Source organism: Moraxella sp. CTOTU47579 (assembly GCF_032004885.1).
GTDB classification, from domain to species: Bacteria; Pseudomonadota; Gammaproteobacteria; order Pseudomonadales; family Moraxellaceae; genus Faucicola; species Faucicola tetraodonis.
Genome location: NZ_DALZOJ010000002.1, coordinates 1 through 57268 on the forward strand (window position 1 = coordinate 1; position 57268 = coordinate 57268).

Here is a 57268-nt window from a genome sequence, read left to right on the forward strand (position 1 = left end):
TCAGCTCCCTATTCCAAATCACCCTCTTTATTCGTTTAAAGGGGGTGTTTTTTTGCTTTGTAGTTTCTCAAGATGTTTTATATTTGGTATTATCAGAAACTTAAAATGCTGAGACACAACCTTTATGAAAACCAAACGACAAAACACAAGTGTCGTAAAATCTGGTGTAAACGTAAGAAGGATGGCATGTCAAAGCTTGTACGATGTATCATTAAATTCTTTATAAAATAGAAAAAGTGTGGCAACTACCACACTTTTAAAAATAAATAAAATACAAGTTTTTTGGCGATTAGTTTGATAAATCTATCGCATAATCTGCCAAGCCTTTATTTGAACCGTCGTCATTATTTACGACGCTAATATTGGTTAGTCCTGCTTTTTGGGCAAAGTCAATTTTGTTTGCACTCGATTTAAAGGTTACAGGACCCGCTGTTTTCACTTTGACAAACCGCCAGCTACGACTGCTACCATTATTGGTTAAAGATAAATTCTTAGCCGCTTTGATGTAGTTAATCAGCACATCACGATTGGCATCCGGTGATTCAACTACATTGGTACTATTGATGCTGTAGTATTCCTTTAGACCTGATGCACGATAGTTATTGGTTGCGATGATAAATGGTGCGTTTTCTTCAATCGGCTTGCCTTTGTAGGTTAAGTTTTGGATACGGCTACCGACAGGTTTAGTCACATCAATCTCATATTGCACATCGGGTGAGGTAAACATATCAAAGTTATACCCAGGAAAAGTGCTGATTAACGCTTGTGGCGTAGTAAGGCTTGGGTTTATTTGATTAAAGCGTTTGGCAGAATTCTCTAGCCATTTTTTGATATCACTGCCTTGTATTTTTACTGCAAACACGGTATTTGGATACAGGTATAAATCAGCCGCATTGTTAATAGCAATATTGCCTTGAGCGACATCCGTATAATCTGAACCCCCTGCAAATCCGCTTTTAAATGGGGCACTCACTGATAAGACAGGGACATCTTTATATTGTGGCAAATTGGCATTAATGTAATCGCTGATATAATTGGCTTGGGCTTGGTTGACCACTTGAATCGCTGACACATCACCCACATCAGCAAAGTAAGAAGTCATTGAGAAATCGGATGTACCGATTGGGGTTTTGACATAATTAATAGTGGCATTATGTTCTGCCTGAATTAATTGAGCCACTCGCGGGTTAGCTGCGACAAAAGTTTTATCAGCATTTTGGATAGTACGCACTTCCACTTTGGTATTGTTTTTATTGACGACCCATTTTTTGCCATCAAAGGTTAAATTCAATTTGATGACGCCTAACCCTTTGCCCCAAAAACTTGGCATGACAGCAGGGACGTTGTTTAATAAGCCATTAACTTTATCAATACCTGCCTGGTCTAAGCGGGTGTCTTTGCTATTAGCATCAGGAAATACTTGATGTGTGTGTCCCATCAAAATCGCATCAATACCTGCCACTTGTGATAGATGCCAACTGGCGTTTTCCATCGTTGGGCTGTATGGTGAGGTATCAATACCACCATGTGACAAGGCGACAATGACATCTGCACCTTCAGTTTTCATTTGTGGCACGTATTTTTCTGCCATTTCTTTCGCACCGGCGGTGGTGACTTTACCATCTAGCCATTTTTTGTCCCATTGCATAATACCGGGTGTGGTAAAGCCAATGATGCCAATTTTTAGCGGTACGGTAACCGTCTTACCGTCTGGTGTGGTTGCCGTAAAGGTTTTGGTAATGATTTTATAAGGCTTAAACAGTGGCTGATTATTGCGAGCGCTAATGACATTGGATAAAACCAAGGGAAAGTCTGGTCCTTTACAAGCACTGGCACTTGCAGTTATGCCATCAACATTAAACTGATTGCCTGTAATTTGATTAAGATAGTTCAACCCATAGTTAAATTCATGGTTACCAATCGTACCTGCATCGTATTTTAGGTCATTCATAACCTTATAAATGCCCAGTGTTTCGTCACATTTGACAGGGTTCACCGTTGCTTGATAGTCACCTAAAGCACTACCTTGAATGGTATCACCGTTATCTAGCAAGATATTATTGGCAGATTCACTACGAGCGTTATTGATAAGCGTTGCGGTTCGCTCAAGCCCCAGACTTTTGTCTTCTGTCAACTTGTAATAGTCATAACTCATGACATTATTATGCAAATCTGACGTTTCAAGAATAGTAAAGTTAAGGTTGGTATTGGTAGCGATTTGCTGTGGTTTAGGGTCATTACTTTCATTATCATTGTTATTACAAGCAACAAGTGACATGCTTGCTACAATCATGGATGTGGTGAGGCAAATGCGCTTGATTTGGATATTTTTATAATGATGGTTTTTATAATGATGGGTCTTATAGTTCATGATAGCTCACTAAATTAGGCTCAAATAAGAGCGTTGATAAATTTGTGAAATATCATAGAAAGGTTGCGTGACAAAATGATGAATAAATAGGGGCTAATAAAATTCGCTGCCCGCTGCTTAATCTCAACCGACCCTGCAAACAACCAATTGTTACGACTAAGCACTCACGTATGCATCTGATTGTCTGCCCAATTCTTGGATAACCCTTAGCTTGCTCGCCAATACACCTTAAGTACGCTATTATCCCGACTTAACTGTAATAACTCATCCAATAACAAACGCAGTTTTTTCGTTGTTGTCGCTTCAAGACCACCCCAGATGTGGTCAATTTTGTGAGGATGTTGTTGTAAAAAATCTTGCAGTGTCGTAAAAATCTGCGTATGGGGCAGTTGGTTATCATTCGCCACAATTGGCAACACCGTTGCAGGATACTGGGCTAAAACGTCTTCTAAATAAGCCAAATCTTGCTGGCTTTGTAAAAAGGTCAGTACAATCGGCGGTATTGTCTGCTCGCTCATTTGCCACTGCTCTAACAGTCTGGCTACGGTCGGTAGTGAGGTTTCATCAGCGATTAATAGACTTTGTCCCTGTGGCTGATTAACATCGAGATGGTCGATTTTTTCGGGGAATTCTCGCTCACTGGTAAACACATCGCCTGTTTTTAACGATTTTACCCAAGTTTCGCCAAGACTGATTTCGCCGTTTTTTTCTCCATGACAATAAATATCTATCCAAGCCAGGTTTTGCGTTTCGCCGTTTTCATTCACGGTTTGCCATGCCTTGCGAAGCGTATAATAACGGTAGGGGCGGGGGTGTTTTTTTAGGTCGGTGTCAGGCAGTTTGACATCAAACAAAAACGCATAACCTGCCGGTAAATCGGATAAATCGCTATCTGTTTGCACTGTCAAACGATACATATGGTGACTAACCGCTTCCACGCTTTGCAGACAAAATTGACGCTGCTTGATGTCAATGGTTTTTTTACCTTGTTTGCGGTCACTGCGCTGCAATAAGGCGACATACTGGTCGTTAAATTTTTCAAGGGTTTGGGTTGGCTCACTAAATGCCAAAAGCTGATTGTCTAAGTGCGGCTCGTTTTGCGCAAATCGCAAATCCAACAGCAAGCCTTGTTGATAGATTTGGCGTAAGGTCGCATTTTTCAAGGTTTTTTGCTGAACCTTGGTTAAGTTTAGCAAGCCTAATGCCATGTGTTTCATATCATCGCTGTGGTCTTCGTTGATGTGATCGATGATGTCGGCAATTTCGGGGTCATCAAATAAAGTCAGATTTTCTGGGTGCATAGAATGTAATTTTTGTTAAAGGGCGATAAGGAAAGGACTTGGGGCAACAAGTCCTTTGTTTAAATTTATGAACATGATTAAAACTTCGCTGTTAAGCTAACACTGGCTTGTCGCTCTGCGCCCATCCAGCAATTATTGCGGTCATAACAACTACCCACGTAGGTTTTGTCAAACAAGTTACTGACAGTCAAGCCCACATCGAACGTGGGGTTAATTTGATAACTACCAGCCAAATCGACCAAGGTGACGCTTGGCAAAGTATCTGAGTTTTCTCTATCAATCTGCATCCCAGCGATGTGCCGCACACCCACTTGCACCGCGGTTTTGGCGTTGGGTTTCATACTTGCCCACAGTGTGGCGTTGTGCTTGGCAATTTGTTGCGGGGTATTGCCAACCAATTGCGGATTAAACTCATCCTTGGTGATTTCGGCATCGACATAACCATAGCCGACACCCACATTTAACCAATTGTTGAAACGATGATCGGCAGAAATTTCAAAACCTTTTGACGTGGTTTCACCTGTTTGGGTTTGTTTGGTCCAGTCGATGGCAGTGACCTTGTCATTTTTGCGCGTGATATCGTAGGCAGACAACGTGGCTTTGGTAGCTTTATCTGGCGAGTTGTATTTTATGCCGACTTCAACTTGGTTGGCGGTGGTGGGTTTAAAGGCTTCACCTGTAATATAGTTGACACCTAACACGGGTTGAAATGACTGAGCGTAGCTGACATAGGGGGCAAAACCATTGTCAAGTTGATACAGGGCTGACAATCGCCCAGATGTTTGGTTGGCTTCGTTGACGGTGGTTTTTGCATCGCTACCTGTGGCAGTGGTTTTGGTGGTGCTTTTATAGTCATCGTGGCGTAACCCTGCGACCACAGTGAGCTTGTTCCATTGCATTTCATCTTGTAGATAAACGCCGAATTGACTTTGCTCAATATCATCGGTTTGTTGATAGCCTGTCAAACTAAGGGCCGTTTTGCTAAATAAATCATAATCAGGATCGCTTAAATCGATAATGGGTATGCCATTGTACATGGCATCTGCGTACTTAGCCGTGCTGTCAGTTTTTTGATAGTCCACACCCAATAATAAATTGTGCGAGGTATTATCGGTAATCAGATTATAAGCCAATTGGTTATCGGTTGCCCAGTTGGTCATTTTTTCATCAGTCGTGTAGGCGGTGCGTATCAGCTGGCTGTCTGAGCCTTCGCTAAAGCCTTGATGGTAGGTGTTTTTTTGTTGGGCGTCGGCATCGGTATAACGCAAGGTATGTTTAAAGGTTAATAAATCATTGATTTTCCAGTTGATGGTCTCGCTTGGCATAAAGACTTTTTTACTAAAATCATTCCATTTATCGCCGGCGTAGGCATCCGCGTCTAACTTACCATAACTGGCTTTATACACTGTGCCAACGCTTGGCAGTGGGGTAGAAGGAACTTGATGAGGGTCATCTTGATAATAAATGTTGGCAAGTACCGAAACATTTTTGTTAGGTTTGTATTCGATAGAGGGATTGATTAATACCCGTTTTTCTTCGGTCGTTTGCATTTGTCCGTCTTTTTCACGGGCTAATGCCACCATGCGATAATTGGTGGTATCGTTAATAGGACCTGTGCTGTCAATGGCGATTTCTTTAAGATTATTGGTGCCCGCCCGTAGTCTGATTTCATTTTCGGGGGTGCTTTTTGGGGTTTTGGCGATTTGATTGACCATGCCGCCCGGCTCATTATAGCCGTACAGTGACGAAGCAGGTCCCTTGAGTACTTCCACAGCTTCGGTGGCATAGGCATCGACTTGGGGCATTAAATTCCAAGTTCCATCATACGGCAGACGCATCCCGTCATAAAAGTTGGAATAATTCTTAAAACCACGCAGGGTATATTCGTCAAAGATGCCAACCGTCCCACGACTTTCGCTACTGACACCTGGCTCATAACGCAGTGCACTCGCCACACTGTCTGCTTGGCGTTGCTGCAATGTCTCTTGCTCGATACGAGAATAACTCATGGGGGTTTTTTCGGGGTCAAGGGCGGTCTTGGTAGCGGTGGTGCGGTAAGCATCACTACGAATGACCAAGGTATCTAATGTGGTTTCAGGTGCATCTTCGCTATTGGTCGCAACGTCTGCCAGCACTTGACTGGTAAAAATATGACTAATACCCACCGCCAAACTAGCCCGTATTGCTACTGATAAAAAAGATAAACGCATAAGTGACCCCGCCCTAATAAATAATTACAGAAATTTACAGTATGTTAAAAGTAATGAAAATAATAACAATAATTATTCTCATTTGCAATTATATTTAATCCGCTTTTACGAGGTTTTAGGGCAGGTCGTATAGATTCTTAATGCTCACCAATCACTGTAATGGCATCTAGACTGGCTTTTTCGCGTTGCAAACCGGTCAGCTCGCTGAGTTCGCCATTTTTCATCATCAACAATCTATCCGCCTTTTCAAAATAGCTGTCATCATGACTGATAATAAACAGCGTTTTGCCCATTTTTTGCAACATGGGAATAATAGTGTGATAAAACACACGGCGATAGGCAGGGTCTTGGTCGGCAGCCCATTCATCAAGCAGTAAAATAGACTTTTCTTCGGCGACAGCAAGCAGCATGGCAAGGCGTTTGCGCTGCCCCTGCGAAAGTTCGGTGGCGCTAAGTTGGTTATCGGTGACGCTGACTTTTTCTTTGATGGCTAAAATATCTAGCCAATTATCGATTAACTCGGCATTGGGCGTATTTTGCGCGCTTCCCATCACAGTTTTAAACAGATAAAAATCGCTATAAATCGCTGAAAATAACTGGCGATAATGGGGGTAATGTTCTGAGGCGACAGGCTGGTTATCGATAAAAATACCGGAATTTTCCGCAAATTTAGGCTGATATAACCCTGTGATGAGCTTGGCAAGTGTGGATTTTCCGCTACCATTGGCGCCAATTAAGAACACCACTTCGCCGCGTTTTAACGTAAAGTTGATATGCTTTAAGCCAAAATTTGCGCTATTGTCATAGTGATAATTTATATTTTTAAAAGTAATGACTTGCCAATTTGGGGTTAAAATTTGGGTATCAAAATCTGGGCTATAGTCGGCAAGCTGTAATGACTGTATTTTTTCCAAGGCAACTTTAGCCGTTTGCACGGTGGGAAATGCCCCAATCGCCATCAGTAAAGGCGACTGGATAAATAATACGGTGAGGGCAAACGTAGTGGCGGTGGCGGTATCTACCCAGTGATAAATATTGGCTAGGGCATAAATCACCCCAATTACGGCAAACATCATAATATTTGACCAGCTTACGGCTGATAAATGAAAAGTATCTGCTTTGACAATATGGTTGAAATAGTCGCTTGCGTGGCGTTGATAATCATTGGTAAATAGACGTTTGGCACGTTCACGATTTAACGCAAGTTCTTTTCGTCCATCAATCACCGCTTGATAATCTTGATACAGTGCATCATTGATTTCTCGTAATGTGGCTAAATGGGCATACACATGACCAACGAGTTTACTGCTGATAAAAATGGTCAGCGTAATACACCCCATGACCACAAGCAGCATTGGCAGAGATAAAAACCCCAAATAAACCGCGGTCGCTGTGCAGATAATCACCCCTTGCACCAGCTCAGGCAAGCGTACAAACGCCACAGTAATCGACTGCACATCGGTAGTTAAGCTGGCTAACAGCTTGGCACTACCGATTTTTTCAACTTGGGCGATTGAAGTATCTAAGATACGTTTTATCAGTTGCGAACGTAATTCAAACACAAAGCGATGCCCTAACTTAGTCAAGGCAAGCTGTGACATAAACGTTGTCGCTAATAAACCCATAATCGCTACCAAAAACACCGCTAATATCTGCCAACTGCCTAAGAGGGGATTATCAGTGCCGACTGCTGCGATTAAAAAACGGTTAATAAAGGCGATAATAGCGACATTCACCAAGGCATTAAGCAGATTGAGCAAGATGACTTTGATAAAGGCAAAGCGGTGCTGTTGCCAGATAAGGGTCATAAGGGGCATGGTAGTGGGGAACATGTATTTCCTGTTTAGCTTTTATTTTTTAGTCAGTTTCAAATAAAAATCGGACAAAGCAAGCTTCATCCGATGGCAAACGTTAACAATGGGTAAAATTAAAAATCAAAGGTCGCTGACAGCTTCAATGTGCGTGGCTCACCTAAGGTAAGATAGCCTGCACCGTTGTCACCTGCGGTATTTTCATAACCGCCTACCGATGACCAGTAGTCTTTATCGGTGACGTTAGCAATCACCCCTTTGAGCGTGACTGCTTTACCAGCAAGTTGGGTTTTATATCTTGCGCCCAAATCCACAGTGGTGTAGCCATCGACTGTTAGGGTGTTGGCATCATTGGCGTAACGTTTGCCGGTATGGATGACATCGCCTGTTAAGGTTAAGCCATCTACTTGTGGTAAATCATATTCTAGCCCTAGGTTCAACAGGTGTTTTGCCGCACCGATAACTTGCTTCCCTTCAGTGGCATCGCTACCGGTGTCTTTTTGTTGGGTATCAAGGAAAGTCACGCCGCCTAGCACTCGCATATTGGCGGTGGGTTGTCCATATACATTGAGTTCAACGCCTTTATGTTGGTTTTTGCCGTGCGCTTCAAAGGTGGTATCAACGGTAGTATAACGCGGCTTGTTGGTTTGAAAAGCGGTGAGACCTGCACCGATAACGCCGCGGTCGTATTTCACGCCGATTTCGCTTTGTTTGGTGACGTACGGTGACATGGCTTGATCTGCATTGGTCAGCTCAGTTGTTACGCCATCGATGGTGGTGGTGAGAGGGGCAGTTTCGCCTTTGCTAAGGCTTTGCATATAGTTAGCAAAGACTGACCATTCATCGCTAGGGCGATATAATAGGGCAAACGCAGGCGTGGTTTTACTTTCTTTATATTTGCCATTACTGGCTTGGGTGGTGGGGTCAAAACTTTCATCTTCAATGGTTTGGTGTCTTGCCCCTAAGGTCACTTGAAGTTTATCATCCATGAAGGCTAGGGTGTCTGCCAATGCCACACTGGTGAGCGTGGTTTCGCCTGTCTTGGTAGGATGGTTCATATCGCCGCCAGCCACCGCCGCCGCTGACCAGCTGGGTTTGGCGTACGAGGTTGGGTGATATAAATTGGTCGTCAGCGTGTTTTGCCAGTCAAATTGGTAAGGTGCTTTTGTCTGTGCTTTATAGATATTGCCAGACACTACCCAATTATGGTTGATTTTGCCTGAGGTCAGTTTACCACGGATACCGATTTCACCTGTGTTGATGTCGTCCTCACGGGCATTGTCAAAGCGGTAGGTGGTGCCATCGCCATTTAAATTGGTGACCATCAAGTTAGCGAGCGAGTTTTCTTCTTCGCCATGACGGAAACCATATGCGCCATAGGCAGTCAAATTTGGGCTAAGGTCATATTCAGCCCGTAATGTGCCAAACACATCTTTTTCATTTGAATAACTCCACGGCTGCGACCAGTTGCTTTTGGCATCAGCGGCATTGGGCACACGGGTCAAACCTGACAAGGTAACATTGGTGCGCGTTTTTTGCAGCTCGTTATTTTGATAGCCCAAATCTGCCGATAACCGCATGTTATCTTGGCGATAATCTAAACCCAAGCCGACCAACCCCAGTTTGGCTTTTTCATCATCGATTGCTGTACCGCCATCTTGATAGGCGACATTGGCACGCACACCATACGCTTGATTTGCGCCAAACCGTTGTCCCACGTCTAGGGCAATTTTACCATTTTCGGCATTTTCGCTGCTGATAGTGACTTTACGAATCGGCGTTTGAGTGGCACGCTTTGGCAGCAAATTGACTGTGCCCCCTTTATTACTACCCCCGGGTGCCATGCCATTTAGGAAGGTGCTAGCGCCACGTTGTACTTCGACCCGCTCAAATAGCTCACTTGCGATAAATTGACGAGGCATAATGCCGTATAAGCCATTCATCATGGTATCGTCAGAGTTGGTGACAAATCCGCGAATCAGATAAGCTTCTTGAAAGTTACCAAAGCCACGAGCCACACGCACCGTTGAATCTTTTTTTAGGATATCCCCAACAGAATCCGCTTGTTTATTTAAAATAAAGTCATTGGTATAGGCCGTGGTCGAAAAAGGCGTTTCCATGGTCGATTTATTACCCAAAATACCGATACGGCTACCGGTGGCGACTTGCCCACCTTGATAGGCTGGCGGTAAACCAGTTTTTGACGCATCCGCACTTGCAGTCACCACGATTTCATCGAGTAGGGTTTCTGTGGCAGCATCCGTGGTATTTGCTTCTTCTGCCATCGCCACGGTTGATAATAAGCCAACCGTACTTGCTGCCAAAGACGAACGCACGGCTAAAGATAATAGGGATAAACGCATATTCAATCACTCAAAAGACAATAGATAAAACATTGTTGCGAATGATAACAATTATTATTTTTATTTACAATAAGTAATGATAGCGTAACCAAAGAAGTTATGTTTTTAATTTTTCATACCTTTCATCAACCATAAAAAATATAAGCCGCCTACGATGGAAGCGATTGTGCCCGCAGGTATTTCATAGGGAAAAATCGCATAACGTCCCACCCAATCAGCAATCAACATCAGTCCTGCGCCCAGTAGCGCTGACAAGGCTAATTGGTGGGGTAACTGCACTGCCCCAAGTGTCTTGGCTAAATGCGGCGTCATCAATCCAATAAAGCTTAGCGGTCCAACCGCCAGTGTCGAAACAGTGCTTAACACTGCTACAAGACTAAAAATCAGTATTTCGCTACGTTTTACTGATACGCCCAAACTGCGAGCCATCGTTTCATCTAGGCTAATCACCCTAAGTGGCTTTAGTAGCAAAAAACTGAGCAAAAATAACACTGTACCAATGACCATTAATGCCCACGCCGTCACAGGATAAGCATGGTATGTTGTACCCGATAGCCAATTAAGCATCGCTTGTAAGCGAGGGTCGCCTGACAGTTTGATTAAAGTTAAAATACCACCCATCAATGCAGAAATCGCCACACCCACGAGTAACAAATAACTGGAGGATAGCCGACGAGCAAGCCACAAAACCAACAGTAACACCAAACCCGCACCTAACAGCCCACCCAATAAAGGCAATCCCAATGCCCAAAAAGAATCGGTTGCCAGTCCCAGTGTGCCTAATATTACTGGACTGAACACGAACACCAATACCACCCCCAATGCCGCACCTGAACTGATGCCCATCACTTCAGGACTTGCCATCGGATTTCGAGTCAAGTTTTGTAATAGTACCCCTGCCGTAGCCAGCATCAGACCTGTTGCCATTGCCGATAGCGTACGCGGTAGGCGAAAATTCTCGATAAAACTTGCCTCGGTATGCCACCCAAAACTGCCCATCGCATCAGGGGAAATATGTAATACACCTACTGTCACAAGCAGCAACAACCCTACCGAAACCGCCCAAAAACCGCCACCAAAATATCGGCGTTTGCTGACCAACAGGCTAGGGCTTTGTTCGGCAATCATGGGCTGTTTACTTTGTCGAATGACCAACCAAATAATCAACCCGGCACCTAATATCCCTGTGACCGACCCCACAGGCAGCGTTATGTTAAGTAATGGTTTGAACCAGGGTGACAGCAGCGTCACAATGTTATTAGTGAGCCATAACAACATCGCCCCAAAGGCAAATCCTGCCAGTAATCGTTGTCCAATCGGGCGAATCGCTACTACATTAACGACACTTGCCGCAGCCAAGCCCACAAAACTTAAAACGCCCACGCGGCTTACCACGCTTGCCGTGACTATCGCAACAAGGATTACTACCAACATACGCACGGCAGCCACAGGCACGCCCAAGGCTTTGGCTTGGCGTTCATCAAGGCTCATGATGGTTAAAGGTTTGACCAAAAACAACAAGATGACGGGCAGGACTAGGCTTATTAGCACAAAAAACTGGCTATTTTGCCAACTGGTTTGGGTTAAGTTACCGCTTTCCCATGCCATGACCCCCATAACCCTTTCTGAGAAAAAAATCATCAACAGTGAGGAAATAGCAGAAAACAAAATATTGACCACCAAACCACCCAAAATGAGCACCACAGGATTCATACGGCTGTTGGCAGCAATCGCAAACACCAAGCCCATACTCAGCAATGTCCCAACAAACGCCACCCAAAAGCTACCATACAAGCCAAAACTGGGAAAAAACAGCGTCACAATTAATAAAGCCAATTGTGCCCCTGTTCCTACCGCAAGGGTACTATCTGAAGCAAGGGTATTTTTGACCAATTGTTGTAGCAAGACACTGACTACGCCCAGTAATCCGCCGGCAAATATCGCCACTAACATAGTCGGCAAAATTTGTAACTGCGCCACCATTTGCGCTAAGGTCAGCGACTGTGAACTGGCAAATAATAACCACAATGCATCATGCCAAGTGCTGTTAAGGACTAAAGCCGTGGTTATTAAAACCAGCGACAATAAGCCACTAAAAAGCCAACAGGCAGGGGCATTAAAGGGCTTGGTAATTCGCTGGTTATGTTGTAGCCTAGTTTTATTATCCATGCGCCTTGCCCCCTAACCAATGAGCCTGATTTAATCGCTCGCCAAATACCACCATAGAAGACACACCGCCATACAGCCAAATCGGCGGTAACACTGCCATACAGCGGCTATTGTTAGCCCTTGCGCCATAGCCTAGCCGCTGCCACAGCAAATTCTTGGCTAATTCTTGACGTAGCATAGGACTAAACGGCTCAACCACTACCAAACAGGTATCATCATCAAGTTTTGCCAAATCACTCAATACCAACGAATTAAATCCCCAAAGATTACCTTTACCCATCTGATCTTCAAGTGTAATCAAATTTAACCCCATCACCTCAAATGTCGGTCGAAACAGACTATTGTTGGTATAAATCCGCAAATTATTGCTATCGGCAAACTGCACCACCGCAATTTTTTTGATGTGAGGATGTGTTTGGCGAAATGTCGCACCAAGCTTGCCAAGCTGTTTTTTTGACTGGGTTAAAAATTGCTGGGCGCGCTGCGGCTGATGAATAATTTCACCCAGCTGAAGTGTCGGTTCAGCATAGTCCTGCCAAGTCGCTATCGCGTTTTTTGACATAAAACTCACCGACTTATGGGGTGTGTTGCCGTAAGCAGGTCTTAGATGAGCATAAAAATCATTATCAATAATCACAATATTGTTAGAAGATGAGGTGAGTTGGGCAAGCCGTTCAAAGTTTGGGGTGAATCGTTCCCCAATATCGATAATATCACTTGGCAGCGCGGGCGTCCCCACCCATTCACGGTAGCTTTTGGTATCGCCTGTGGCAATCGGTGGATAGCCTAGGGCGGTGAGTGTCGAAGCCACCGCCCAATCAGGGGTGATGACTTTGACGCTGTGAGCCTCTGCGGGGGGCGCTTCAAGCTTTAAATCCCGCTGAGGCTGGCACGCTGTCAAAAAAAACAAAACAATTAGCAAGCAAAAAGCTCTCATCACACCACCGCCACTTTATTACCGGTGACTGGGTGACTTAATAAATGCAAATTGATACCAAAAATCTGGTCAAGCACTTGCGGTTGCATGGTACTGGCGATATCACCAACATGACAAAGCTTGCCGTTTTTTAACGCAATAAACTCATCACAAAACTGTGCCGCAAGATTAATATCATGAATAATAATCACAATCGCCTTGTTTTTCTGCCGTGCCAAATCACGAATGAGACGCAGTATTTCAACTTGATAGACGATGTCGAGCGGGGCAAGTGGTTCATCAAGTAGCAAATAGGGCGTATCTTGGGCGATACACATGGCAAGCCATGCCCTGGCGCGCTCCCCTCCGGATAGCGTTGCCACTGATTGCTCGGCAAACGGCGTGACTTGGGTCAGCGCCATTGCTTCACGCACCTTAGTATGGTCTTGTGGCGTAGGCTTTTGTAGCCATTTTTGATAAGGGTATCGCCCTAACATCACCAGTTCGGCAACCGTAAATTGACTGGCATCAGGCAATTTTTGCGGTAAATAGGCGACTTGTTGGGCGAGGGTTTTTGGCGGTAAATCAAAGATTGATTTGTCAGCAAAATCCGGTAATAAAATCTGTCCGCTAGTGGGGGTGGTTTCCCCTGCCAAAGCTTTAATCAATGTCGATTTACCCGAACCGTTATGCCCAATTAAGGCATAGATTTTTCCCTTCTCAATGGTAACATTGATGTTGTTTAAGAGGGTTTTTTGTTGGCGCATGACGGTAAGCGATTGGGTGGTTAGCATGAGTTGACCCGGGTCAAAGTTTTAAAATAGCAAATCATAGCATTGATGATAATAATTATCATTAATTTTTATAAATAAGAATTAATATCATTTAAGATATTGATAACGATTCTCATTCACACTATAATACAGCGATTTCAAAAGTTTCCCTAAACATACAGCGCTATAACTATGTCTATCCAACGTCACGCTAACTTTAGTCCAGCCCATTTCTCAAACGATATTAGCAGCATAGTCGATAAAAAGTCGGGCACGTTGGCACTGATTGGTGTATTGAGCTTACATGGTATCGTAGCGATTAGCTTGGCAAATATGGCAACGCCTGATATCAAACCGCCCAAAGTCACGCCACCGTTAGAAATTAGCTTTATCGCGCCACCACCTGCGCCAACCAAGCCTGAAGAGATGACGGTAACAGCCGAGCAACAACCGATAAAACAACTACCTAAGCCCGTCGAAAAGCCAACAGAAAAGCCCATAGAAAAAATAGCAGAAAAACCAGAAGAAAAGCCGATAGAAAAACCCATCAGCAAGCCTGTTGAGAAAACAGTCGAAAAACCGATTGCTAAGAAACCTGTAGAACAACCGATTAAACCATTACCCGAACCGTCGAAACCAGCTGAAAAAACTATCGTCAAGCCGCCACAGGTTGACCAAAACATTGTCATGGCAAGGCAACTAGCCCTCGCCAATGAGCGAGCCGAACAAGCGCAAAAACAACAACTTGAACGCCAGCAAGCACTCGTCAGACAGCAAGAATTAGAAAGACAACAAGAATTGGAACGCCAACAAGCGCTTGCACGGCAAAAAGCGTTGGAAAACCAATTAATTGAACAACAAGAGCGTGAGCGCAAACAAGCAGAAATAGATCGTCAAAAAGCGCTAGCTGATGCCAAAGCCAGACAAGCCGATGAAGCTAGGGCGAAAGCCGAAAAGGCAAAACAACAACAAGCCGACAAGGATAAAGAAGCCCAGCAAGCGCAAAATAATTCACCTGTGAGCTTTTCGGCAGGGCAAGCAAGTTGGCGGCGGCAACCTAGCTTTAGCTGTCATAGTGAAGACCTGGAAAACGGCGCATTAACAGCGATTATTCGCTATACGGTGGACAAACAAGGCAATCCAACCAGCGTCACTTTAGCCAAATCGACCGGCAATGTCAGAGTCGATAGACAACTGTCTATGCAGGCTAAGAGCGGCAAATTTAACCCCTTTACCAAAAATGGCGTACCGGTGGTAGGTATTGTCAATCTACCGGTTCGCTGTCAATAAAGATGATTATTAAAAAAATCCGTACTTCATAAAACCTATCCCCGTACAAATTGCTTTAACCAATATCACTTGCCCATTGTAGATATAAAAAACCCTCTAAATAAGCTATTTAGAGGGTTGTTCTTAGAGATTTTTTTGCTAGCTGATGAATTAATTGTATTCAATCACAAAATCTTCAGTGGCTACGCGTACTTTTGCCATAGGCGCAATCCAATCACGTGCTGGATCTGAAACACCCACATACATGATTACGATACTTTTTAGCCCCAATTTCTCTAAACCTAATACCTCGTCAATCAGCTTAGGATCAAAGCCTTCGGCAGGGCAACTATCTACTTTAAGCTCTGCTGCTTGTGCCAACGCAAGTCCCAAGCCAATGTAAGCTTGGCGAGCGATATGTTCAAAGTTTTCGTCTGCACTTTTTTTGGCCACACTTGCTTTGAGCATGGAAGTATAACTATCAAAACGTCCTCTAGGTAAGCCACGCTCATCTGTGGTCATGTCATACACGGTATCAATTTTTTCGGCGCTATAATCCTGCCAACCTGCAAAAATAAGCACGTGAGAACATTCTTTCATGCAGTCAGGATTGAGCGCACCCGCCACTAGCTGCGCTTTGATGGCTTGGTTTTTGACCACGATAACTTTAAAGGGCTGCAATCCCGATGAGGTGGGCGCCAGTCGAGCGGCTTCGATGATTTTGTCGATATTTTCTTGACTCACGCTTTGGTTTGGATCAAAGGCTTTGACGGCATGGCGCCATTGTAAGTTTTCAATCAGTGACATGAAATATTCCTAATCTAGTGATAAAACTATAATGATAATAGTAGAGCGATAAAAGTTATTGTCCGAGCCTTTAAACAAAGCTAAAGAAAGCTCGATGTTACCAATTTTGTCATTGGCTGTTAGAACGCTTGAATGGCTTTCAACTTGCTCAACTAAACGGTAAATGTGCCCAAATGGGTCTTTGACATTTGAGCACGCCGCTTGCAATGGAAATTATGTTAAATTGATTATGCCACTACTTGGGTATGCAGACGTACGTCAACATTGCCGCGCACGGCATTAGAATACGGGCAGACTTTGTCCGTCGTTTCAACCAAGTCTTTCGCTTGTTCTTCGCTGACGCCGCTAAGTTCAATATACAAATCGATGTCAAGCGCATAACCGCCTTGGGCATTCATGCCCAGTCCCACAACCGCTGAGGTTTTTGAGCTGACGCCTTCTAGCTTCATACGCTGTGCCACATGAGTCAACGCATTGTCAAAACACGCGGCATAGCCCATGGCAAATAATTTTTCTGGGTTGACGCCTGTACTATTTTGCTCAGGGGTTTGTAAATCAAAGCCTAGTGAACCATCTTCTAGTGCAACATGACCTGAGCGGCCGCCTGTTGAGGTAGCGGTTGGGGTTTTATAAAAAATTTTCATAAGAGTACCTTATTTTGAATGCTTAACTTGCGTGAATGAATAAAAAAAATCGGCGTGACAACATTCGCCACAGTATTTAGATTTTAATATTTAAGTTTTAAAAAATTATATTTTACACAATATAATTTTCAGTGCCTAGATAAGGTAATCAAATTCTCACACGCTGCATACAAACTAATAACAAATGACTAAAAATGCTAAATTTAACGATACCCCAACAAGACGCATGATAATAGATAAGATATAGGCACATAGCGCTTAAAGATGAAAATTTGTTTAATGGTTTTTGGGTGATAGATTGTGGGTACACACCTCCGTATGAGTCGGGCAAAGTTTTTGCGCCACTTGTCGTAGCAGATCTATTGCTTCGTCATCTAACTCCATGGCAGCTAACATAGCACTAGGAATGGACGCAGCTTGGATTTTTAGGGCATCTCCTTTGGCAGTGAGCGATATTTGTACCACCCGTTCGTCTTGTGTGGCACGCTCACGGTGCACAAAGCCTTTGGCTTCAAGTCTTCTAAGTAAAGGGGTAAGTGTGCCGGTGTCAAGGTCTAAAAAATCGCCCAATGTGCCGACAGTTTGTGGACTTTTTTCCCATAGCACCAGCATGACAAGGTACTGTGGATAGGTCAAATCCAAGGTTTTTAGCAGGGGGCGATAGTGGTTAATGATACTTTTTGACAGTGAATAAATGGGAAAACATAACTGGTTACTCAGTTTGAGGGCATCAAGGCTCATCGTATTTTTTGGGACTCTAGAGATGAAAGGGTCATTGACCACTATAGGAAAAAACGCATCTTTGTGCAATCATTAACCACAATTAGCGGTCTGTACGGTCAAGCAGTTGATAGCCGATGATAGTGTATAATGTGACAAAGATAGCGGGTTAAATGACGGCATTTGTTTTTAAATTCATAATCTTGCATAATGGGTTTGGTATAGTAAAAATCAAGGTGGGGATATGCTAATTGAGCCTTGGCACTGGCTAATTTTGGGGTTAGTGCTGATTATTCTTGAACTATTCTTGACCAGTTTTGTGAGTTTATCGATTGGTGTGGCAGCGATTGTGGTGGCAGCTTTGTCATGGTTATTACCGTTTAGCTGGTTTTTTTGGCTGATGGTATGGCTGATACTGTCGGTGATTTTTACTATCATTGGTTTTAAATTTATCAAGCCGTATATGCAAAATCGTACCACAGCAGGATTGGGTTCGGGGGTTATCATCGGGGAAACAGGCATGATTATTCAAAGTCCGCAAGCAGATAAATTGGGCAAGATTCGTTTTAGTGTGCCAATTTTTGGGGCGGATGAGTGGGTGTGTCGTAGCTACCAAAGCGCACCGCTGGCAGTTGGTGATAGAGCCATTGTCGTGGATGTTATTGGAAATGAGTTGCTGGTAGAATCCACCAAGCATCAATAAGCATTAATAAGCATCAATAAAGGAATTGTCATGGAAGCGTTGAGCGGTATTGGTATTTTTTTGGTCGCCTTTGTGCTATTTACCCTTTATAAAGGGGTAAAAATCGTACCACAAGGGTTTAAATGGATTGTACAGCGTTTGGGTAAGTACCATCAGACCTTAGAGCCTGGGTTGAATTTTATCATTCCTTATGTCGATAACGTGGCATATAAAGTAACCACCAAAGACATAGTTTTAGATATTCCATCGCAAGAGGTAATCACCCGTGATAACGTCGTGATTATCGCCAATGCGGTGGCGTATATCAATATCGTGCATCCAGAGCGTGCCGTGTATGGTATTGAAGATTATGAGCAGGGCATTCGTAATTTGGTACAAACCTCACTGCGTTCTATCATTGGTGATATGGATTTTGACAGTGCGTTATCATCGCGTGACCAAATCAAAGCCGCGCTAAAAATGTCAATTTCTGATGATATTGCCGATTGGGGAATTACCCTAAAAACCGTGGAAATCCAAGACATTAGCCCATCACCTACCATGCAAATGGCGATGGAAGAACAGGCGGCTGCGGAGCGGCAACGCCGTGCTACAGTGACCAAAGCGGATGGACAACGCCAAGCCGCAATTGCAGAAGCCGATGGACGTCTTGAGGCTTCACGGCGTGATGCCGAAGCGCAAGTGGTGCTGGCGCGAGGCAGTGAGCAATCAATTCGCTTGATTAGTGAAGCGGTGGGCGAGCGCGAAATTCCGCTGCTATATCTACTAGGTGAGCAGTACATCAAAGCCATGACTGATATGTCAAAATCACCCAATGCCAAAACCGTGGTACTGCCTGCTGATATCTTAAACACAGTACGCGGTATGATGGGGGAAGTGGGCGATAAAATCCACCGTCCTTAAATTTGGCAGCACTTACCTGCTGACTTGAGCCGCTGACTGAAATCGCTGACTGAAACCGCATCACCTTGCGGTTTTTTATTCGCCAAAATTGGGTAATCATGACATTTTAGGATGTACAGTATGCGTGAAATGAAAAATTTACTATTGGTATTACATACCCCATCAGATAATACCCAGCGATTAGCAGAAGTTGCAAAATCCGCCACACAGCTAGCGGATATTGATAACGTCACCGTGATTGTTAAAACACCGTTACAAACCCAAGTGGAAGATGTGTTAAAAGCGGATGCCATTATCATTGGCACGACCGAAAATTTTGGTTCTATGGCGGGACTAACCAAGGATTTTTTTGAGCGAATTTATTACCCTGTGCTTGAGCAAAAACAAGGACTGCCTGTGGCATGTTATATCCGTGCAGGGCTCGACGGTACAGGTAGCAAACGCGCGGTAGAGAGTATCATTACGGGATTGCGTTGGCGCTGGATACAACCGCCTTTAGTATTAAAAGGTGAATGGTCAAGTGCGTTTGATGAGCAAGTCGCTGAGCTTACCATGGCAGTCTGTGCAGGTTTATCATTGAATATTTTATGACCGCTTTAACATGATTTCCGAGTAAATTACTCAAGTTTTTTTCCGCGTGATTAGCAAATTTGTTATAATATCAACAATTTCACATTGTATGACACGCTGTAAGGATAGTTATGACCCGTAAGCCTGAACTTTTATGCCCTGCTGGCACTTTTCGTAATATGCAATATGCGTTTGCCTATGGCGCAGATGCCGTATATGCGGGACAAGCACGCTATAGCTTGCGGGTGCGCAATAATGATTTTGATGAGGAAAATCTTGCCAAAGGAATTGCCTACGCCCATTCACTCGGCAAGCAGTTTTATGTCGTGGTCAATATCCAAGCGCATAATGCCAAGCTTAAAACTTTTATCGAAGACATCCGCCCTGTGATTGAGATGAAACCCGATGCGCTGATTATGTCAGATGCTGGGATGATTATGATGGTGCGTGAGGCCTTTCCAGAGCAGGTAATTCACCTATCGGTGCAGGCGAATGCGGTAAACTGGGCAACGGTCAAGTTTTGGAAACAAATGGGCGTCAGCCGCGTGATTTTGAGTCGCGAGTTGTCACTCAAAGAAATCGAGCAAATCATCGCTGAAGTGCCTGATATGGAAATTGAGGTATTTGTGCATGGGGCACTTTGTATGGCCTATTCGGGTCGTTGCTTGCTCTCTGGCTATATCAATAAACGTGATGCCAACCAAGGCACTTGTACCAATGCCTGTCGCTGGTCATACAACACCTATAAAGCAGAAGAAAACGAAACAGGCGATATCGTGCCAACACAGCCTATCAGCCAACCTATCAGCCAACCTATCAATAGCCCCGAAGTTTTTGTTCCTACTCAAGCCACGCAAGAAGATGCTATTCAAACTGTCAATCTAAATGGTGATGTGGTGATGGGCGATGACTATGTACAGCAGCCATCGGATGAAGTGGTACTGATTGAAGAACAAGGTCGACCAGGCGAATTGATGGCGATGTTTGAAGATGAACATGGCACTTATATTATGAATTCTAAAGACTTACGTGCCGTTGAGCTAGTGCCTGAGCTAACCCATATGGGGGTGCACTCACTCAAAATCGAAGGCCGTACCAAGTCGCATTATTATGTGGCGCGCACCGCGCAAGTGTACCGCCAAGCGATTGATGATGCCGCCGCTGGCAAACCATTTGATACAGGTTTAATCACCGCACTCGATGGGCTAGCCAATCGCGGCTATACCGAAGGTTTTTTACGTCGCCACGTGCATAGTGATTACCAAAACTATGAATATGGGTCATCAAAAACTGATCATCAGCAGTTTGTTGCCGAGATTAGCGACATTACCCCAACACGCTTAACCTTGGTAATTAAGAACAAATTGATGGTGGGTGACACCATCGAAATCATGACGCCACAGGGTAATTTGAGCTACCCTCTCAAAGAAATGTGGAATAAACAAGGTGAGCCGATTGATGGCGCTTTAGGCTCTGGCTGGGTGTGTCAAATCGCCAATCCGTTTAAAGAGATGCAGGATGATGTGTTGCAATTTGCGCTAATCATGAAAAGCGTCAGCGAGCCAATTTTTACCTAAGTTGGTCTTGTTGTCGCGGTATCAGGCGTTAGGTTAAGGAATTTTTGTGGTTCACTCATACCAGCAAAATAAATCAGACACCATTTCAACGATTGTTGAAGCGGTGAATGTTGAAGCATTGCAGGATTCCCTAGCACTTCGCCGTAATGTGTTTATCCAAGGATATTTATCACAGGATTTTAAAGCCATTGAGACGACTTTGGCGGACAACTTTCGGTTCGTTAACGGTAAAGCAATCCACAATCGCGACAGCTGGCATGAGATTTTACATAACTTATGGCAATCTCGAGACTGGCAGTCTCAACCGCTATTGCCTGACCGTGTTCGCTATCACTTTTTCTCACTTACCGAATGTATGATCACTTTGTATTATAAGCATGAACCGACGGCAAATGTCATGCAGGAATTGTGGATGCAAGATGACAGTATATGGTATATGAGGTATGGCGCCTAAGTGCGGTGTCAATCGTTAATCGCTAAAGGTGTTAATTGCTAAGGTAAAAACAGACTACAAGACATGGCACTAAAAATCACTTCCGACTGTATCAATTGCGACATTTGTGAGCCCGAATGCCCAAATGAAGCCATTAGCTACGACAATAAAGTACAAAAAACTTACGTCATCAATCCTGACTTGTGCACCGAATGCATCGGGTTCTATGATGAGCCAACCTGCGACAAAGTCTGTCCGATTGATTGCATCATCAAAGACGATGAGCGCCCTGAATCGCCCGAACAGCTACTTGCAAAATATAAGCAAATTTGGCAAAAATAATACTAACAAAAAGTTGCGGTAAATGTTGCCAAAACATTTTACTATAAGTTAATCAATTTTTTTTGAAGTGATTACTGGCATTTTTTATCAAAAAACAACAATCTAAGTGACATTTAAAGTGACATTCATGTTTAAAAAAAATAACAAAGCGACTGACCCTGAAGTACAACAATCGAAGCGCTCAGCACAGCCTCGCAAACAAAAAAACAAAGCTAAAAAGCGTCACGTTGTCGCGAAACTCATTGGCGTCGGTGTGACAGCTACAGCGGCAACGGGCGTAACTGCTGTCCTAGGCAGTTATGGCGCATGGCAATATGCCAAGCAGCAATATAAAGCGCGCCGTTTATATACCCCTGCATTTAGCGGTGTTGTCACCAATCAGCATTTTAAAGGTAAAGTGCACAAAGTCGGTGAGTATTTAACCTTTGTCACCGATGGCGCTACCTATGCGCTCAATGACCCATTACTGCGTATCCAATCACTGTATCAGTCCAATAAAACACCTACTGACAATCAAGCCAGTCATCAAACCAAGCTTATGGATCGGGTACATTGTGATGACGTCACCATTGTTGCGGAACTCAGTGAAAAAGGACATTATGGCTATTTAGGGCATTTGGACTATCAGTTAACTGTGGTCGACACCGCAGATGATGCCATGAGTTTTTAATGGCGTTTTTTAATAGAGTATAGTATAGCATTCGTGACATACGAATGATTGTAACCACCCAAGTTGAACCATCATCAAAGGAGCTGAAGATGACAACAAAATTTATCCCAAAACCCTATCGTATCGAGCGCAATGACTGCCAAGCCATGCTGATTGATATACAAGAAAAACTTGCGCCCCATATTGCCGAACATCGAAAATTACTCAAAAAAACAGCGATTTTGATTCAAGGTCTACAAGCGCTTAATGTGCCTATTATGGTTAATGAGCAATATCCCAAAGGACTGGGGTCTACCTTACCAGAGTTGACGCAGTTACTATCTGAAAAAAATACCCCAGTGTTTGAAAAAACCACCTTTAGCGCCTGTGATACGCCAACCTCTTGGCATCATATCGCCCAGCAAAATCGCAACAATGTGATTTTATTTGGTACAGAAGCTCATGTCTGTGTCATGCAGACGGCGTTAGATTTACTCGATAACGGTATGCAGCCCATCATTATCACCGATGCCGTGGGCTCGCGAGACCTGTATGACCGTAAAATTGCGATTCGTCGTATGCGCCGTGCCGGTGCGGTCGTCACCACCACCGAAGCGATTTTATTTGAGCTGTGTCGTAGCTCAGAAGATCCCGCTTTTAAAACGATTTCAGCGCTAGTCAAGTGAATACGACTCAGACCATGCAGGATTAAGAGGTATTTGATGCAACCACTTATTGATTATCTGTTGGCATTGGATGCCTTAAAATCAGTCAACCGCCGCAACTATACCACCCAACTGTCTAAAGACACGCCACGACGTCTTGAAAACTCAGCCGAGCATTCATGGCATTTGGCGATGGCGTGTTGGGCAGTAGCGCAGCATTTCAAACTGGATGTCAATCATGAAAAGTTGCTCAAACTGGCATTGGTTCATGACTTGGGTGAAATCGAGGCGGGTGACACATTCTTATATGCTGATAAACGCTCGCAGGCGCATGTTGATGAGCGCATTGGTGTAGAAAAACTGGCAACGATGATGGGCAACCCCGTTCCAGAATTGTTAACGCTGTGGGATGAGCAAGAAACAGGTCATAGTGCTGAAAGCAAACTAGTTAAAGTAGTGGATAGGCTATTGCCCTTTATGCTCAATATGGTGACAGATGGCGGTGCGTGGACAGACCATCAGGTCAAGCGCTCCCAAGTCGAAGCCGCCCAAGCCTTTATCAGACAGGATTTTCCCATCATTCACGACTGGATAACCGAGCAAATTGCCATTGCGGTACAACAGGGTTGGTTGATTGAAGATTAAACATAAAAAAACGTGCGACATAGGCACGTTTTTTTAACTCACTATTTTTAAAATCACTAACAGTTAAACAATCTCTGGCGATTGGTTATTATCAATCACTGCCTTATTGACTGTCACGGTTTTGCCGGGTGTCATCGAGGGTAATTCATACATGGTATCGAGCAGGGCGTTTTCAACAATGGAGCGTAGACCACGCGCGCCGGTACGACGCTTTAAGGCTTGTTTGGCAATCGCAACTAGCGCATCATCGGTAAACGATAACGTCGCATTTTCCATCTCAAACAAGTATTCGTATTGTTTGACCAGCGCATTTTTTGGCTCGGTTAAGATTTGTACCAATGCTTCTTCGTCCAATTCTTCCAGTGTCGCGACCACAGGCAGACGACCAATTAACTCTGGAATCAGACCAAATTTAATCAAATCTTCTGGCTCGACTTGCTTGAATAATTCACCGGTTTTCTTGCCGCTGTCTTTGGCTTTTACCTCAGCGTTAAAACCGATACCGGTTTTTTCGGTACGCTGTTGAATGACATTGTCTAGACCAGCAAACGCACCGCCACAAATCACCAAGATATTACTGGTATCGACCTGAATCATCTCTTGGTTTGGGTGCTTACGACCACCTTGCGGTGGAATATTGGCAACCGTACCTTCAATCAATTTCAACAGCGCTTGCTGTACGCCTTCACCCGACACATCACGGGTAATCGAAGGGTTTTCGCTTTTACGGCTGATTTTATCAATTTCATCGATATAAATAATGCCTTTTTGCGCTCTCTCGACATCAAACTCTGCCGCTTGTAACAGTTTTTGTACGATGTTTTCCACGTCTTCACCGACATAACCCGCTTCGGTCAAGGTAGTGGCATCGGCGAGCGCAAATGGGACATCAAGTAGGCGTGCCAGGGTCTGCGCCAGTAAGGTTTTGCCCGAGCCCGTTGGACCAATCAGCAAAATATTACTTTTTGATAGCTCAACCATCGCATCTTCAGCGCCAAGTGTCGTCAGTGCCTTATCTTCACTCAGCTTTTCACTGACCTTTAAGCGTTTGTAATGGTTGTAAACCGCGACTGCCAAAGTTTTTTTGGCTTTATCTTGACCGATGACATACTCATCTAAGTGGCTGCGGATTTCTTTGGGCGTTGGCAATTTGCGCGCTGCCCAGTTTTCACGCTCATTGGTATCACTACCGTCGCTGCCCGATGACTTTGATTCGGCGATTAAATCATCGCACAGTTCAATACACTCATTACAGATATTGGCGTCTTGACCTGCAATTAGCTTTTTGACTTCGTGTTTGGCTTTACCACAAAACGAGCAGTGTGGCTCAATGTCATTTTTTGACATAAAAAAACGCTCCTAAAATTATGCTTGTTTTAATTGCTTTGTGATTGTGTAACCTATTAAGCAATGCTTGGACGTTTTTCTAATACTTCATCGATCAGACCGTATTCTTTGGCTTCTTGGGCGTCTAGCCAATAGTCACGCTCGACATCACGGGCGATTTTCTCAAGTGGCTGACCGGTACGTTCTGCCAAGATTTTATTTAAGCGTTCACGGATTTTTAGGATTTCACGCGCATTGATTTCAATATCGGTCGCTTGACCTTGTGCCCCACCTGACGGTTGGTGAATCATCACACGCGCATTGGCTAAGGCGTAGCGTTTACCTTTTTCACCCGCCGCTAGTAAGAATGAACCCATGCTATAAGCACCGCCCATACAAATCGTTGACACTTGTGGCTGGATAAAGTTCATGGTGTCAAACACCGCAAGACCTGCACTCACAGAGCCACCTGGTGAATTAATGTATAAGTGAATGTCTTTTTCTGGATTTTCCGCTTCTAGGAACAACAACTGGGCGACAATTAAATTCGCCATGTGGTCTTCAACTTGACCGGCTAAGAACACCACACGCTCACGCAATAAGCGAGAATAGATGTCAAATGAGCGCTCGCCGCGAGCCGATTGCTCGACCACCATAGGTACTAAAGCACTTTGTGGTGACAACACGTCACGGGTTACGGTATTTTGGATTTGACTCGTCGCAAAAGGCGAGTCCAAGAATTTTTCTAACATGTTATTGTCCTTTTTAAATATGCAAAAGCCCTTATCGTTTATAAGGGCAATTGGCATAAAAACAAGTTACTAAGCTGACTAAAAATACATTCTTAAATGCCTAAGCTTAAATATCTAAGCTTAAATGCCTAAGAATGGATTAAGCCAATTATTACATGATCGCTTGTTGCTGTTGGCTAGCCAGTAAGTCTTGGTAAGATACTTCAGTATCAGTCACTTTACCTTGAGACAAGATATGATCGACCACTTGATCTTCTAACACCACTGCTTCGATGTTGGCACGTTCTTGCGCATTGTTGGTGTAATAGTCGATAACTTCGTTTGGATCTTCGTAGTTTTCTGCCATTTCGTTGATGTATTGGGTCACACGTTCTTGGTCAACTTCAAGTTTGTTTGACTCAATCAGGCTCGATACAATGATGCCAAGGCGGGCAGCGCGCAGGGCTTGCTCTTTAAATAATTCGTTTGGTAGCATATCTTTGTTAAAAGTTTTAGGATCTGCACCAAATTGCTGGGCAAAACGGTTTAACATCATGCTGCGTTGGCGATCGATTTCTTGCTCAAGCATCGATGCAGGTACGTCGATTTCATTTTTTTCAAGTAGGGCGTTAAATGCCGCTTCTTTTACTTGGTTGCGGGCAGCGCTTTTTACTTCGCGCTCCATGTTTTTACGCACGTCTGCTTTAAGTTTGTCTAAGCCGCCTTCTGTTACCCCAAATGCTTCAAGGAACTCGTCGTTCAATTCTGGTAGTTGTGATTGCTCAACTGATTTGACGTTGATTTTGAACTGTGCTTGTTTACCTTGTAGGTTTTCAGCTTGGTAATCTTCTGGAAACGTCACGTCGATGGTTTTTTCTTCGCCTGCTTTCATGCCCTTGATACCATCTTCAAAGCCTGGAATCATACGACCACTACCTAAGACTAGGCTAAAGTCTTGTGCGCTACCACCTTCAAATTTTTCACCGTCGATTGAACCTTCAAAGTCAAACTTGACTTGGTCGCCTTCATCTGCGGCATCGTCTTTGGCAACGTAAGTTTGGCGTTGTTTTTGTAGGTTTTCAATCATGGTGTCAACATCTGCGTCGCCCACGTTGGCAACTTGACGCTCAACTTCAATGTCTGATAACCCTTGAACTTCTACTTCTGGGAATACTTCAACCGTTGCTTGATAAACCAAAAAGTCGTTTTCAAGTTTCACGTCATCAATGTTTGGCATACCCACAGCGCGGATGTTTTCTTGACGAATCGCATCAAATACGGTATCGCGAATCACATCATTGATCACTTCCTGTTGGATACCTGCGCCATATTGGGCGCGAATGTGTGATACAGGCACTTTACCTTTACGGAAACCGTCGATTTTAGCGGTTTTTGCCACTTGGTTGATGCGTTTTTCCACACGACCTTGAATGGTTGACACAGGTACTTTAACCGTGAGTTGGGTTTCAAGGTTTGATTTTTTGTTGGTAGTTACTTCTAAGTTAGTAACTGTTGAATCTGACACATTTGAATTTGACATAACAAAACCTTCCATAAAATATCAAAAAAGAGCAGCGTGGGTGCCACTCATAAAGGTAAATAGCGATAAGTTATCAGGCTTTTAAGGTGATTGAAAAAAGCCTATAAAATACGCAATCCAAAATCTGTTGGTTAACGCATGCTAAAAGGCAAAAATTAACCGAAAGTGGTATAGTATAAATTAATCATCTAGTAAAGTAAAAAAATTGTTGCTGTAAAATCTCTGTATCCACTACCTTAGCAGTCACACCCTGTCTATCTGCAAGAGCGTGAGTTGAAAACCTTTACTTCATCAATTGCATTAGCAGTTGCTGCATCGCTTGCCCGCGATGACTGATGCGGTTTTTATCGGCCTTGTGCATCTCGGCAGCGCTTTTTTGTAAGCTAGGTAGCCAAAATAGCGGGTCATAACCAAAACCAAGCTCACCTTGCGGGGCGGGCAAGATTTCACCTTGCCAAATCCCTTGGGCAATGATGGGTAGCGGGTCATCGGCATGGTGCACGAGTGCCAACACGCAAACAAACTGCCCGATAATCGGCTCATTCGTATGTCTGTGGGGTTCAAGCAGCCGCAATAATTTTTGGTTATTGGCTAAGTCTTTATGCTGGCTAAAGCTGGCTTCATCTTGGGCAAAACGCGCAGAATAAATTCCGGGTTGACCGCCCAAGATAGGTACACATAAACCCGAATCATCAGCAATCGCAGGCAGTCCGCTAATATGGCTGGCATGGCGGGCTTTAATCAGCGCGTTCTCAATAAAACTAAGTCCATCTTCGACCGCGTCCTCGATGCCCAATTGCCCTTGTGGGATGACTGTTATTTCAAGATTGGCTTGTTCAAATAATTGCTTGAATTCCGCGAGTTTGCCTTGGTTATTACTGGCGAGGACTAACTGGCGGGTAGGAAATAGTTGATTAAGGATAGAAACTGACATACAGACCCACTGTGTGTATTTTGCATAAAAAACTTGACCTTATCATAGCATAGTTAACAGTGGCTCGCGCTGCAAATACTCACATTGCAAAAGCCTTATACCAAACCACTACAGTTTTTTTTGAATAATTTGCTATCATCAAATAGCAAGTAACGGGTTAAAAATCAGCTTATTAGCATGCACTCATTGATTTTTACCCCACAAGATAATAAATCCCCACTATAGAAACGGTTAAATTCTGCCAATTTTTATGGCAAAATAACCCATGTGTTATGAGGATATTATCAAGGCTAATGATAGCAAGGTTAATAAACAAAGCTAACGATAGTAAAATTGGTGAGTGGTTTTAACCCTTGATAAAGCTTGATGAAGCATAGATAAATAACATAAACTAAATAACATCAACCCAGCCAACTTGCCATTTTGGATATGGTTTTGATATATGCGCTTTTAATACAAAGCTTTTATCACACAAATGGCATGTGGTTACTTTTATCATAAAGTCATCACAACAATAGCGAAGGAAAAAGGAAAATAACATGTCACACATTACATTACCAGATTTACCATACGCCAAAAACGCGCTTGAGCCACATATCAGCGCAGAAACCCTAGAATTTCACCATGACAAACATCATGCAGCGTATGTCAACAAACTAAATGAGCTACTACCAGGTTCAGGTCTTGAAGGTAAAGAGCTGGATGAAATCATCAAAGCCACCGCAGGTGATAGCAGCAAAGCGACCATCTTTAACCAAGCGGCGCAGGTTTGGAACCACACTTTCTATTGGAACTGCTTGACAGCCAATGGTGGCGGTGAACCAACAGGCGATCTAAAAGCCAAAATCGAAGAAGCGTTTGGTTCGTATGCAAAATTCCGTGAAGAATTCAAAAACGCGGCTGTAAGCCAATTTGGTTCAGGTTGGGCATGGTTAGTGGCTGACAGCGTGGGTGGTCAATTATCAATCACCAAAACGGCAAACGCAGACACCCCATTAGCCCATAACCAAGTTGCGGTATTGACTTGTGACGTGTGGGAGCATGCTTACTACATCGACTACCGTAATCGTCGTCCAGACTACGTTGACACCTTCCTAGATAAACTTGTCAACTGGGATTACGCAAACGCCAAATACAAAGGTCAACCAGCTGGCGTAGAAAAATAATCGCCTATCTTGGCTTCTTTAAGCCTTTTAATTTTTTAAAAAAGCCGAATCAACTTCGGCTTTTTTTATTATTTTTTTTTATTAATAGGCACTAAAAGTAAACGTTATTAATTCTATAGCAAGCCTTTCGTTGTTTGCCACATTGGTGCTAATTAACCTATCGCAAGCAGATTACCAACGTGCAATTTACGGTTGACCCACCTATCAATCTACTTATCAGCCAAACTTATTGTTTAAATAAAAAATATAGACAAAAAAAGGCGAGTATTCAATGACTCGCCTAATTTATTTGCACATTTGTGGTAAAGATAAAGCAGTGTTAAGAAACTTGTACAGGAATCACGTTGGCAGTGTCTTTAACGATATTACCTTCATCAAGGTAAACCAAGCGTGGATGATGGTTGTCGGCTTCTTTCTCATCCATTTGCGCGTAAGCAGCGATAATTACCACATCGCCTAAATCCGCCATGTGAGCGGCTGCCCCGTTTAGCGAAATCATTTTTGAGCCTGCTTCTGCACGAATCGCATAGGTGCGAAAACGTTTACCGTTGTTGACATTGTAAATGTCGATTGATTCGTTCTCACGGATGCCCGCCAAGTCGAGTAACTCGCTATCAATGCCACATGAACCTTCGTAGTGAAGCTCACAATGGGTCACACGCGCACGGTGAAGTTTGGCTTTTAATAGGGTTAATAACATGATCGTTCCTTACCTTGTCAGGTTAACGCGATGCGCGTCATTGTGGTAAAAGTGAGCAGGCTAGTCATGAGAGGCTATTAACCAACTCGATAAAAGTTAAACATGATTGAAATATCAGGTGAGAAATTCATCCATCTTGCAATCAATATATGGAAGGAAAATAAAAGTTCAAGGATAGACCCTAAGATTTATCAATCTTGTCCTTTGGTTAACGTTAGGCATTAGGTAGTTTAAAACTATTGATGGCTTGCTGGGCTTTGGCTAAGTCACCTGTCACCAAATCGGGCAGGGTACGCATGGCAGCGTCTAGCATACTGTCAAATGCGATTTGCTCATCAGCGGTCGGTTTGCCAAGCACATAACCCGATACTTTGGACTTATGTCCTGGATGACCAATCCCCAAACGTAAACGGTGAAAATCCGCGCCGATATGTGGCACGATATCACGCAGTCCATTATGACCGCCATGACCACCGCCTGTTTTTAAGCGCATACGACCCACATCAAGGTCAAGCTCATCATGAACAATCAGCAGTTCGTCATTGTGGATGCCATAAAAATTTACCATCGGTACCACCGCTTCCCCTGATTTATTCATAAAAGTATGCGGTAACAATAAACGTATATCCATGCCATATACTACGCCACGCCCAACCAAACCATGAAATTTTTTATCCAACGTCATGGTAATATTAAACATCTCGCTTAGACGCTCCACAAACCAAAAGCCAGCATTATGCCGTGTTTGGGCATACTGCTGACCTGGGTTGCCAAGTCCGACAATCAGTTTCAGTTTTGACACGCTGATTATTCCAACTTAAGCGGCAAATGATAAATGATTATTCATCATCAGATTTTGGGGCATCATGGGTATCATCTTGTGCTTGAAGCTTACGTGCTTCTTCGTCACCTTCAGGATCACGAGTACCCGCAGCTTCTTCATTTGCTTCTGGCTCGATTGGCTCTTCAACTTCCACCGTTGGCGCTTGCATAGTAGCCACGGTACGGTTAAACGGTTCAGTCACTTCAAGCTCACGAATGGCAACGCCTTCAGGTAACTGGATATCTAACAAGTGAATCGAATCACCGACGTTCATGCCAGATACATCGACTGTCAAGTATTCTGGGATTTTTGAAGGAATAGCAGTGATTTCAAGTTCAGTGGCATTCGATACAAAGATACCGCCTGCTTTATGACCTGGTGCATCTTCAGCGCCTACATAGTGTACAGGAACAGTGATGTGCATCGCTTGACCACGGACGATACGTTGGAAGTCAGCGTGCATTGGGGTGTTTTTGGCTGGATGACGTTGTAGTGCTTTAATCACCACTTCTTCCGTACCTTGACCTTCTACGTTGATGGTCAAAATGTGAGAGAAGAAACTTTCTGTTTCAAGTGATTTAATCAATTCATTGTAACGGATAGCAATAGAGGCTGGCTCTTTGTCCGCACCGTATACGATTGCTGGTACTAGGTTTTGTTTACGAAGGCGGCGGCTCGCACCTTTACCTTGTAACTCGTCGCCACGTACGACAGCGTTTAATTCAAAAGTTTGGTTACTCATGGGAGTTTCCTTGGGTTAGGCTAGTCAGGGATGCCTTGTCAGTATGATTTGGCTGTTTGCCTTTACTTACAACGCTCTGCTTATAAAAATTAGCAAGTAACTAGCGAGTGAAAAAAAGCATAAATTTGCGACCAATTTATGCGTTATACGCCATTTTTCAAAAAAATAGCAAAACTTTAACAATTATTTTGTAAATAGCAAGTTAATAATAGCAACATGGGCGTAGCCGATAAGCCCGCATTCCACATGCTGGCTAACATTGCCTAAAATTACCTACATAATGTCAAACATCGCACTCAATGATTCTTCATTGTTGATACGACGTAGCGCTTCAGCCAGCATAGGCGCAATGGTCACTTGGCGAATTTTGCCCGTGTTTTTTGCGGCATCTGACAGTGGGATAGTATCGGTTACGACAAGTTCATCAAGCACTGACGCGGCAATTGTTTGGATGGCTTTACCTGACAATACGGGGTGGGTGATGTAACCCACCACACGGCGCGCGCCACGTTCTTTTAATGCGGCAGCGGCTTTACACAGGGTACCTGCGGTATCCACCATATCATCAATAATCACGCAATCGCGGTCTTTAACATCACCGATAATATGCATCACTTCTGATTCGTTGGCTTTGGCGCGGCGTTTATCAATAATTGCCATATCGGCATCGCCTAACTGTTTTGCCATTGCACGGGCACGAACCACACCGCCTACGTCAGGGGATACTACCATCAAGTTATCGTATTTTTGCTCACGTAAATCTTTAAATAAAACCGGCGTACCGTAAATATTGTCTACAGGGATATCAAAAAAACCTTGAATCTGGTCTGAGTGCAAATCCACGGTAACAACACGGTCAATGCTCACAATATTGAGCATATCAGCGACCACTTTTGCTGAGATAGGTACACGCGCTGAGCGAGGACGACGGTCTTGACGCGCATAACCAAAATAGGGCATCACTGCCGTAATACGACCTGCACTGGCACGGCGCAAGGCATCTGCCATTACCATGATTTCCATCAAATTGTCATTGGTCGGTGAGCAAGTTGATTGTAGGATAAAGACGTCTTTACCACGTACATTCTCTTGGATTTCAACCGCGACTTCACCATCCGAAAAACGCGTCACATCGGCACGTCCTAACGGAATATGTAAGTGATTGGTGACATTTTTTGCCAATTCTGGATGGGCATTTCCGGTAAAAATCGCCAAATAAGGCATATGCGAGTCCTATTTTTCTAGACCAACGACGGTTTCATCAAACAAAAAAACTCATCAACTAACTTTTACAATTAGGATGAGAAAAACGTCATTACGTCAACTACTAAAAATGGGTTAGTAAAGAAAATGGCAGGGGTAGCTGGACTCGAACCAACGAATGCCAGGATCAAAACCTGGTGCCTTACCAACTTGGCGATACCCCTGTGACGGTGCGAACTATACCGATTTTAGGCGATTTTGTCAATGTAAAATGTCTTGAACAGCGCAGATTTTATGACAAAATTTTTACTACGTGATGCACAAGAAAATCTGTACATCTTTAAATATGGCAGGGGTAGCTGGACTCGAACCAACGGATGCCAGGATCAAAACCTGGTGCCTTACCAACTTGGCGATACCCCTGTATTGGAAGCGATATTTTAACCAAAAAACATAAAATTGCAAGCTTTTTTTGGGCATAAACACCAAAATTTTTGCAATCGTTGATTTTCCAAAATTTTGTTACAGCGTATGCACCCAATACGCGTGAAAAGGTGATGATTGTAGCCAGTGTTTGATGGTGTTTTTATCAAAATCGCTAGGTACTGGCAAAAACACACAGCTCCCTGAGCCCGTCATGCGCGGTGTGGTGTGGGTGTTGGTGGCAAGCGTCCTTAAAACCTTCATCGCGGCGTTGACGTCTGCAGATAAGGCACATACCACAGGTTCAAAAACATTGGTAAAGCCATCGGTTAACTCATTGGTAAAGGCATGACAGTGGCTTTGCAAATAGTCATGAGAAAGGCTTGCGCAATCCCGTTTTAACAGCGGATGGACGAAAAGTTCAGCCGTGCTGATATGGGCATCGGGTTTTAACAATAAAAATTGCTGCGCAGGCAAGTCAATCGGCGTTAAAATCTCGCCAATGCCTTCAGCAATGGCGTCTTTGCCAAAAATAAATATCGGTACATCCGCGCCCAGTTTTGCACCGATGAGGCGTAGCTGCTCATTGCTCAATCCTATTTTCCATAAGGTATTGAGTGTCATCAGGGCTGTCGCACAATTAGACGAACCCCCGCCCAAGCCTGCCCCCATCGGAATGTGTTTATCAAGATGAATATCAACAATCGGTAATTGGGCGATTTGCGAGTCACTCAAGATTTGATGATTTTTGGCAAAGCCTAATAAGGCAATGGCCGCTTTAATAATCAGATTGTCGGCAGGGGTGTCGGTGACGTGCTCGGCATTGGACAGGGTGACGGGTAAATTATCGCCAATGGTTTTATCTGTATGGCTAAAAGTGAGCGTATCGTACAAATCTATCAGCCGAAATACGGTTTGTAGATTGTGATAGCCGTCGGGGCGTTTACCGGTAATATGTAAAAATAAATTGATTTTGGCAGGGGATTGTTGGGTAAGGGTCGGCATATTTTTATAATGAGTGACAGGTTTGCTTAAAATTCTAACACATCAATTTGCATTGAAGTTCATTGAAAGGATAAAAATCGGCTGTGCTATAATGCCTATCCTTTTTGATTCGATGTTCAAATTTAAAAAATGTCTCAACTTAAACCTTTTCTAAAATGGGCTGGCGGTAAATCACAACTCATCGGTGATATACAAGCACGTTTGCCAAATTATACAGCCAATCAAGATTTCTGCATGATTGAGCCATTTCTGGGTGGGGGTGCGGTCAGTTTTTGGGCATTATCTAACTTAAAATATTTAAAAAAACTTATTATCAATGACTTTAATGAAGATCTAATAAATGTCTATCAGGTTATCAAGGCAGATGTTCAACAATTAATGATTGAGTTAGATAACTTGCAAAGAGATTATGATAAGTTGTTAGATAAAGATGCAAAAACGCCTTATTTTTATGCTAAACGTGCAAGTTTCAATCAAAGAAATCTTGATCCAGTGAAGCAAGCCAGTTTATTTATATTTTTGAATAAATCCAGTTTTAATGGGCTATATCGAGTTAATAAAAAAAATCAGTTTAATGTGCCAATAGGTAGTTATAAAAGACCGATTTTTTTGGATAAAGCATTATTACTTGCAGTCTCTGACGCGTTGCAAAAAGTCGTGATTTTACAGGGTGACTACGAGCAAACGATTAAAGCGCTACCAAACGACTTACCTTGCTGGTTTTATCTTGATCCACCTTATCGCCCGATTAGCGAAACAGCAAGTTTTACTGCTTATTCTCATCAAGTTTTTGATGACAGTGAGCAACGTCGGCTGCATGAGTTTTGCCAGAAAATTGATAAGTTGGGGCATCAGTTTTTATTAAGTAATTCTGACCCAAAGATGCACAGTGAGTATGATGATTTTTTTGATAATCTTTATCAAGATTTTAATATAGAGCGAGTAACCGCTAATCGTGCTATTGGGGCAAAATCAACCAGTCGTCAAGCCGTCAATGAATTGTTAATACGGAATTATTAATTATGGATAGTCAATTGTTTGCAGATGAACATTTTGAGAAGTTCATTGAGACACTAAATTTAAAAGGTATCACTCAGTTTGATTATTTTGTGAACTGGGGAAAGGTGTTTAAAAATATTACCCCAATCGAAAAAGAGCTGAATTTGTTAAACACTGCCATTGGTAAAGAAGATATCGAAGCGGCATTGTTCGATATTCTTAAGACTTATCCGAAGACAATTAAGACAGTACCCACTCTTTTGGCAATTCGAGATAAATCAGTTGAAGTTTTGATTGATAGCACGGCTTTTATTTATAAAAATTTTGACTTCAATTTAAAAGAAGTCACAGATGAAAAAATTCACGATGTGGTAAATCTCTTGATTGAGAGTGGTTTTGCGGAATTGATCAAAACCAAGCAAATTAAAAGTATCCCTGACTATTGTATTGGTGTAGAAGTTGGACTTGATTCCAACGGTCGAAAAAATCGTGGTGGTACATCGATGGAAAAACTCGTTGAATCCTTTGTCGCCATATTTTGTCATGAACATAATTTAGCTTATTTGGCTCAAGCCAACGCCAAAAAGATTAAAGAAGTTTGGGGCATCGATATTGCTGTTGATAAATCTTCGAGAATCATCGATTTTGTAATCAAAAAAGATGCGCAGTTATTTTTTATCGAGTGCAATTTTTATGGCGGTGGTGGCTCAAAGTTAAAATCCACCGCAACTGAATATATCGAAATGAGCCGCTTTTGGCAGGCTCAAGAGGTTACTTTTATTTGGGTGACTGATGGGAAAGGTTGGCTGAAAACTAAAAATCCATTAAAAGACTATTTTGAACGCAACAATATTTTGCTCAATATTGAAATGTTAAAAGATGATTATTTGGGTAAAATTTTATTCCCAAACAATCTTATTAAGTAAGTCAGCAACATTAAAAAAGTAGTCCGATTGATTATCTCGAATATATTGCAACGGGTCTTTATATTTAGGCTTATCAAACCATTCGCTTAGTAAGTAATAAAAATGAACTTGTTTTCCTAAAGGGGTAAACATTTTTTGATATTGCTGGGTTTTAAAAGGAAAAGTTGTCAGTTTCTCATCAACTGACCCGCCTGTATTTTGAAACTTTTTCTCTATGATATAACATGACTTTTGGGTAATTAATACATCATCAGGCAATAATTGAGAGCTAATAAAATCTTGCCAATTTATTTGATTAAGCAATAAGTAATTCTTGTACAAGCCATACTTAGAAAAATGTTCAGCGACCAAAATATTTTTCAAATAAATTTTATTATTTACCGTATGAAAATTAGGTAGAGCATCAATCACTGTCAAAAGATTCATGTCTCTTTCAAAGGTTAGACCATTAATATTGGTTTGTGCCCCACCGCCAAAACTATTAGGCTGTCTTGCCATTATTTATCCTTAAATTCAAATAATTCACTTAACGACAAATCAAACGCGTTAGCAAAAATCTCAATATTGATTAGTGCAGGATTTCGCTCGCCACGTTCGACCATCCCAATATAGTTACGATGAAACCCTGTCAGTTCTGCTAACTGCTCTTGACTGAGGTTTTTAGCTTTACGCAGTTGGCGAATTTTTTGCCCAAACTTGATTAAAATGTCATTTTCCATTGCGTTATTCTCACTCATTGTTTAAAATAAACTACACACAATAAGTATTATTTTGGAATTATTGACATGCATGTTGCTTACAAGTTCAATGATGATTGTGAATGGCTAGCGGATGAAGGCATCAAAGGCAAAATTGTGAATACCTTGCGAATGCTTAGCTTGGATAGTCGATTAGAAAACCAGACGGTTTTCATTCCTGATGGTTGTGAAAATATGGGTTTTTTAGAAGGGAGTTATGATATCGCGTCAATGTTGCACTTTATTGCGGATATGATGGAATGATTTTTTATCAATCACAATCGCAGGACTTTACGTTGTTGCAAGGCGATAGTTTGCACATCCTACCAACTATCCATGATAAATCTATCAATATGATTTTTGCCGACCCGCCCTATTTTTTATCCAATGACGGGTTAACGGTAAAAAATGGCATGGTGCAATCTGTCAATAAGGGCGAATGGGATAAATTTAGTGATGATAATGAAGTCTATATTTTTACTTATGATTGGCTAAGCCAAGCAAAGCGAATGTTGGCAGATAATGGCACGATTTGGATGAGTGGAACCCACCACAATATTTTTACGCTAGGGCGAGTATTATCACAACTCAATTTTAAAATCTTAAACATGATAACTTGGGAAAAACCCAATCCACCGCCAAATTTTTCTTGTCGCTATTTCACCTATTCAACTGAATGGATAATCTGGGCAAGAAAAACCCCAAAAATTCCGCATTACTTTGATTATGAATTAATGAAGTCGCTCAATGGTGACAAACAAATGAAAGACGTTTGGCGACTGCCTGCGGTATCAAGTTGGGAAAAGCAATTTGGCAAACATCCTACGCAAAAACCGTTAGGATTGTTGTCAAGGATTGTTTTGGCGTCTACTAAAGCTAATGATGTCGTGCTTGACCCATTTACAGGCTCATCGACAACAGGTATTGCTGCCAATTTATTTGGTAGAAAATTTATCGGAGTTGACCAAGATAGTCATTTTTTAACCTTAAGCAAAAATCGCTATCTTGGGTTGGATGAAAAATCACGCCAATATTTTAAAGAGAGAGTAAAACAACAGATTAGCTTATAGCTTTCATTATTTTCGGCTCTTGAATCGGCAGATTGAGCACAGCAGCCAAGGCAGCCAGTGCCATATCGGCATACCACATATACTGTTGACTTCCTCCCCTCCCTATCGTTCGGGGATTTCTTCTGCAAGACGGTCAAGCCCGACCGCAAGAATGTTCTTAGCAGCATTAATATCTCTATCATGCCATGTGCCACACGATGCACAAGTCCATTCCCTTATTCCAAGCGATTTTCTACCTTTCGGACTATTGTCGGTGATTTCACCACAACACGAACATCGCTGAGTCGTGTATTTCTCATTCACGATTTCAAAACGGCAACCTGCGTTCTCGCATTTGTAGGTCAGTTGCCTTTTGAGTTCAAACCAACCTGCATCGTAAACCGATTTGGCTAGTTTGCCTTTTTTACTGTTAAATTGATTGGTTTTAACGTCACCAACTACAATTAGGGCATTGTCTTTAACTAGTCGTGTGGTGAATTTGTGAATTAGGTCTTGCCGTGTATGTTTGATTTTGGCATGAATCGCTTTGACACGTTTTTTGTTTTTGGCACGTTGGGCGGTAGCTAACGCTTTGGCATATTTAAGCGTTTGCTTGATTTGTAGCTTGTCACCGTTTGAGGTGGTGGCACTTTCCTTTAAGCCTAAGTCTATGCCAACACTACCAGTACCACATGATTGTTTGGGATAGTCTTTGACGGTGACACAGGCATACCAACGATTACGGCTGTCTTGCACGACCTCAAGGGTGTTGATTTGGTAAAGCGATAGGTTGTAGCTGTCCCATAGGTCGATGATTAGCTTTTGTCCTTTGGCTAGGCTTAGTTGTAGTGTTGATTTTAAGCCCTTTTTACCAGTTTGGTGCGTGGCAATATGCTTAATGGCAGATTGTTTAAATGGTAGCCAACCCAAGCTTTTACGCTTAGAGTTTGGGTTGTTGGTTCGCCATGATAACTTAGCTTTTTTGAATTGCTTACGGCTTTTGGCGTGGGTTTCGTTGATGGCTTGGATGGTCTGACTATGCAAGCCTAGTAACTCACCACTACCTTTGGTGTATTCGTTCAAGTCATAAGCTGAAAAGAATTTGCCAGTTTTTTGTAGGTGTCTGTAACTCAAATCATTGACGTAGTTCCACACGAAATTGACCGCACCGCTTAGGCGGTTTAATTGGTCTACTTGTTTATCTCGTATGCGTAACTTGAGTGTTTTCATGGGTTTATTTTAACACATTTAGCAAAATTTTGTGCGTAAGCATGGTTACGGAGTTGCCTTATATCCACCGCCTGAAGTCGGTGGTTTTACGGCAACAGAGGATAAATGAGCGATTTTATACAATCAATGTGCGCCGAGCAATCTTGATTAATTTAACCCATAAAAACAAAAAACCCTAGTAAATACTAGGGTTTCATAAACTTTAATGGCTAGCTTAACACTTAACCAAACATTCGTTGTATTAAATTTACTTGCTTTGAAACCAAGAATCCGCACGGCTACGTGCAGTGGCGATGTCTTGTGATGACAAGTTTAATGCCAATTGACCGATTTTACTTTGCGCGCGGGTGCGTACTTGGTCTGATAGCATGCCGTCACGAGCGGCTAGGTCATACCATTTATAGGCATCGACCAATTTCTTTTCTTTTTCATCCAGCATGGCTAGGGTATAGCTGGCACGGTTATCACCAAGTTTTGCTGCTTTTTCTAACCAATAACGTGCTTGCCCAGCATTAGGCTGCACGCCTTCACCACGAATATACATCATGGCAAGATTTAATTGTGCAGGTGCAATGTCTTGTTTGGCGGCGGTGGTGTACCACTGGATGGCTTGTTGGAAGTTTTGCTGAATGCCAAGACCTTTTTGGTAGCGTTTGGCTAGGAAGAATTGGGCTTGTTGGTTGCCAGTTTTAGCTTGGCTAAGTAATTCCATCGGTTCCATGCTGTCATAGCGTGAGCCGTTGAGTGGAATATTGGCAACCAGTTCGGCGCTTGCAACGCCCGATAAGCCTAAAAATGCAGTTAATACGGTGACTTTCAATAATTTCATAACCAACTCCGAGTATCAAGCTGCAGCCATCGCAAGCTTGCCTAGGTTTAGATAAAATAAACTTAATAAATAGGTAAACGAATTAACAGAAAATCTTAAATTTTACAATGATTTAGCCATTCGTTATGTTTTAATAGGATAACGCAATCTTTTGATTGTTTTAGGTTAACACTGTTTGCTTTGCGTTTCAAATATTTAAGTGAAAATGTAAACAGTTGTTACAATATTTCACAGGGGAAACAAACACTTGCGACGTTTGGTGTCGTGTAGGGCTTTACTTTTGTGACATATTGTTAGATTAGACGGTAATTTATCCGCTGACCAAATTTTCATAGGCATAGAATCAGCGATAAAACAGCTTAGTTTTTGGTAACACGATAGATTGCCACATCGGCAAGTAAGTTGGGGTTTTTGCGGATGATTTGCGCCAATGCCCAAGGGTAGGGCTTTTCACTTTCTTGTACCGCAAAACGATTGATGATGCGGATGTCATTGTCATCACACAGCTTTTCAAAGTCTTTAAAGGTACACAAGTGAATATTGGGCGTGTTGTACCAAGCAAACGGCAGGGCTTCAGACATTGGCATCATACCTTTGATACCCAAGTGAATACGGTTTTGCCAATGCGCAAAATTAGGGAAAGTGACAATCACTTCTTTGCCAACACGTACCATGTCGAGGAGTAGTTGGTCGGGCTCTTTGACCGCTTGTAGGGCGCGCGCCATCACCACCGTGTCAAAGCTTGCGTCGGCAAACCGCGCCAACCCATCATTTAAGTCTTGCTCAATGACGTTAACGCCTTTGGTGATACAGTCATTGATTTTAGTTTGGTCGATTTCGATACCATAGCCAAATACGCCCAATTTGTTTTGCAAATGCGCGAGTAAATCACCGTTGCCACAGCCTAAATCTAAGACTTTGGCATTGGGTTTGATCCAGCGTTCGGCAAGTTGATGGTCGATTTTCATTCAATTCTCGTTAAATCTAAGTTAAGCCGTTAAAAAATTAAATACCGATTGACGATAGGTCGGGATATCAAACAAAAACGAATCATGCCCATAGGCGGCATCGATATTGATATAGCTTACGGGCTTACCATTGGCAATTAGCGCATCCACAATTTCTTGCGAGCGCTCTGGGCTAAACCGCCAATCGGTGGTAAAGGATATAATTAAAAACTTACATTGGGTATTTGCCAATGCCAACCGTAGCGCATCGGTATCAGTCAAGCTATCATTAAGACTGTCATCCGCAATCGCGCCACGCGCCGGGTCAAAATAATCCAAGGCTTTAGTCATCAGCAAATAGGTATTGGCATCAAACCGTTCACTAAACTGCTCACCTTGATAGCGTAAATAACTTTCCACTTGAAATTCTACATCGTAATTGAACATCAGCTTGCCGGCTTTCAAATCGCGTCCAAATTTTACCCGCATCGCTTCATCGGTGAGATAAGTGATATGACCGACCATACGCGCCAAAATCAAGCCGCGTTTGGGGATTTTGCCTTGCTCGATATAGCGTCCTTCACAAAAATCAGGATCGGATAAAATCGATTGGCGTGCCACTTCGTTAAAGGCAATATTTTGCGCAGACAGCTTGGGCGTGCTGGCAATGACCACACATTTTTTCAGCCGACCCGGATAGTCAATTGACCACTGCATGGCTTGCATGCCGCCCATTGAGCCACCAACAATGGCATGCCAAATGTCAATGCCCAGATAGTCAGAGAGCATGACTTGTGTTTTTACCCAGTCTTTGATGGTGACTAAGGGAAAATCTGGACCATACGGCTTGCCGGTTTCTGGGTTGGTACTGGTTGGACCGGTCGAGCCGTAGCAGCTACCAATGTTGTTAAGACACACCACAAAAAAACGCGTGGTATCAATCGCTTTGCCAGGACCGATAAAAGTATCCCACCAGCCGGCTTTTTTATCATCGCTACTATGATAGCCAGCCGCATGATGACTGCCCGATAGCGCATGACAAATCAATATCGCATTGGATTTATCGGCGTTGAGCTCGCCATAAGTTTCCACCATTAAATCAAAAAATGGCAGCGTGCGATTGCATTCTAGTGTCAATGGGGTATCAAAATGAATTTTTTGCGGTGTGACGATACCCACAGATTTGCCACCAGATTTGGCAAAACTAATAGGATGATCGTCGTCAAAATTTTTGGGGACAGTCAATTCAGCTTCAGGTAAAATCTTGGCATGTGGTTTGTGTTGCTGTGTGCTCACCCGCTTTCTCACTAATTTTTGATTGATAACGCATTAAAAGTATAGCTATTGTAAGGGTTTATATGGGTTATCACAACTTGGAATTCAAATGCCAAATTTAGCATCATCACCCCACCATACATTCCTATCGCTCACGGGATTGGCGCTCACGGGATTTTTGGCATTGACGTATTTAGCGTTTCATCAGCCAACATCGGTTTTGGCTGCCAATGCTAGTACAGTTACAAGCGATACAATGGTCAGCCATCCAAACAGCCACCAAAGCCACCAGCCCAAACAGCATAACCACCAATCAGACGGTGAATCGGCTAGCAGCCCCTCACAAAACGCAATCTTTGAAAGACCTGTTAAAAGTCATGCTAAAAGCCCCGTATCCTCTGAACAAAATTCTCGCCTAGTGGATGCCCTACTGGTGATGGGTGGGATAGGTTGTCATTGATTCAAATATAGCTTAAAAAATGCAACAATTGAGCAATTTTAGGTGATTATCCAGTACGCGCACCTTAGTAAATATGCTAATCTTAACCCCACTTTTTTTATGATTTTTTGGATTAAAGACAAATTATGAAGCCAAGCAACCCACCTGAAATTGCCGTTGTCCTTGTGAATTTGGGAACACCCGATGCACCAACTGAAGCAGCGGTGCGCCGCTATCTCAAACAATTTTTGTCCGATCCGCGCGTGATTGAAATCCCGCAGTTTATCTGGCAAATCATCTTAAACTTGTTTGTGCTACGCAGTCGCCCCAAACGGGTTGCCCACGCCTATGCTAGCGTGTGGGACGGTGATTCCCCACTGCGTAAAATCACGCTTGCCCAAGTGGACTTGTTGCAGCAGCGTTTTGACCAACATCAACTGCCTTGCAAAGTAAGCGTCCATGCTGCCATGACCTATGGCAAACCTGCGTTAACAGATGTGCTATCGGCACTAAATGCCAAAAAAGTAGAGCAAATCGTAATGTTGCCAGCTTATCCGCAGTTTTCCGGTTCCACCACTGGCGCGGTGTTTGATGTCGTCGCCAAATGGGGGCTTAAGCAGCGTAATTTACCCAGCATCAGCTTTGTCAAAGATTATTTTGCCCATCCGCAATACATCCAAGCCTTGGCTGAGAGCGTCAAACGCTTCCAAGATGAACATGGCAAACCTGAAAAACTGCTATTGAGTTTTCACGGGATTCCAGAGCCATATGAGCAAAAAGGCGATCCGTATGCCAGACGCTGTCGCTGTACGGCAGCGCATTTGGCGCAAGTGTTGGGGCTTGAGCGTCATGAGTGGGAATGTAGTTTTCAATCACGCTTTGGTAAGCAAGAATGGGTCAAACCCTATACGGATGTCACCTTAACCGAGTGGGGCAAGCAAGGGATCAAGTCAGTGCAGGTGCTAAGTCCGGCATTTTCGGCAGATTGCTTAGAGACGTTAGAAGAGTTGGCAGTCGAAAATCGACAGACATTCCAGTCCAATGGCGGTGGGGATTATCATTATATCCCTGCACTTAATGTAGATGCTGCGCATATTGACTTGTTTGAATCATTGGCATTGCCACACGTGCAAGCGTGGCAACAAAATCTGCAAGGATGGTATTAAGACTTATTGTTAAAGCTTGAGATTAAAGCGGATTATTAAGCGCATTAATAGCAAGTCTTATTAACAGCAAGCTAATAAAAAAGGTTGGTAGCTTACCAACCTTTTTGGTGTTTCTTTTTGACCTTTAAATACAAAAAATTTCAGTACAGGAAATCAGTCTTTATAACTTTCATCTGCGGCATCAGGGTCAGCGATATCACCAATAGTCGGATAGTGCTCTTCGCTAAAGCTATCCTCAACCAGTAATTCATCAATCCGCTGCTCATCAATATTTTGGCGATGAATCGGGGTCAAACCACTTTCACCCGCTTCAATATGGCTTGATGACAAGGATTCATCATCCAATTGCACAGTAAAACTATCCGAATCAATATCGGTCAAATTGCTAGATGTTGGTTTGGCTTTCATTGTTGTTCCTTCATTTTCATTTATTGTTTATTATCAGTGTTATGTCGGTATCATAGCCAGTAATCAGCATGACATCTATGTTGCCAATGTGATATTTGTGTTATGTTATCGAAAACAGTTTTTCGCACAGACAGCGTTTTTAACAATTTTTATGGATAAAACAGGAAGTGACTATGTTTAAAAATCTTGCCTCAGATGCATTGGGTTTAAGTGACATCGGTAAAATCATCCCAGCCAGTCAGTTTAACCAAACCGATATTGATGACTATATTTTTCATGAAGATAACGAGCGCATTTATTTTGTGATTAAGTCAAAAATGGACGAATATTGCTTTACCAATGTCGCCTTTATCCACCTTGATGGGCAGTCGGCGACCAGTAAAAAACGCTTGCTAAAACGCTATCCGTACCGCAATTTTCAGCCCGCCAATATCATGATTGAGACCGCAGGCACGATGGATATGGATGCTGAGCTAAAATTTAGCTTGGGCGGTGTGGCGTTTTCGATTGATATCGACAAAAATCAAATCGAGCAAATCCGCGACATCTATAAGGCGCTGACTGCGATTAGCGAGCAGTGCAAACGCATTGCCCATGAAGAAACGGTGCTAGAAAAATCCTTTAATACCGTCACCAGTATGTTTAGCTTACGCGAATTGTCAGAAAACGTGGTGCTTAACTTGCCGGATGTCATCAACCAAACTGTCGCACAAGTAGAAAATGCCTATGGCGAGCGTTTAAAGACCATTCGTAATTATGACTTTGGCGAGATTTTTGAGCATTACTTGCGTCAATAATTGCTAAAATTTATGCAAACTGTACTCACCGCCTACGCTGAGCAAGGTATCAAACTTGCGATTGAAAGCAAACGGGTCAAACATATCAACTTTCGTATCAAATCGATTGATGAAGCACCGTTTACCAGCTTGCTCAGCGTGTCTTATCCGATGCGTATGCCACAACACCTGCTGATGCAATCGCTTGAACATCGCCTTGCATGGGCAATCGACTGCCAGCAAAAACAACGAAAATTTAAAGAACTTACACCCAAAAAACCTGCTTATATCAATGATGTTAAAGACTTGGCAAATTTGACCCTTGAAAGCAATATTTATTTTGAAGGGCAACAGGTTTTAGTCAGAGAGTTATTGTTAAAGCACCCCATAAAACCAAGCGAGCTGGCGCGATTGGATGTTGGCAAAACCTTACGCCATATTTATAAATTTTGGCTCACTCAATTTATCCAAAACCGCCAAGCGTTTTGGCAAGACAAAGTGGGTAAATCCGCCAGCAGAATCACGCCTTACACCATGAAAACCCGATGGGGCAGTTGTAGCACCCAAGCCAAAACCATTCGCTTGTCCGTTTGGCTCGCGCAATTCCCGCCAGACTGCGCGGATTATGTGTTGGTGCATGAGCTTTGTCATCTGATTGAGCCCAATCATTCGGCACGATTTTGGGCGCAGGTGGCACGAGTCATGCCAGATTACAAACATTGGCATGATAAGTTGAAATTTGGGGATTTATAAATGAAAAAAGCCATATCGCTTTGATATGGCTTTTTTGCAAGCATAAAAATATAATAGCAGAGTTTGGCGTGACGTTATGCTAAACGAGCCGTTAAGCTTGGACTTAACACTTAACGGAGTAAAGAACGATGAAACGCTGTTTAATCATCATCGTTCTTGTTGTCCTAATGCTGTTAAGCAGTAACGCTTATTAGACGGACGCAAGACAGCGTGGCAGTTGCTGGAACAACTAAAACGCTGGGGCTTTCGGGAAACCGTTAGCCCACTCCTTGTCTTTATTATAAAGTTGCAAATCCTCAAAATCAATCTGTTAAAATGTAATCAGATTGCATTTTTTCACGAAACCCATCTTTTTCACGATACCATTGATGACGGCGTTTAGAATTGTGTTTCCAACTTTTTGCATATTTGAACGCATAAGTTGGTTTGTCATCCCAAATATGCGGTAAATGCTTACCACGCTTGGGGCGTAGCTTGATGTTATAGTCCCAATATTCCGCTTTGTGCAAATAATGAAATGAGCGTTCTTGTTGCGTTCTAAAGTAGCTATAAATCTGATTGCGTAAATTTGGATAACGACAACTTTCCCACGGAAAATAGATTTTCTTACGCCCAGAACTGCGATATTGAACTTTGGTTTTTTTGTGAGTTTTTTCAAGTTTTTGCATAATAGATTTTTCCTAAGTTAAAAAACTTAGAAAAAATCCAATTTGTAATAATTCATCGTTGATTGCCTGTAGAAAATTCGGTCTAAAAACAAAATTTGGGTTAAAATTTTGTTTTATCCTAGCATCTATTTAAAATTTCGTAAAATTGAAAAAGAAAATATCATGAACAAAATTCATTATCAATTCGACTTTAAACGCTTCCGCGAACACCTTGTCGATGTCACGCTTACGTTTACTGCGGACAACGACAACCCAATCGTTTGGCTACCTGCTTGGATTGCGGGTAGTTATATGATTCGAGAATTTAGCAAACACATTACGGCAGTCACTGCCACCATCCATGACCCCAACGCCAAGAACAATCAACGCCTTAAAAAACTTGATAAAAACCACTGGCAAATCCACGCCAAACAAGGCGACCGCATTAGCGTCACTTATGAAGTCTATGCTTATGACTTATCCGTGCGTGGGGCATATGTCGATGAAACTCGCCTGTACGGCAACTTCACCTCCCTAGCATTAGCGGTACAAGGGCAAGAAAACCAAGCGATTAAAGCCGAACTCATTTGCCCGCAAGACTTTTATGAGGTAAACGGCGTGGAAGTCAGCCTAGCCACTGTTTTACCCGAAAAAATGCACCAACAAGCCGAACAAACCATCTATCAGCTAACTGCCGACAACTACGAGCAACTCACCGACAGCCCGTTTGAAATTGCTGAGCAAGATGAATTTTGGTTCGATGTAAAAAGTGGCGAAAACACCATTGCCCACCGATTTGTGATTTCTGGCGTACACCACAGCGACCTTGAACGCCTAGAAACTGACCTTAGCAAAATTTGTCAAAGCTATGTCGATTGGCTCGGTGATACGCCGTTTGATGATTATCTGTTTATGACCATAGCAACTTCAAGCGACTATGGCGGGCTTGAACACCTTGCCAGTACCAGTTTGATTACCCCACGAGATGACCTACCCACATTTTTTGAACAAGCTGAGCCAAGTGAGAGTTATCAACGCTTTTTGGGCTTGTGTAGCCATGAATACTTTCATGCGTGGTGGGTTAAAACCGTGCGTCCCGAAGTTTTTTTAACCGCCAATTTTAACCAAGAGACTTACACCACCTTGCTATGGGTATTTGAAGGCTTTACCAGTTATGTGGATGATTTTATGCTACAAAAAAGCGGGGTTATTTCACAACATAGCTATCTAAAGCTACTTGCTGAACAAATCAATCGCTACTATCAAACCCACGGACGCGCCTTGCAAAGCGTGGCAGAGTCAAGCTTTGATGCGTGGATAAAGCTATATCGTAGCGATGAGAACACCGCCAACGCGGGGATTAGCTACTACAACAAAGGCGCGCTGGTGGCGTTATGTTTAGACTTGACTTTGATAAACCATGGCAAGCGTATTTTTGATGTGATAAAAGTTTTTTATGACAAAGCCAAAGCCCAAGATAATCGCCGTTTTGGTATGACGGACGCCAATCTAGATGACGTCATGAACGAATGTTTACCCAAAGAGGTTTGGCAAGATTTTAGAGCCAATTATATCGACGGCACGACAGAATTACCGCTATTTGAACGGTTGTCAGAGCAGGGTGTGAGTATCGAACAAAAAGATGATGATATTACTTGGGGCATGAAATATATGAGCGACCCTACGGGGTTAAAAGTGCAACGTGTTGTGCGAAATAGCCAAGCCGCCGCTGCAGGGATTTCTGCTAATGACGTCATCGTGGCAATTGATGGGTTAAAGGCGAGCGAAAAATGGCTCAAAGCCACTGCCAAAACCCAAACAATTAGTGAAGACCCTGCCGTGTGTCATGTATTTCGCCGTGATGAGCTGCTCGTGCTTGAAGTGCCACCCGTGAGTGACGTGCATGTTAAACAACCGCAAAAATGGACGCTGTTAGCGGGTGAAAATATAAGCCTCACAAAATGGCTGCAGTGGAAATAACTTGCAAAAATAAAGCAAATCTAGTAAAATTCGGCTTCCAATTTTATCAATCCATCCTGTGTTGGCTTTAATCGGTTGGGTGTTTGGGTGAATTTTTAGCAAAATAAACATTCACGCCACGCATACTAACTGCAGACCAAAGGGCAGGATAATGACTAGAGACCTAACCATGCGCCCAGATATCCATCCAGCTTATCAAGAAGTTTTATTCCACGACACCAACGCTGACGTTTACTTTTTAACTCGCTCAACTATCAAATCAAAAGTAACTCGCGAATACGAAGGTAAAGAATACCCATACGTTGCACTCGATATTTCAAGTGCCTCACACCCATTCTATACCGGCGAACAACGTAAAACCCAAAACGAAGGTCGTGTGGCAAGCTTCAACAAACGTTTCGGCGCATTTGCAGGTCGTAACAAAAAATAAGTTTAATCGCTTATTATCAAAAACCCTTTGCAATCGCGAAGGGTTTTTTATTGGCTGGAATGGGACATACTAGACAATCCCTAACGATACGCCATAAAAAAGCCCACCGAAGTGAGCTTTTTTTGGATTTATTTGTTTAGGTTTAATAGGAGTGAATTTTTACGTTTTTGGGTAGTAACAATTCTTTTTTGAGTGGCAACTGCGGTGATAACTCAAACAAGGCGCGGCGATATACATTACGTTTAAATGCCACCACTTGGTTAAGTGGATACCAGTAACTGACCCATTCCCAGCGGTCAAATTCAGGTTTTGCCGTATCAAAACGGATATGTTCTACATTGTTCTCATCTAGCTGGAGCAAAAACCATTTTTGTTTTTGCCCAATACACAAAGGATATTGTCCTTGTCGTACAAAACGTTTTGGCAACCGATAACGCAGCCAATTTTGGGTTTGTGACAACACTTTGACATGCTGAGGGTACAATCCGACTTCTTCCCACAATTCCCGATACATTGCATCAAGCGGCGTTTCACCAAAATCAATGCCGCCTTGTGGAAATTGCCAAGCATCGTGACCCACGCGTTTTGCCCACAGTACTTGTCCGTGTGTATTTGCCAAGATGATACCTACGTTGGCTCGAAAGCCGTCTGCATCAATCATGACGATTACCTTCAATTTAATGGTTAAAATTGGCAGGCAATCACATTATCAAGTTTTTTGGGTCGCAAGGTTTACACACATCCTTGCAGACCATTATTAAAGTTTTGGTCAATCAAATCATCGGGCATAAACCCATCTCATACCAACAGACGCTTATTTTATTATTATTGCTAAAAAACATGGACAATGTAATCACTGCCTTTATTACCCACTATTAAACCAGTTTTTATGTCAAAAGTGTAATGTTTATTTGCTATAAATTGTTTCACGGACATAAAAAGCGCATAATATCGCTTGATTTTATACAAAACATTTTTTAAAAATTATAAGCATCTGGGGATAGTATGAAAGCAACAGTAAATTGGTTAAAAAACGAAGACATTAATTTTGAAGCCGTGACCGAAAACGGCAATAAAATTATCATGGATTCAGCCGAAAAATTGGGTGCCAAACCCATGGAAATGGTTTTGATGGGGCTTGGCGGCTGTGCCAGTTATGATGTGGTCAGTATCCTGCAAAAAGCCCGTCAGGCGGTGAGCGATGTTGAGTGTCAGTTATCGGCTAAGCGTGCCGACACGATTCCTGCAGTATTTACTGATATTCATTTGCATTTTGTGGTCAAAGGTAGCGCCATCAAAGAAGCGCAGGTTAAAAAAGCCATCGAGTTATCGGCAGAAAAATACTGCTCAGCAAGTCGTATGCTAGAAAATGGCGGTGTCAAAATCACCCATGACTATGAAATCATTGATGAAACCTCTGATGAAATCACTAATGAAACGGTTAAAGGGTAGGGAATAACGGCATGTTTCCCTATCTAAGTGCTGTCCCTGCCACCAATAGCAGCGTGGTGCTGGCAATGATGGTTGCCAGTTTATTGCCCTTGGTGTTTGCGATATTGGCAAAGGTCTTTGGCGGATTTAAAAGCAAAGACAATGCCAATCCGCGCGAGTTTTTGGGTAAACAAACGGGCGCGGCAGCGCGTGCCAATGCCGCGCAGCAAAATAGCTATGAAACCTTGCCGATATTCTTGGCAGCGGTAATTGTGGCATTGCTATTTTTTGTACCGCTTTCAGTGGTGACCCAGTTGGCGTGGTTGTATGTGGTATTGCGGATTATTTATGGGTTGGCGTACATAGCCAATTGGGCAACTTTTCGCTCAATTATTTGGTCGCTTAGCCTCGCTTGTCCGCTGATGTTGTTTTATTTAGCGATACGATTGAGCTAATTTGCTATGAGCCATCGACAGCTTGGGATTGTGCTTGCAACATCGCAACAATGGTCTCAAGCTGTTTTTGTTTTTTGACCGTTTGCCAAAGCTCGCTGGCTTCTTCATAGCCTTGGGTCAACATGCCAAGCCACTGTTTGTAACGTCCTACCAGCATATTGTCGCTACGGGCATGTCCTTGCAAAAACGCAATTTGTAGCTTAAGTAGCGTGTGCCAAGCCATATTTTCTGCCCTGTCACCTTTATCCATCGCTTTGATTTGATTCACTAAGTCAGGACGAGTGACCGCACCACGTCCGAGCATGATATGTGGGGTGTTGGCTTGTTTGCGGCAACGCATGGCTTGTTCAGTCTGCCAAATTTCGCCATTGGCAATAATCGGTAAGCTTAACCGCTGGGTCAGGGGCGCGATTAACTCCCAATAGGCAGGGGGTTTATAGCCTTGGGTTTTGGTACGGGCGTGGATGGTCAGCCAACTGGCATTGGCTGATTGCACCGCATCGCCGATTTCTTGGGTTAGTGAGGTATCTTCATAGCCGAGTCGGATTTTTGCTGATACAGGCGTATCTGATGGTACGGCTTGGCGTACTGCATGGATGATTTGATACAAGGTTTCAGGTTCGGTGAGCAACACCGAGCCACCGCGGTGACTATTGACAGTTTTAGCAGGGCAACCAAAGTTAATATCAATGGCTAACGCACCAAGCTCGACCGCTTTGACGGCATTACCTGCCATCAAGTCGGGCTCACTGCCCAATAACTGTACATGTACTGGCGTGCCGTGAATGGTTTTGCCTTTTAAACCATCCTCATGCAAAAGTTCGGGTACAAATTTATAAAACACATGCGCGGGCAGGACGTGCTGGGTGACGCGAATGAACTCACTCACCGTCCAGTCGTAATGCCCGATACTGGTTAAAATATCCCGCATCAATGGGTCGGTCAGTCCTTCCATCGGCGCAAGGACAATTTGCGGCTGGGTAAAATCGGTGCTAAACTGCGATAAGTGACTAGCCATAAATCACCTTTTTATCTTTGAGTCCGTGAATCAAATCTTGAATATTAAAAATATCCAAATTCACTTTGGCGCGGGTACAGGCGACATACAGCAGTCGCAATTCTTCGGGGGAGATTTTTACCGCCTGAGAAGTCACATCATAATAAAAATCATTGTCAATTTGCACCCGTGACCATTCCAACCCTTTGGCTTTATGTGCGGTAGAAATGATGTAGTCGGCTTTATCCAGTGTGGTCAAGCTATTGATTGCCTGGTTTAGCGTTTCGGTGCCATGTTCATCCACCAGTTTGACCAGAGTTTTTAAATCGCTGCCTTCGTTCGTCTCGCTATAATCCTGCACGTCGCGCCAATTATTAAAATAGGCAAGCTCAGGCACACCATACGCCGCTTGTCCTTTTTTTAGCCGTTCGGCAGATTGGCTAAATTTGAGCAAACGCTCTGTATCGGCTTGTAGCGCAACTTTATGTCCCATTTTAAGCCCAGATAACAGATTGACCATCGCACTGGCATTGGTACGGCAGAGAATGGCATCTTTTTGACCATGCACCATACTTTTGCCTAAGGTGGACGCCATCGCAGGATTACCGCGCAGGGGCACCTCTTCTTGTAGCGCTTTTAAAAACCCATTCGCCACATCGGCAATTTGGTCGCCAAATCGAAACGATTGGGTAAGCAAGGTTTGGGGTAGCGGCAGGCGCTTCATGGCATTGACAGCGCCGCGCCATTCATAAATTTGCTGATGCGCGTCACCCACATAGATAACTTGGTTGGGCTGATTGGACAAAATCCCCATCATCAAGGGGTCGGCATCTTGCGCTTCATCAAATAAGATAAAATCCGCAGGAATCACCGGTTTAGATAGCGCCCAGAGTTTGAGATAAATATCATGCCCAATCCCCGCAGGGTGGCGCGGGTCAATTGACTGTTGCCAGCGGCGCTCTACATACGGGTATAAGGTATCGCGCAGCTGCTCAGCTTCACTGGCAACCAACCAGTCAGGAAACTGCAAATGGCGCGGCGCGGGGTAACTGGCATGGGTACTACAAAACGTGCTCACCGCATCGGACACAAAGCGCGCTTGTCGCTCTGGCGTTAAGGTTACAAACTGGCTTTTGCCTTCAATTTGGCGTTTGACTTGCACAGGGGTCAACCCCAAATCTGAGGCGAGGCGACTGGGAGAAAAACGCGGTAGTTGTAGCTTTGCGGTGATATCGCGGGCAGTATGACGAAATGCCAATGAGTGAAAAGTGCGACAGTCGACATGGTGGGGAAATTTACGCTGGGCTTCTGAAGCAATCGCTTTGTTAAATGCCAAATAAATCCCGCGACCACGTAGCTGATTGCCAATCAGGTTAAGCGTGGTGGTCTTACCTGCGCCGGCATACGCTACCACCTTAAACGACTGGCGCGTGAGTGCCATATCGACAGCCTGCTGCTGCTCACCCGTTGGGCGTTGGGTCGGGCTGTTGACAAGGGGTTGGGTGGGGATAACGCTGGGGTTTGACATAAGGCCATTGCTAACAGAAAAGTGAGCTATTTTAGCAAAATTTGGCAAGTTTTGCTCAGTTTCCTTTATTTACTCAACCTGTATTTACTAAACCTTTATTTACTAGCCTTTATTTACTAAGTGGGGATGAATGAGAGGTTGACTAGGCTTTAGCGTTATCCAGCCACATTAGCTGTTGTTCTGTAATAACGCTTTCTCTTTAACCAATACCCGCGCCATCACTAGACCGAGTTCAAACAATAACCACATCGGGATAGCCAGCATCACCATCGACAAGCCATCTGGCGGTGTCACCAATGCCGCAATACCAAAACAACCCACGATGATGTAACGGCGTTTTTGCGCCAAGCTATCCACCGTCACTACCCCAGCCAACACCAGTAGCAGTGTCAACACAGGAATCTCAAAGGTTGCCCCAAACACCAAAAACAGCTTGAGCACAAAATTTAGATAGCTTTCGATATCGGTCATCGGTAGCACATTGTCGGGGGAGAATTTGATAAAAAAAGCCAGCACGCTTTTGAGCACGACATAATAGGCAAACGCAATCCCCAGATAAAACAAAATCACCGATGACAATAGCACGGGTAGGGCGATACGTTTTTCATGCTTATATAGCCCTGGGGCGATAAACGACCAAATTTGGTACAAAATATACGGCATAGCCAAGATAACAGCCAAATACAGCGTCAATTTAATCGGTGCCAAAAATGACGAGGTGATATCGGTTGCAATCATAGAAGAATTGACGGGCAGCAACGCCGTTAACGGGGCGGAAAAAATATCGTAGATTTCTCGCGAAAAGCCCGCCAATGCCAAAAAAATCACCAAAACCGCCGCAAAACCATGAATCAAATGACGGCGCAGCTCAATCAAATGCTCAGTGATGGGCATATCTACCAAAGTGTTGTCTTGCGATGGTTCATCATTTTTAGCTTGTTCAATGGCTAATTGTTCAGGCGTTTTTTTGGTTTTGATAAGCTTAATCACTGGGCAACTCCACCCAAACTTGGCAATTGGTGCAGTAAAGGATCGGCCTCATAATTGGGTAAAAACGGCGGATTGGGAAGACGTCTGATACGGTCATAATCACTGAGCAAAAACCAACGATAATACATTGGTTCAGTGGCAGCAAATAGCGCTTCATGTAAGTCTTTAGCCACTTCATCGGCTTCGACATCAGCCTCTAGACTCAGCAAATAATCGTCTGCTTTGGTTTCTGTCAGATAAGACCCGTCAGATGGCTTGTCTAGTAACAGCGCGCTGGTATCTGTTGTTGGCTCAGCTAAATGACTGGGTGGTTCATGACTGGGTGTTTCACGACTGGTTTGTTCAGTGGGTAGGCTAACTGCGTTAGTATCATGACCAAGACTAGGGGTTGTATTAGCCGACTGGGTGTTGTGAGCTTGCATCGAAGGTACTTTGCCATGTTGCTGTAATTCGCTCACACTGCTGCGAAGGGCTTCCATCTCGCGCTTCATATCAACTTCAGCTTGGCGGATTTTTTCCAGCTCAAGCTGCATTTGCTTGCGCGTTTCGGCAAGGTCAAGCTCAGCTTCAATTTCTGATTGCAGTGTTGCAACCGTACGGCGGAATTTGGCATACCACTGACCTGCAGTACGCGCCGCTTGGGGGAGTTTTTCAGGGCCCAGCACAATCAGTGCAATCGCCCCAAATAACAGTAGTTCGGAGAAACCTATATCAAACATAACAACCGTGGCAGTTAGGGATTAAAAACCAAAGAAAAAGTAACGACTAGGGTTTAAACGTTATGTTTATCTTGTTGGGTCTGCGTGGTATTGAGCTCAGCTTTTTCGTGTTCAAGGACACGGTTTTTGTTCAGATGCTGTTCGTTTTCATCTTTGACCGCATCTTTAAAGCCTTTAACGGCACTACCCAAATCTTTACCGGCATTTTTTAGTTTTGAAGTGCCAAAAATGACCACAACAACAACCAGTAAAATTAACCAATGTGTGATTGAGAAACTACCCATGAGAATATCCTTTGATTAACCTTGACAATAGGGGTGAGGACAATATGAATTTGCAGTGTAACACATAACCATTGCGTTGACATAACTGTGCAAAAAACGGTGTAAAACACGGCGAATTTTTTGCACTTTTAGCCAGCAACACTCAGGAATTATCGACTGTTTAGTGGCGTTTACTTAAGGGCGCTCACTTAAGGGCTATTACTTAAGAGATTTGACGTGCGGCTTTTTCGTCGATACCCGATAAGCCAAAACGTCTTGCCAATTCATTGGTGACAGCCCAAGACGGTATATTAAACCATGCCAATGTGACCATTGTGTGAAACCAAACATCAGCAATTTCATACACCAAATCTTTCACTGCGGTATCATCGGCGACGGCTTCATAGGGGGTATCATTGGCAATGTTGATATCTTTGGCAGCGATAATGGCTTCGGTGGCTTCTTCACCGACTTTTTCTAAGATTTTGTTGATACCTTTATGGTATAGGCTTGCCACGTATGAGCTATCAGGATTGGCATCTTTACGCCCAATCAATACTTCATCTAACGCGGTTAAAATATCCGCTGACGTCGTAGCGGTTGGTGTCGCATGGCTTGTTTGGGTTGGATTGCTTGTTTGTGTCGAATTGCCTGCAAGCTGCGAGTGTTCATGAGTTGGTTTAGCGTTGTCACCATAAATCGCATCAGGGTCTTTGATGACCGCATCCGTGATTTGCCATTGTAGCTGTCCGTGGTCATCGGCAAGCAGACGATAAAAACAGGACTGCCGACCCGTGTGGCAAGCAATCCCCCCCACTTGGGTGACTGACAACACAATCACATCAGCATCGCAGTCTAGACGGATTTCATGGACTTGCTGAAAATGCCCAGAGCTTTCGCCTTTGTGCCATAATTTACCGCGAGAGCGTGACCAATACACTGCTTGCATTTTTTCGGCAGTCAGGCGTAATGACTCGCGATTCATCCATGCCATCATCAAAATGCGCCCTGTATGAAAATCTTGAGCGATTGCAGGCATGAGCCCATTGTCATCAAATTTTAGTGTATCTAGCCAATCCATATTCACGCCCTGTATCATACTATGCAAGCCTTAGCCAAAAAAAAGCACCCATCAAACGATGCGGGCATTTATCATAATTCATCAAGCCCTAAATCTCAAAGGGTTTCACATCTAAGGCGTCTTTGATGGCAGCTGATAACGGGATTTCTTGGCTTTGACGATAGTCATACGCCACAAAGCCCATTTTGGCATACGCCACCAAAGAGTCATCAAACATCCGCGAGACTTTAAACACAAAATCACCACCCAAATCGGTTAAATGCTGCACGCCAACCTCAAACAACAGTTCTTCACGCGCCCGTGCCCGATCAAGGATTTGGGTCTCGATATGATTAATGACCAAGCCTTGGTACTCAGCATTAACTTCCTTAATACTTTTTGAATATAAAAAACGAAAACGGGCTTCGGTAAGCAATGCTACCAAATTTTCAACCGTTAAATGTTGTGCTAATCCAATTTCGGTATTGCGCACGCGCATGACGGTCTCAAACACGAAATGGGCAACTTCAATATTTGTGCTTAACGTTGACAAGAATTCTAACCTCATGATGTTGATGAAGATGAAATAGCATTACACGTTAAACTTTACAAAAGCCTGCGAACGATAAATACCTTAAGGTTAAACGAACTAATGTAAACTGTGTCCGAAATAGGGCTTACTTATCACTTTTAGCCAACTGAGCCCCAGTTTTTGTAAATTAAGTTGTTAACTTAATTAAGGTAATCTCGTGATACATTTGCCAAGTTATTCATGGTAAATAATTGATATCATAGATTTT

General features: G+C 43.3%; 59 protein-coding genes and 2 tRNA genes. 23 read left to right on the forward strand and 38 right to left on the reverse strand.

Features of this window, described 5'->3' with window-relative positions; translation table 11 throughout:
- Nucleotides 1–289: 289 nt before the first annotated feature.
- From RTP55_RS01310 to RTP55_RS01345, 8 genes are all read right to left on the reverse strand, one after another.
- Entirely contained in the window at nt 290–2371 is a 2082-nt protein-coding gene (locus tag RTP55_RS01310) for a bifunctional 2',3'-cyclic-nucleotide 2'-phosphodiesterase/3'-nucleotidase (RefSeq protein WP_312383654.1), read from the reverse strand.
- 206 nt (nt 2372–2577) lie between these two features.
- A complete protein-coding gene (locus RTP55_RS01315) occupies nt 2578–3672 on the reverse strand; it encodes an SIP domain-containing protein (RefSeq protein ID WP_312383656.1) in 1095 nt (364 codons plus the stop codon).
- A 77-nt stretch (nt 3673–3749) separates the two neighbouring features.
- Entirely contained in the window at nt 3750–5882 is a 2133-nt protein-coding gene (locus tag RTP55_RS01320) for a TonB-dependent siderophore receptor (protein ID WP_312383657.1), read from the reverse strand.
- A gap of 137 nt (nt 5883–6019) precedes the next feature.
- A complete protein-coding gene (locus RTP55_RS01325; RefSeq protein WP_312383659.1) occupies nt 6020–7714 on the reverse strand; it encodes a multidrug ABC transporter permease/ATP-binding protein in 1695 nt (564 codons plus the stop codon).
- A gap of 95 nt (nt 7715–7809) precedes the next feature.
- Complete coding sequence (locus RTP55_RS01330) at nt 7810–10056, reverse strand: TonB-dependent receptor (RefSeq protein ID WP_312383661.1); 2247 nt, start codon at nt 10054–10056, stop codon at nt 7810–7812.
- A gap of 105 nt (nt 10057–10161) precedes the next feature.
- Complete coding sequence (gene fhuB, locus RTP55_RS01335; protein WP_312383662.1) at nt 10162–12225, reverse strand: Fe(3+)-hydroxamate ABC transporter permease FhuB; 2064 nt, start codon at nt 12223–12225, stop codon at nt 10162–10164.
- On the reverse strand, nt 12218–13126 hold the full coding sequence (locus tag RTP55_RS01340; RefSeq protein WP_253852240.1) for an ABC transporter substrate-binding protein: 909 nt from the start codon (nt 13124–13126) through the stop codon (nt 12218–12220). Before RTP55_RS01340 ends, fhuB begins: the two co-directional genes overlap by 8 nt.
- Before the next feature lie 35 nt (nt 13127–13161).
- Nucleotides 13162–13935: an ABC transporter ATP-binding protein gene (locus tag RTP55_RS01345; RefSeq protein WP_007117267.1), complete on the reverse strand. Its 774-nt coding sequence runs from the start codon at nt 13933–13935 to the stop codon at nt 13162–13164.
- A gap of 171 nt (nt 13936–14106) precedes the next feature.
- Between RTP55_RS01345 and RTP55_RS01350 the strand changes: the two genes are divergently transcribed.
- The gene (locus tag RTP55_RS01350; protein WP_312383663.1) at nt 14107–15204 is read left to right on the forward strand and encodes a TonB family protein; all 1098 of its coding nucleotides are present in this window, start codon (nt 14107–14109) and stop codon (nt 15202–15204) included.
- A 150-nt stretch (nt 15205–15354) separates the two neighbouring features.
- Here the strand turns inward: RTP55_RS01350 and RTP55_RS01355 are convergent, their stop codons facing one another.
- The 3 genes from RTP55_RS01355 to RTP55_RS01365 form a co-directional block, all read right to left on the reverse strand.
- A complete protein-coding gene (locus RTP55_RS01355; protein ID WP_203171359.1) occupies nt 15355–15990 on the reverse strand; it encodes a nitroreductase family protein in 636 nt (211 codons plus the stop codon).
- A gap of 227 nt (nt 15991–16217) precedes the next feature.
- Nucleotides 16218–16634 carry an Ohr family peroxiredoxin gene (locus RTP55_RS01360; protein WP_144918210.1) on the reverse strand — a complete coding sequence of 139 codons (417 nt, stop codon included), beginning with the start codon at nt 16632–16634 and terminating at the stop codon, nt 16218–16220.
- Nucleotides 16635–16910: 276 nt separating this feature from the next.
- Nucleotides 16911–17375: a MarR family winged helix-turn-helix transcriptional regulator gene (locus tag RTP55_RS01365; RefSeq protein ID WP_312383667.1), complete on the reverse strand. Its 465-nt coding sequence runs from the start codon at nt 17373–17375 to the stop codon at nt 16911–16913.
- A gap of 223 nt (nt 17376–17598) precedes the next feature.
- Between RTP55_RS01365 and RTP55_RS01370 the strand changes: the two genes are divergently transcribed.
- From RTP55_RS01370 to RTP55_RS01410, 9 genes are all read left to right on the forward strand, one after another.
- Nucleotides 17599–18057, forward strand: coding sequence for an NfeD family protein (locus RTP55_RS01370; RefSeq protein WP_007117261.1), 459 nt, complete (start codon nt 17599–17601; stop codon nt 18055–18057).
- Nucleotides 18058–18087: 30 nt separating this feature from the next.
- Entirely contained in the window at nt 18088–18960 is an 873-nt protein-coding gene (locus RTP55_RS01375; protein WP_050324924.1) for an SPFH domain-containing protein, read from the forward strand.
- 120 nt (nt 18961–19080) lie between these two features.
- Nucleotides 19081–19551, forward strand: coding sequence for a flavodoxin family protein (locus tag RTP55_RS01380; RefSeq protein WP_312383669.1), 471 nt, complete (start codon nt 19081–19083; stop codon nt 19549–19551).
- 110 nt (nt 19552–19661) lie between these two features.
- Nucleotides 19662–21107, forward strand: coding sequence for a prephenate-dependent tRNA uridine(34) hydroxylase TrhP (gene trhP / locus RTP55_RS01385; protein WP_312116614.1), 1446 nt, complete (start codon nt 19662–19664; stop codon nt 21105–21107).
- Between the two features lie 46 nt (nt 21108–21153).
- On the forward strand, nt 21154–21561 hold the full coding sequence (locus tag RTP55_RS01390) for a hypothetical protein (protein ID WP_312383671.1): 408 nt from the start codon (nt 21154–21156) through the stop codon (nt 21559–21561).
- 63 nt (nt 21562–21624) lie between these two features.
- Complete coding sequence (locus RTP55_RS01395; protein WP_007117256.1) at nt 21625–21882, forward strand: YfhL family 4Fe-4S dicluster ferredoxin; 258 nt, start codon at nt 21625–21627, stop codon at nt 21880–21882.
- 127 nt (nt 21883–22009) lie between these two features.
- Nucleotides 22010–22552: a hypothetical protein gene (locus RTP55_RS01400; protein WP_312383672.1), complete on the forward strand. Its 543-nt coding sequence runs from the start codon at nt 22010–22012 to the stop codon at nt 22550–22552.
- 89 nt (nt 22553–22641) lie between these two features.
- Nucleotides 22642–23217: a hydrolase gene (locus RTP55_RS01405; RefSeq protein ID WP_203171364.1), complete on the forward strand. Its 576-nt coding sequence runs from the start codon at nt 22642–22644 to the stop codon at nt 23215–23217.
- A 36-nt stretch (nt 23218–23253) separates the two neighbouring features.
- Complete coding sequence (locus RTP55_RS01410) at nt 23254–23841, forward strand: HD domain-containing protein (RefSeq protein WP_203171365.1); 588 nt, start codon at nt 23254–23256, stop codon at nt 23839–23841.
- Between the two features lie 63 nt (nt 23842–23904).
- Here the strand turns inward: RTP55_RS01410 and clpX are convergent, their stop codons facing one another.
- The 4 genes from clpX to rdgB all read right to left on the reverse strand — a co-directional run bounded on the left by clpX (nt 23905) and on the right by rdgB (nt 28372).
- Nucleotides 23905–25188 carry an ATP-dependent protease ATP-binding subunit ClpX gene (gene clpX / locus RTP55_RS01415; RefSeq protein ID WP_203171366.1) on the reverse strand — a complete coding sequence of 428 codons (1284 nt, stop codon included), beginning with the start codon at nt 25186–25188 and terminating at the stop codon, nt 23905–23907.
- Between the two features lie 56 nt (nt 25189–25244).
- On the reverse strand, nt 25245–25919 hold the full coding sequence (clpP, locus tag RTP55_RS01420; protein ID WP_007117251.1) for an ATP-dependent Clp endopeptidase proteolytic subunit ClpP: 675 nt from the start codon (nt 25917–25919) through the stop codon (nt 25245–25247).
- Between the two features lie 151 nt (nt 25920–26070).
- Nucleotides 26071–27438: a trigger factor gene (gene tig / locus RTP55_RS01425; RefSeq protein ID WP_312383681.1), complete on the reverse strand. Its 1368-nt coding sequence runs from the start codon at nt 27436–27438 to the stop codon at nt 26071–26073.
- A 283-nt stretch (nt 27439–27721) separates the two neighbouring features.
- Nucleotides 27722–28372 carry an RdgB/HAM1 family non-canonical purine NTP pyrophosphatase gene (gene rdgB / locus RTP55_RS01430; protein ID WP_099833395.1) on the reverse strand — a complete coding sequence of 217 codons (651 nt, stop codon included), beginning with the start codon at nt 28370–28372 and terminating at the stop codon, nt 27722–27724.
- A 539-nt stretch (nt 28373–28911) separates the two neighbouring features.
- On the opposite strand from rdgB, the gene RTP55_RS01435 reads away from it, so the two are divergent.
- On the forward strand, nt 28912–29538 hold the full coding sequence (locus tag RTP55_RS01435) for a superoxide dismutase (protein WP_076775005.1): 627 nt from the start codon (nt 28912–28914) through the stop codon (nt 29536–29538).
- 319 nt (nt 29539–29857) lie between these two features.
- Here RTP55_RS01435 and panD read toward each other — a convergent pair whose 3' ends face one another.
- The 7 genes from panD to ispE form a co-directional block, all read right to left on the reverse strand.
- The gene (panD, locus tag RTP55_RS01440) at nt 29858–30238 is read right to left on the reverse strand and encodes an aspartate 1-decarboxylase (protein WP_036589204.1); all 381 of its coding nucleotides are present in this window, start codon (nt 30236–30238) and stop codon (nt 29858–29860) included.
- A 214-nt stretch (nt 30239–30452) separates the two neighbouring features.
- Nucleotides 30453–31040 (reverse strand): aminoacyl-tRNA hydrolase, encoded by a 588-nt coding sequence (pth, locus tag RTP55_RS01445; RefSeq protein WP_312383685.1) that lies wholly within the window; start codon nt 31038–31040, stop codon nt 30453–30455.
- Between the two features lie 37 nt (nt 31041–31077).
- Nucleotides 31078–31803, reverse strand: a complete 726-nt coding sequence (locus tag RTP55_RS01450; RefSeq protein ID WP_007117245.1) for a 50S ribosomal protein L25/general stress protein Ctc — start codon at nt 31801–31803, stop codon at nt 31078–31080.
- 273 nt (nt 31804–32076) lie between these two features.
- The gene (locus RTP55_RS01455; RefSeq protein WP_007117244.1) at nt 32077–33027 is read right to left on the reverse strand and encodes a ribose-phosphate pyrophosphokinase; all 951 of its coding nucleotides are present in this window, start codon (nt 33025–33027) and stop codon (nt 32077–32079) included.
- Nucleotides 33028–33154: 127 nt separating this feature from the next.
- Nucleotides 33155–33230 (reverse strand) — tRNA-Gln (locus RTP55_RS01460).
- A 123-nt stretch (nt 33231–33353) separates the two neighbouring features.
- Nucleotides 33354–33429 (reverse strand) — tRNA-Gln (locus RTP55_RS01465).
- 99 nt (nt 33430–33528) lie between these two features.
- Nucleotides 33529–34434 (reverse strand): 4-(cytidine 5'-diphospho)-2-C-methyl-D-erythritol kinase, encoded by a 906-nt coding sequence (ispE, locus tag RTP55_RS01470; protein WP_312383687.1) that lies wholly within the window; start codon nt 34432–34434, stop codon nt 33529–33531.
- A 129-nt stretch (nt 34435–34563) separates the two neighbouring features.
- Here ispE and RTP55_RS01475 point away from each other — a divergent pair, with 129 nt between their 5' ends.
- Together RTP55_RS01475 and RTP55_RS01480 are read left to right on the forward strand one after the other, a co-directional pair.
- Nucleotides 34564–35454 (forward strand): DNA adenine methylase, encoded by an 891-nt coding sequence (locus tag RTP55_RS01475; RefSeq protein WP_312383688.1) that lies wholly within the window; start codon nt 34564–34566, stop codon nt 35452–35454.
- A gap of 2 nt (nt 35455–35456) precedes the next feature.
- The gene (locus RTP55_RS01480; protein ID WP_312383690.1) at nt 35457–36359 is read left to right on the forward strand and encodes a type II restriction endonuclease; all 903 of its coding nucleotides are present in this window, start codon (nt 35457–35459) and stop codon (nt 36357–36359) included.
- Here the strand turns inward: RTP55_RS01480 and RTP55_RS01485 are convergent.
- Both RTP55_RS01485 and RTP55_RS01490 read right to left on the reverse strand, forming a co-directional pair.
- Nucleotides 36333–36857: a hypothetical protein gene (locus tag RTP55_RS01485; protein WP_076775013.1), complete on the reverse strand. Its 525-nt coding sequence runs from the start codon at nt 36855–36857 to the stop codon at nt 36333–36335. The two genes, RTP55_RS01480 and RTP55_RS01485, sit on opposite strands and share 27 nt — an antisense overlap.
- Nucleotides 36857–37078 carry a helix-turn-helix domain-containing protein gene (locus RTP55_RS01490; RefSeq protein ID WP_076775015.1) on the reverse strand — a complete coding sequence of 74 codons (222 nt, stop codon included), beginning with the start codon at nt 37076–37078 and terminating at the stop codon, nt 36857–36859. Before RTP55_RS01490 ends, RTP55_RS01485 begins: the two co-directional genes overlap by 1 nt.
- Nucleotides 37079–37144: 66 nt before the next feature.
- Here RTP55_RS01490 and RTP55_RS01495 point away from each other — a divergent pair, with 66 nt between their 5' ends.
- Together RTP55_RS01495 and RTP55_RS01500 are read left to right on the forward strand one after the other, a co-directional pair.
- Nucleotides 37145–37360: a hypothetical protein gene (locus RTP55_RS01495; protein WP_036596632.1), complete on the forward strand. Its 216-nt coding sequence runs from the start codon at nt 37145–37147 to the stop codon at nt 37358–37360.
- Nucleotides 37357–38166, forward strand: a complete 810-nt coding sequence (locus tag RTP55_RS01500; protein ID WP_060994457.1) for a DNA-methyltransferase — start codon at nt 37357–37359, stop codon at nt 38164–38166. The genes RTP55_RS01495 and RTP55_RS01500 overlap by 4 nt, the downstream gene beginning before the upstream one ends.
- 102 nt (nt 38167–38268) lie before the next feature.
- Here RTP55_RS01500 and RTP55_RS01505 read toward each other — a convergent pair whose 3' ends face one another.
- From RTP55_RS01505 to metX, 4 genes are all read right to left on the reverse strand, one after another.
- Complete coding sequence (locus RTP55_RS01505) at nt 38269–39375, reverse strand: RNA-guided endonuclease InsQ/TnpB family protein (RefSeq protein ID WP_312116593.1); 1107 nt, start codon at nt 39373–39375, stop codon at nt 38269–38271.
- Nucleotides 39376–39622: 247 nt separating this feature from the next.
- On the reverse strand, nt 39623–40204 hold the full coding sequence (locus tag RTP55_RS01510) for a tetratricopeptide repeat protein (protein ID WP_135888607.1): 582 nt from the start codon (nt 40202–40204) through the stop codon (nt 39623–39625).
- A 359-nt stretch (nt 40205–40563) separates the two neighbouring features.
- Entirely contained in the window at nt 40564–41172 is a 609-nt protein-coding gene (metW, locus tag RTP55_RS01515; RefSeq protein WP_062332622.1) for a methionine biosynthesis protein MetW, read from the reverse strand.
- A gap of 21 nt (nt 41173–41193) precedes the next feature.
- Complete coding sequence (metX, locus tag RTP55_RS01520) at nt 41194–42360, reverse strand: homoserine O-succinyltransferase MetX (protein ID WP_312116642.1); 1167 nt, start codon at nt 42358–42360, stop codon at nt 41194–41196.
- 175 nt (nt 42361–42535) lie between these two features.
- Here metX and RTP55_RS01525 point away from each other — a divergent pair, with 175 nt between their 5' ends.
- Nucleotides 42536–42886, forward strand: a complete 351-nt coding sequence (locus tag RTP55_RS01525) for a hypothetical protein (protein WP_157819345.1) — start codon at nt 42536–42538, stop codon at nt 42884–42886.
- A gap of 125 nt (nt 42887–43011) precedes the next feature.
- Nucleotides 43012–44031, forward strand: a complete 1020-nt coding sequence (gene hemH / locus RTP55_RS01530) for a ferrochelatase (protein ID WP_099833405.1) — start codon at nt 43012–43014, stop codon at nt 44029–44031.
- A 153-nt stretch (nt 44032–44184) separates the two neighbouring features.
- Here hemH and RTP55_RS01535 read toward each other — a convergent pair whose 3' ends face one another.
- On the reverse strand, nt 44185–44439 hold the full coding sequence (locus tag RTP55_RS01535; RefSeq protein ID WP_007117228.1) for a hypothetical protein: 255 nt from the start codon (nt 44437–44439) through the stop codon (nt 44185–44187).
- Nucleotides 44440–44612: 173 nt separating this feature from the next.
- Here RTP55_RS01535 and RTP55_RS01540 point away from each other — a divergent pair, with 173 nt between their 5' ends.
- Entirely contained in the window at nt 44613–45236 is a 624-nt protein-coding gene (locus RTP55_RS01540; RefSeq protein ID WP_312383693.1) for a PH domain-containing protein, read from the forward strand.
- 12 nt (nt 45237–45248) lie between these two features.
- Nucleotides 45249–45968, forward strand: a complete 720-nt coding sequence (locus RTP55_RS01545; protein ID WP_312383695.1) for a M48 family metallopeptidase — start codon at nt 45249–45251, stop codon at nt 45966–45968.
- 302 nt (nt 45969–46270) lie between these two features.
- Here the strand turns inward: RTP55_RS01545 and RTP55_RS01550 are convergent, their stop codons facing one another.
- Entirely contained in the window at nt 46271–46636 is a 366-nt protein-coding gene (locus tag RTP55_RS01550) for a hypothetical protein (protein WP_007117225.1), read from the reverse strand.
- A gap of 162 nt (nt 46637–46798) precedes the next feature.
- Here RTP55_RS01550 and RTP55_RS01555 point away from each other — a divergent pair, with 162 nt between their 5' ends.
- Both RTP55_RS01555 and RTP55_RS01560 read left to right on the forward strand, forming a co-directional pair.
- Nucleotides 46799–48595 (forward strand): M61 family metallopeptidase, encoded by a 1797-nt coding sequence (locus RTP55_RS01555; RefSeq protein WP_312383696.1) that lies wholly within the window; start codon nt 46799–46801, stop codon nt 48593–48595.
- A 169-nt stretch (nt 48596–48764) separates the two neighbouring features.
- The gene (locus RTP55_RS01560) at nt 48765–49025 is read left to right on the forward strand and encodes a type B 50S ribosomal protein L31 (protein ID WP_065254160.1); all 261 of its coding nucleotides are present in this window, start codon (nt 48765–48767) and stop codon (nt 49023–49025) included.
- Nucleotides 49026–49167: 142 nt separating this feature from the next.
- Here RTP55_RS01560 and RTP55_RS01565 read toward each other — a convergent pair whose 3' ends face one another.
- On the reverse strand, nt 49168–49686 hold the full coding sequence (locus tag RTP55_RS01565) for an RNA pyrophosphohydrolase (RefSeq protein ID WP_036596083.1): 519 nt from the start codon (nt 49684–49686) through the stop codon (nt 49168–49170).
- A gap of 344 nt (nt 49687–50030) precedes the next feature.
- Between RTP55_RS01565 and RTP55_RS01570 the strand changes: the two genes are divergently transcribed.
- Nucleotides 50031–50477: an OsmC family protein gene (locus RTP55_RS01570; protein WP_312383698.1), complete on the forward strand. Its 447-nt coding sequence runs from the start codon at nt 50031–50033 to the stop codon at nt 50475–50477.
- An 11-nt stretch (nt 50478–50488) separates the two neighbouring features.
- Complete coding sequence (locus RTP55_RS01575) at nt 50489–50911, forward strand: MAPEG family protein (protein WP_312383700.1); 423 nt, start codon at nt 50489–50491, stop codon at nt 50909–50911.
- 4 nt (nt 50912–50915) lie between these two features.
- Here RTP55_RS01575 and RTP55_RS01580 read toward each other — a convergent pair whose 3' ends face one another.
- The 7 genes from RTP55_RS01580 to RTP55_RS01610 all read right to left on the reverse strand — a co-directional run bounded on the left by RTP55_RS01580 (nt 50916) and on the right by RTP55_RS01610 (nt 57021).
- Nucleotides 50916–51929, reverse strand: coding sequence for a tRNA dihydrouridine synthase (locus RTP55_RS01580; RefSeq protein ID WP_312383702.1), 1014 nt, complete (start codon nt 51927–51929; stop codon nt 50916–50918).
- Complete coding sequence (locus RTP55_RS01585; RefSeq protein WP_239741425.1) at nt 51922–53436, reverse strand: UvrD-helicase domain-containing protein; 1515 nt, start codon at nt 53434–53436, stop codon at nt 51922–51924. Before RTP55_RS01585 ends, RTP55_RS01580 begins: the two co-directional genes overlap by 8 nt.
- Before the next feature lie 168 nt (nt 53437–53604).
- A complete protein-coding gene (tatC, locus tag RTP55_RS01590; protein ID WP_228274288.1) occupies nt 53605–54330 on the reverse strand; it encodes a twin-arginine translocase subunit TatC in 726 nt (241 codons plus the stop codon).
- Nucleotides 54331–54422: 92 nt separating this feature from the next.
- Nucleotides 54423–55145: a Sec-independent protein translocase protein TatB gene (tatB, locus tag RTP55_RS01595; RefSeq protein WP_248107679.1), complete on the reverse strand. Its 723-nt coding sequence runs from the start codon at nt 55143–55145 to the stop codon at nt 54423–54425.
- Between the two features lie 53 nt (nt 55146–55198).
- Entirely contained in the window at nt 55199–55429 is a 231-nt protein-coding gene (gene tatA / locus RTP55_RS01600) for a Sec-independent protein translocase subunit TatA (protein WP_203171383.1), read from the reverse strand.
- Between the two features lie 202 nt (nt 55430–55631).
- Nucleotides 55632–56489 (reverse strand): bifunctional phosphoribosyl-AMP cyclohydrolase/phosphoribosyl-ATP diphosphatase HisIE, encoded by an 858-nt coding sequence (hisIE, locus tag RTP55_RS01605; RefSeq protein WP_312383713.1) that lies wholly within the window; start codon nt 56487–56489, stop codon nt 55632–55634.
- Between the two features lie 88 nt (nt 56490–56577).
- The gene (locus RTP55_RS01610) at nt 56578–57021 is read right to left on the reverse strand and encodes an acyl-CoA thioesterase (RefSeq protein WP_203171385.1); all 444 of its coding nucleotides are present in this window, start codon (nt 57019–57021) and stop codon (nt 56578–56580) included.
- Between the last annotated feature and the right edge of the window lie 247 nt (nt 57022–57268).

Bases quoted from the DNA above. Each gene is read 5' to 3' on its own strand.
- RTP55_RS01355 (WP_203171359.1), bottom strand. From the start codon at position 15,990: ATGTCACTGATTGAAAACTTACAATGGCGCCATGCCGTCAAAGCCTTT.
- RTP55_RS01435 (WP_076775005.1), top strand. From the start codon at position 28,912: ATGTCACACATTACATTACCAGATTTACCATACGCCAAAAACGCGCTT.
- RTP55_RS01350 (WP_312383663.1), top strand. From the start codon at position 14,107: ATGTCTATCCAACGTCACGCTAACTTTAGTCCAGCCCATTTCTCAAAC.
- RTP55_RS01360 (WP_144918210.1), bottom strand. From the start codon at position 16,634: ATGAAAATTTTTTATAAAACCCCAACCGCTACCTCAACAGGCGGCCGC.
- RTP55_RS01320 (WP_312383657.1), bottom strand. From the start codon at position 5,882: ATGCGTTTATCTTTTTTATCAGTAGCAATACGGGCTAGTTTGGCGGTG.
- RTP55_RS01570 (WP_312383698.1), top strand. From the start codon at position 50,031: ATGAAAGCAACAGTAAATTGGTTAAAAAACGAAGACATTAATTTTGAA.
- RTP55_RS01585 (WP_239741425.1), bottom strand. From the start codon at position 53,436: ATGTCAAACCCCAGCGTTATCCCCACCCAACCCCTTGTCAACAGCCCG.
- RTP55_RS01500 (WP_060994457.1), top strand. From the start codon at position 37,357: ATGATTTTTTATCAATCACAATCGCAGGACTTTACGTTGTTGCAAGGC.
- RTP55_RS01375 (WP_050324924.1), top strand. From the start codon at position 18,088: ATGGAAGCGTTGAGCGGTATTGGTATTTTTTTGGTCGCCTTTGTGCTA.
- hisIE (WP_312383713.1), bottom strand. From the start codon at position 56,489: ATGGATTGGCTAGATACACTAAAATTTGATGACAATGGGCTCATGCCT.
- RTP55_RS01560 (WP_065254160.1), top strand. From the start codon at position 48,765: ATGCGCCCAGATATCCATCCAGCTTATCAAGAAGTTTTATTCCACGAC.
- RTP55_RS01365 (WP_312383667.1), bottom strand. From the start codon at position 17,375: ATGAGCCTTGATGCCCTCAAACTGAGTAACCAGTTATGTTTTCCCATT.
- fhuB (WP_312383662.1), bottom strand. From the start codon at position 12,225: ATGGATAATAAAACTAGGCTACAACATAACCAGCGAATTACCAAGCCC.
- RTP55_RS01410 (WP_203171365.1), top strand. From the start codon at position 23,254: ATGCAACCACTTATTGATTATCTGTTGGCATTGGATGCCTTAAAATCA.
- tatA (WP_203171383.1), bottom strand. From the start codon at position 55,429: ATGGGTAGTTTCTCAATCACACATTGGTTAATTTTACTGGTTGTTGTT.
- clpP (WP_007117251.1), bottom strand. From the start codon at position 25,919: ATGTTAGAAAAATTCTTGGACTCGCCTTTTGCGACGAGTCAAATCCAA.
- RTP55_RS01580 (WP_312383702.1), bottom strand. From the start codon at position 51,929: ATGGCTAGTCACTTATCGCAGTTTAGCACCGATTTTACCCAGCCGCAA.
- RTP55_RS01370 (WP_007117261.1), top strand. From the start codon at position 17,599: ATGCTAATTGAGCCTTGGCACTGGCTAATTTTGGGGTTAGTGCTGATT.
- RTP55_RS01395 (WP_007117256.1), top strand. From the start codon at position 21,625: ATGGCACTAAAAATCACTTCCGACTGTATCAATTGCGACATTTGTGAG.
- RTP55_RS01550 (WP_007117225.1), bottom strand. From the start codon at position 46,636: ATGCAAAAACTTGAAAAAACTCACAAAAAAACCAAAGTTCAATATCGC.
- RTP55_RS01540 (WP_312383693.1), top strand. From the start codon at position 44,613: ATGTTTAAAAATCTTGCCTCAGATGCATTGGGTTTAAGTGACATCGGT.
- trhP (WP_312116614.1), top strand. From the start codon at position 19,662: ATGACCCGTAAGCCTGAACTTTTATGCCCTGCTGGCACTTTTCGTAAT.
- RTP55_RS01345 (WP_007117267.1), bottom strand. From the start codon at position 13,935: ATGCTAACCACCCAATCGCTTACCGTCATGCGCCAACAAAAAACCCTC.
- RTP55_RS01330 (WP_312383661.1), bottom strand. From the start codon at position 10,056: ATGCGTTTATCCCTATTATCTTTAGCCGTGCGTTCGTCTTTGGCAGCA.
- RTP55_RS01490 (WP_076775015.1), bottom strand. From the start codon at position 37,078: ATGGAAAATGACATTTTAATCAAGTTTGGGCAAAAAATTCGCCAACTG.
- RTP55_RS01400 (WP_312383672.1), top strand. From the start codon at position 22,010: ATGTTTAAAAAAAATAACAAAGCGACTGACCCTGAAGTACAACAATCG.
- RTP55_RS01545 (WP_312383695.1), top strand. From the start codon at position 45,249: ATGCAAACTGTACTCACCGCCTACGCTGAGCAAGGTATCAAACTTGCG.
- RTP55_RS01455 (WP_007117244.1), bottom strand. From the start codon at position 33,027: ATGCCTTATTTGGCGATTTTTACCGGAAATGCCCATCCAGAATTGGCA.
- tatB (WP_248107679.1), bottom strand. From the start codon at position 55,145: ATGTTTGATATAGGTTTCTCCGAACTACTGTTATTTGGGGCGATTGCA.
- RTP55_RS01450 (WP_007117245.1), bottom strand. From the start codon at position 31,803: ATGAGTAACCAAACTTTTGAATTAAACGCTGTCGTACGTGGCGACGAG.
- RTP55_RS01535 (WP_007117228.1), bottom strand. From the start codon at position 44,439: ATGAAAGCCAAACCAACATCTAGCAATTTGACCGATATTGATTCGGAT.
- tig (WP_312383681.1), bottom strand. From the start codon at position 27,438: ATGTCAAATTCAAATGTGTCAGATTCAACAGTTACTAACTTAGAAGTA.
- panD (WP_036589204.1), bottom strand. From the start codon at position 30,238: ATGTTATTAACCCTATTAAAAGCCAAACTTCACCGTGCGCGTGTGACC.
- RTP55_RS01485 (WP_076775013.1), bottom strand. From the start codon at position 36,857: ATGGCAAGACAGCCTAATAGTTTTGGCGGTGGGGCACAAACCAATATT.
- RTP55_RS01475 (WP_312383688.1), top strand. From the start codon at position 34,564: ATGTCTCAACTTAAACCTTTTCTAAAATGGGCTGGCGGTAAATCACAA.
- RTP55_RS01525 (WP_157819345.1), top strand. From the start codon at position 42,536: ATGCCAAATTTAGCATCATCACCCCACCATACATTCCTATCGCTCACG.
- metW (WP_062332622.1), bottom strand. From the start codon at position 41,172: ATGAAAATCGACCATCAACTTGCCGAACGCTGGATCAAACCCAATGCC.
- tatC (WP_228274288.1), bottom strand. From the start codon at position 54,330: ATGCCCATCACTGAGCATTTGATTGAGCTGCGCCGTCATTTGATTCAT.
- RTP55_RS01315 (WP_312383656.1), bottom strand. From the start codon at position 3,672: ATGCACCCAGAAAATCTGACTTTATTTGATGACCCCGAAATTGCCGAC.
- RTP55_RS01505 (WP_312116593.1), bottom strand. From the start codon at position 39,375: ATGAAAACACTCAAGTTACGCATACGAGATAAACAAGTAGACCAATTA.
- rdgB (WP_099833395.1), bottom strand. From the start codon at position 28,372: ATGTCAGTTTCTATCCTTAATCAACTATTTCCTACCCGCCAGTTAGTC.
- RTP55_RS01405 (WP_203171364.1), top strand. From the start codon at position 22,642: ATGACAACAAAATTTATCCCAAAACCCTATCGTATCGAGCGCAATGAC.
- clpX (WP_203171366.1), bottom strand. From the start codon at position 25,188: ATGTCAAAAAATGACATTGAGCCACACTGCTCGTTTTGTGGTAAAGCC.
- RTP55_RS01480 (WP_312383690.1), top strand. From the start codon at position 35,457: ATGGATAGTCAATTGTTTGCAGATGAACATTTTGAGAAGTTCATTGAG.
- RTP55_RS01325 (WP_312383659.1), bottom strand. From the start codon at position 7,714: ATGTTCCCCACTACCATGCCCCTTATGACCCTTATCTGGCAACAGCAC.
- hemH (WP_099833405.1), top strand. From the start codon at position 43,012: ATGAAGCCAAGCAACCCACCTGAAATTGCCGTTGTCCTTGTGAATTTG.
- RTP55_RS01495 (WP_036596632.1), top strand. From the start codon at position 37,145: ATGCATGTTGCTTACAAGTTCAATGATGATTGTGAATGGCTAGCGGAT.
- RTP55_RS01380 (WP_312383669.1), top strand. From the start codon at position 19,081: ATGCGTGAAATGAAAAATTTACTATTGGTATTACATACCCCATCAGAT.
- RTP55_RS01565 (WP_036596083.1), bottom strand. From the start codon at position 49,686: ATGATTGATGCAGACGGCTTTCGAGCCAACGTAGGTATCATCTTGGCA.
- RTP55_RS01555 (WP_312383696.1), top strand. From the start codon at position 46,799: ATGAACAAAATTCATTATCAATTCGACTTTAAACGCTTCCGCGAACAC.
- RTP55_RS01310 (WP_312383654.1), bottom strand. From the start codon at position 2,371: ATGAACTATAAGACCCATCATTATAAAAACCATCATTATAAAAATATC.
- RTP55_RS01510 (WP_135888607.1), bottom strand. From the start codon at position 40,204: ATGAAATTATTGAAAGTCACCGTATTAACTGCATTTTTAGGCTTATCG.
- RTP55_RS01575 (WP_312383700.1), top strand. From the start codon at position 50,489: ATGTTTCCCTATCTAAGTGCTGTCCCTGCCACCAATAGCAGCGTGGTG.
- ispE (WP_312383687.1), bottom strand. From the start codon at position 34,434: ATGCCGACCCTTACCCAACAATCCCCTGCCAAAATCAATTTATTTTTA.